Source organism: Streptomyces mabaensis, from assembly GCF_053763515.1.
Map to the genome: position 1 here is coordinate 1 of NZ_JBSOPZ010000029.1, position 56,090 is coordinate 56,090.

Genomic DNA, 56,090 nt, shown 5'->3' on the forward strand with positions numbered 1-56,090 from the left:
GCACCCCCGGACGGAGTCTGGGGGAGGTAGCTGGGGGAGCGTCGTGGCCCCGGCCAAGATCCGCCGGACAGGCCCTAGCTCGGCGACGGCGATGCCTGCCCGGCGTCGTGCAGCGCGCATCGCTCTCCGCCCGGTTACAGACGGCCGCCGGTCAGGCGCGAGAGGGGACCGCGGCTACGCAGGCCCGCCCGGCGTCCCAGCGCGTAGGAGCCGGCCACCACAGTGGCCACACCCGCGCCCGCACCGGCCGCGATCGCCTTCCGGGCCTTGACCAGCGACCAGGCCGTGCCGGCCTTGGCTCCGGCCCGGCCAGCCGCGGAACCGACGGTCCGCTGAACCGTCCTGGCCTTGTCGGCGGCGGCCCCGCCGAATCCGACGAGCGCCTCCTTGCCGCCCTGCGCGGCCGACCGGGTGGCGTCCTTGGCCTCTCGCGCAGCCGTGACGGTCGAGGCCTTGGCGTCCCGTGCGGATGCTGTGGCGCCGTCGGACACGGCGGTCTTCGCGGACCGCGAAGTCGTGTTCGGAATGGTCGAGTTGGTGGACTTGCTGGATTCAGCCATGGGATCCGTGTAACCGGTCATCCCGATGGCAAACCGAAATGACGGGCGGTCGGCGGCCGGCCCTGCGAAGGACGCATGAATCCCGTTTGCCGGTGTGATGGCGGGCAAGGCGTGCAGGGACAGGTCGCGGCAGGGCAGTAAGGAGCAGCAGTGATCACCCAGGAGCAGCTTGCCACGCTGATCGGCACCACGGTCCAGGACGCCGACGGGCTCGACATTGGCCAAGTGGACTGCCTCCTGCTCGATGACACCACGGGCCGGCCCGAATGGGCACGGGTACGGAGCAGCTCGGCCAGGTCCGGTGACGCGTTCGTCCCCCTGCGGGAGGCCGTGGTCTTCGGGGACCGCCTGGAGGTCGCGTTCGCCGCCGCCACGGTGAACGAGGCTCCCGAGGTGGGCTTCGAGGGCGAGGAGGTCCTTTCCGTGACCGACGAGCAGACGCTGTTCGCGTACTACGGCGTGCAGGATGTGCGCGAGCAGGTGAACGCCGACGCGGGCACCGGCTGGGCCGAGATGGACCGGGCGCAGCACATCCGGGACGGCGTGAGCGGCCGCGAGAGCACCCGCACACGCCTGCGGGTCTACCGCGGGGCGTGACGCACGGGGGGTACCAGGGCTGTGTACCGCCCCGGTACCCCCTCAGCGCGTGACGCGTCCCGCAGTACCCGAGATCCCCGAATCAGCCGGTGATCCCGCCGGGAAACGGGGCAGATCCATGGATGGCCCCGAGAGGACGGCCACGGCAGCCGAGACGCGTTCACGCGAGGAGTTTTCATGACCACATACGTCATCACCATTCCGGGCACGTTCCTGAGCGAAGTCACGGATACGTCCCGGGCGGCTCTCGTGCAGCGACTGCGTCCGGCGGACCCGCAGCACACGTCCCTGGGCCAGGAGGAGGATCTGGATCTCCTCACCGTCCACGAGAACGGCACCTTCAGCATCCGCCTGGAGGTGGAGGCGGATGACAGCAGCAGTGCCGAGGCGGATGCGAAGCAGAAGGCGGCGGCCGCGCTGAACGGGGCCGGCTTCGCGGAGAACCAGGCGACGCTGGGCCCGGCGGCCGTCACGGGTATCGACAGCCGGCCCTGACCGCGGGACCGCGCCCTCTCGAACGAGCGGCGGCCCCACGACCGGGGGGAGGGTCGTGGGGCCGCGAAGCGGGACGTCGGGGGGATGTCGTCCCTGCTCATCAGTGCGCATGCCCCGTAACGGGGCTCTCATGCGTAAAGAATCAGCACCGGTGCGAAGGGCCGCGGTCAGGTCGTGTGCGGGGCCTGCGCGGGAGGTGCCATCGCCCAGCGGATCGCCCTGGTCAGCGCGCGTCCGGACAGGCGCACGCAGGTTTCCTCGACGCCCGGCAGGTACGGCAGCCGGAGCGGCCTGCGGGCCCACAGCGGGAGCGTGGAGACCGCGTTCGCGGCGAGGACCGCGTACGGGGCACGCGCGATCCGGGGCAGGGGTGGGTGGAGAAGGAGGAAGCGCGCGGTGTCGCGGGCCTCTTGCGTGGCGCGCAGCTCGGGGCGGTAGGCGGCCAGCCGCTCGGCCAGTTCGGCCCGGTCGCGTGGCGGGTCGATGACACCGAGTGCGGCCGCCACCCGGGATGTGTCTGCGATGTACTCGTCGCAGCCGGTGGTGTCCAGGGGATGGGCGCCGTAGCGCTGGTGCGCGCGCAGGAAACTGTCGACCTCGGCGATGTGTACCCAGGCGAGCAGATGGGGGTCGGCGGCGTAGTAGGCCTCTCCGGCCGCGGTGGTCCCCCGGACGCGCTCGTGCACCGCCCTGACCCGGTCCACCGCCTGCTGTGCGTGGTCCGCTGTGCCGTAGGTCGTCACGGCGAGGAAGGTGCTGGTGCGCTGGAGCCGCCCCCACGGGTCGCCCCGGTAACCGGAGTGAGCGTCCACGGCGGCCATGGCCAGGGGGTGCAGCGACTGCAGCAGCAAGGCCCTGAGCCCGCCGATGAACATCGACGCGTCTGCGTGGACGGTACGGATGGGCCGGTCCGGACCGAACCAGCGGGGCCCCGGCGTGCCGTGGATGCGGGCGCGGTTCTCCCTGCCCGCCGGCCCCGCCACGCGGGTGAGCAGACTGCTGCCGAGTTGCTCCCGCAGGTCGCGGACCCGGGGTGCGGACAAGCCCATCCGTCAAGTATCCGCCGCGACACCCGGCACGTCAGCAGGCCGGCCGGGATCTGCCGTCCCGGACCGACGCACGTCGGCCGGGGCAGAGGTCAGGGCTTGTTGGCGATGGCTCCGAGGCACTGGTTGATCTGCTCCAGTCGCGCGTCCACGCTCCTGGCTCACTCCACCCGTATGCCGATGAGGCAGGTGTCGTCGTCCGTGTCGGACTTGCTGTGGGTGAGGAGGCGGTCCAGTCGGTGTTCGAGGGTGGGGGACGGCGACTGCGCGGTCACCAGCAGCTGGGTGAGGGACTCCTGGACGGCTGTGTCCCTGCGCTCGACCAGGCCGTCGGTGTACATCAGCAGGGTGTCGTCCGGCTCCAGTTGGATCTCCGCCTCCTCGTACTCCGCCTCCGCGAGGGCGCCCAGGAGCAGTCCGCTCACCAGAGGCAGGGTGGTGGCCTCCTGGCCGCGCACCAGTACCGGTGGCAGGTGACCGGCCCGGGCCCAGCGCAGCGTGCGGGTGCCGGGGTCGTAGAGGCCGCAGACCGCGGTGGCGGTGACCTGTCGGGTGAGGTGGTGGGCCACCATGTTGAGCCAGGCCAGCAGTTGCCCCGGACCGGCGCCGGTGACGGCGAGCCCTCGCAGGGCGTTGCGCAGGACCACCATGCCGGTGGCCGCTTCGATGCCGTGACCGGCGATGTCGCCGACGCAGAGCAGAATCCGCTTGGACGGCAGGACCACGGCGTCGTACCAGTCCCCTCCCACCAGCGACTCCGACTCGGCGGGCCGGTAGCGCACGGCGACGTCCAGGCCGGGGGCGTCGAGCGGATCCCGGGTCGGGGGCATGATGGCGTGCTGCAGTTGCAGCGCGAGTCGGTTGCGCTCGGCCGACTGCTGCTCGGTGTGCGCGAGCTGGTCCCGGGTGGCGGCGAGCGCCACCTCCGTCCAGTGCTGCGACGAGATGTCCTGGTACGCACCGCGCACGGCGAGGAGCCGGCCATCGGCGTCGAGGACGGGTTCCGCGATCACCCGGATGTGCCGGGTGACTCCGTCGGGGCGCTGGAGACGGAAAGCGGCCGAGGCGGGGTGCCGGTGGTGGAGCACGGCGCGCAGGAAGCGGCCGAGGGCAACCGCGTCGTCCGGATGCGCGTGGGCGGTGATGTCCTGGAGGGGCACGGGGGCGTCGCTGAGCGGCCGTCCGTACAGGTCGAAGAGCTGGCCGTTCCAGGTGATCTCACCCGTCGAGATGTTCTCCTCGAAGCCGCCGATCCGGCCGAGGCGCTGTGCGTGCTGCAGCAGGCTGGCGAGCCGGGCGGTCTCGTCCTCGATACGCCAGATGAGCAGCACGCTGCCGCCGTGGCGGCTGATGCTGATGTCGGCGACTGCGGCCAGCGGTACTTGGTCGACCAGGGCGGTCAGGGTCATCCGGCGGGCGCGGAACGGCTCACCGGTGGCATGGACCCGTTCCACCTTCTCGAACAGCTCGCTGTCTCCGGCGGCCATGGGGTAGGCCTCCAGCAGCAGCGCTCCGTTGACGGCGCTCCTGGGCCGTCCGGCCGGGTCCATGAAGTGACTGTTGACGTGGTGGACGCGGAAGTCGGTGAGTTGTCCGTCCGGACCGAGACACGGCGTGAGCACCAGGGCCGGGTCGTACAGTCCGTCCGCCAGATCCACCAGCTCGCCGACGTCGGGGAGTTCCCGCTCGGTCGCCCGGGCGTGCACGCCGGCCACGGGGAGTGTTTCGAGGGTGTGGGCGCACAGCTCGGCCAGGGCTTCGATCTGGCGCACGATCGCCGGCGGCTGCGGGGGCAGCGGCCGGGGCCAGCAGATCTCCAGGACGCCGTGGATGCGGCCTCCCGTTCCGGCGGGCAGGGCCACTCGGCCGCCTTCGGGGTGCTGCGTCCGGCCGATGGAGGGGATGCCCGCCTCGGAGAGGGACGCGAACGACATGGTGCGGCGTTCGCTCAGCGCCTGACGGGCGACGGTGGCCACGCCGGGCGGCACGTACCGCCAGCGTCCCGCCTCGTCGGCGGGGAATCCGGCGTGGCCGGAGAGGGTCAGCGAGCCGTCCGGGCCCGCGGTCCAGACCGCGACGGCTGTCGCTCCCAGGGGGGTCAGCGCGTGTTCGAGGAGCGATTCGGCGACGGCCTGGGTGTCGCCGGCTGCCAGCGCGGCGCTCTCCGCCGTACGCAGTCGTACGGCGACGGAAGCGTGGTCGGCCGTGTCGGAGCCGCGGTCGTCGCCCGCCTGCCGGACGAATTCACCGGCGGCTTCGGCCACATGGTCGCGGGCTGCCTGGTTGATGATGTCCGCCGCCAGGTCCAGCTGGGACACGCCGGCCTGGTCGGCGAGTTCGGCGAGCTGTCGCGCCGCCTGCGCCGGGCCGCAGTTGAGCCGCTCGATCATCACGCCCTTGGCGAGTTCGATCAGCGCACGGCCGTCGGCCGCGGCGTGGGCCGCCCGTACCTCGTTGCGCAGCCGTTCCACCGTGGCGGCCAGTCGGCCAACGGGGGAGGTCTGGTGCGTCGTGTCCGGCGGGGGCAGGTCGGCGGGCGTCAGCAGCACGTCGTCCCAGCAGGGTTCCCCGTTGTGTTCGGCGGTGCTCATACGGACACCTGGTGCGGGCCCGTCGGGTCGGCGTCGGGCTGCGCGTCTGTTCCGAGCGCGTCGGTTCCGGGCTGCACGGCGCTGAGCCAGCGGCGGACACGGTTCATGAGGTCATCGGCATCCACCGGCTTGGTGACGTAGTCACTGGCGCCGGCGGCGAGGCTCTTCTCCCGGTCTCCGGGCATCGCCTTCGCGGTGACGGCGATGATGGGCAGTTCGGCGTGCGCGGGCATCTGCCGGATCTCGGCGGTCGCGGCGTAGCCGTCCATCTCGGGCATCATCACGTCCATCAGGATCAGATCGATGTCCGGATGCTCGGCGAGGGCCTCGATTCCCTTGCGGCCGTTCTCCGCGTGCTGGACCTGGATGCCGTGCAGCTCCAGGATGCCGCTGAGGGCGTAGAGGTTCCGCGCGTCGTCGTCCACGACGAGTACGGTGCGGCCCCGGAAGCCGTCGTCGATGGGCAGGGAGTCCTGCCGGCCCGGTTCCTCCGGCCGTACCAGGGGCACCACGTCACCCGGCTGCTCCGCGGACAGGTGCAGCGCGACGCGCTCGCGGAGCTCGTCCAGGCTGGAGATCAGTTCCAGCGGCCGGGTGCCGGCACGCGACTCCAGCATCCGCTCCTGCGCCGCGTCGAGGCGGCGGTTGTTGTGGGCGAGCACGGGGACGGTCCGCAGGGCGGCGTCGCCGTCCATCGCGTCCAGGAAGTGCAGCGCCTCCCCGCCCGGCATGTCCAGTTCGAGGACCACGCAGTGGAACGCTTCGGCGGCGAGCGCACCGGCGGCTTCCTGCGGGCCGATCGCGGTGATGACCTCGATGTCCTCACGGCGGTCGGCCAGCTCGGGGCTCCCCGTGATCTCGGCGACCGCACTCTCGGCAACGAGGGACAGCAGTCCGCGGGGGCGCTCCTCGATCACGAGCAGCCGGCGCGTCTGCCGGGGCACCGGGGCCGCGGGGACGGCTGTCCGCCGCCGGCTGCCGGAGGCCTCGATGGCCGGATGCGTGGGTGCCTCGCCGATCTCACGGTCGTGGAAGTCGGCGCGGGCGACGGGCAGGTAGAGGGTGAAGGTGCTGCCCTGGCCGAGTGAGCTCTCGGCGGTGACGGCGCCGCCGAGCAGATGCGCGATCTCGCGGCTGATGGACAGGCCGAGCCCCGTGCCACCGTACTTCCGGCTGGTGGTGCCGTCCGCCTGCTGGAAGGCTCCGAAGATCGCTTCCAGCTGCTGTCCGGCGATGCCGATGCCGGTGTCCTTGACTCGGAAGGCGACGATCGCGCCGCCCCGGTGCACGGCCGGCGGGAGCTCACCGTCGGCGGCCGGCTCGATCCGCAGCTCCACGCTGCCCCGCTCGGTGAACTTGACCGCGTTGGAGACCAGGTTGCGCAGGACCTGCCGCAGCCGGGAGTCGTCGGTCAGCAGGTCGACCGGTACTCCGGGTGCGGCGGTGATGGTGAAGTCGAGGCTCTTCTGCGTGGTCATCGGGCGGAAGGTCGCTTCGACGTAGTCGATCAGCTGTCGCAGCGCGACCCGCTCCGGGCTGATGTCCATCTTTCCGGCCTCGACCTTCGACAGGTCGAGGATGTCGTTGATCAGCTGGAGCAGGTCGGAGCCGGCCGAGTGGATGATGCCGGCGTACTCGACCTGCTTGGGGCTGAGGTTGCGGGTGGGGTTCTGGGCCAGCAACTGGGCAAGGATCAGCAGGCTGTTGAGGGGGGTGCGCAGCTCGTGGCTCATGTTCGCCAGGAACTCCGACTTGTACTTCGAGGCCAGGGAGAGCTGCTGGGCGCGGTCCTCCAGCTCCTGGCGCGCCTGCTCGATCTCCAGGTTCTTGGTCTCGATGTCGCGGTTCTGGGAAGCCAGCAGCGCTGCCTTCTCCTCCAGCTCCGCGTTGGAACGCTGGAGTTCGTCCTGCTGGACCTGCAGTTCCTCGGAGCGCGCCTGCAGTTCGCCGGTGAGCCGCTGGGACTCGCCCAGCAGTTCGTCGGTGCGGGCGTTGGCGACGATGGTGTTGACGTTGACACCCACCGTCTCCATCAGCTGTTCCAGGAAGCCCCGGTGGACTGGCGTGAACGGAGTGAAGGAGGCCAGCTCGATGACTCCGAGGACCTGGTCCTCGACCAGGACGGGCAGCACCATCAGGCTGCCGGGAGTCGTCCGGCCGAGCCCGGAGGAAATGCTGACGTAGTCGCCCGGCACTCCTTCGGCGGCGATGGTGCGGCGGCTGCGGGCTGCCTGGCCGACCAGCGACTCGCCGAGCTTGAAGCGCTCGTGCGCGGTGCTTCCGGCGGGCCGGCCGTACGAGCCGACGAGCCTGAGCTCGGTGCCTTCGGGCGTCTCCTCGGCGAGATAGAACGCGCCGTACTGGGCGGAGACGAGGGGCGTCAGCTCGTCCATGACGAGTTCGGCCACGACGGCCAGGTCGCGGTGCCCCTGCATCAGCGAGGAGATACGGGCGAAGTTGGACTTCAGCCAGTCCTGCTCCTGGTTGGCCCGGGTCGTTTCCCGCAGGGAGCCGACCATCGAGTTGATGTTGTCCTTCAGCTCGGCGACCTCACCGGAGGCGTCCACGGTGATCGAACGGGTCAGGTCGCCCTCGGCGACGGCGCTGGCGACCTCCGCGATCGCCCGTACCTGCCGGGTCAGGTTCCCGGCCAGCTCGTTGACGTTCTCCGTCAGGCGCTTCCATGTGCCGGAGACGCCCTCGACCTCGGCCTGGCCGCCGAGGCGGCCCTCGCTGCCCACCTCCCGTGCCACCCGGGTGACTTCGGCGGCGAACGAGGAGAGCTGGTCGACCATCGTGTTGATGGTGGTCTTCAGCTCCAGGATCTCGCCCCGCGCGTCGACGTCGATCTTCTTCGACAGGTCACCGTTGGCGACGGCGGTGGTGACCAGGGCGATGTTGCGGACCTGCCCGGTCAGGTTGTTCGCCATGGAGTTGACGTTGTCGGTCAGGTCCTTCCAGGTGCCCGCGACATTCGGTACCCGGGCCTGGCCACCGAGGCGGCCCTCGGTGCCGACCTCGCGACCCACACGGGTCACCTCGTCCGCGAACGCGGAGAGGGTGTCGACCATGGTGTTGATGACCCCGGCGAGGGCGGCGACCTCGCCCTTGGCCTCGACGGTGATCTTCTGCGACAGGTCGCCGCGCGCCACGGCGGTCGCGACCTGGGCGATGGAACGCACCTGGCTGGTCAAATTGGACGCCATCACGTTGACGTTGTCGGTCAGGTCCTTCCAGGTGCCGGAGGCGCCGCGTACGGTCGCCTGTCCCCCGAGGTTGCCCTCGGTGCCGACTTCGCGGGCGACTCGGGTGACCTCGTCGGCGAAGGCGGAGAGCTGGTCGACCATCGTGTTGATGGTCTCCTTCAGCTCAAGGATTTCCCCCCGCGCGTCGACACGGATCTTCTGCGACAGGTCTCCCTGGGCGACCGCGGTGGTGACCTCGGCGATGGAGCGCACCTGCGCGGTGAGGTTGTCCGCCATCACGTTGACGGACTGGGTGAGGTCCTTCCACGTACCGGAGACGCCCTTGACGTCCGCCTGGCCGCCGAGGCGGCCCTCGGTGCCGACCTCACGGGCCACGCGGGTGACCTCGTCGGCGAACGCGGAGAGCTGGTCGACCATCGTGTTGATGGTCGTCTTGAGTTCGAGGATCTCGCCGCGCGCGTCGACGTCGATCTTCTTCGACAGGTCGCCCTTCGCGACCGCCGTGGCCACCTGGGCGATCGAGCGCACCTGGGCGGTGAGGTTGCCGGCCATGAAGTTCACGGAGTCGGTCAGGTCACGCCAGGTTCCGGAGACGCCCTTGACGTCCGCCTGGCCGCCGAGGCGGCCCTCGGTGCCGACTTCCCTGGCCATGCGGGTGACTTCGTCGCCGAACGAGGACAGCTGGTCGACCATCGTGTTGATGGTGTTCTTCAGCTCCAGGATCTCACCGCGGGCGTCGACGGTGATCTTCTGCGAGAGGTCGCCCTTGGCGACCGCGGTGGTCACCTGGGCGATGTTGCGGACCTGATCGGTGAGGTTGCCGGCCATGAAGTTCACGGAGTCGGTCAGGTCACGCCAGGTTCCGGAGACACCCTTGACGTCCGCCTGGCCGCCGAGGCGGCCCTCGCTGCCCACTTCCCGGGCGACGCGGGTGACCTCGTCGGCGAAGGCGGAGAGCTGGTCGACCATCGTGTTGACGGTGTTCTTCAGCTCCAGGATCTCGCCCCGCGCGTCGACGTCGATCTTCTGCGACAGATCGCCCTTGGCGACCGCGGTGGCCACCTGGGCGATGTCGCGGACCTGGGTGGTGAGGTTGCCGGCCATGGCGTTCACCGAGTCGGTCAGGTCCGCCCAGGTACCGGAGACGCCCGGAACGTCGGCCTGCCCGCCGAGAGTCCCCTCAGTGCCGACCTCGCGGGCCACCCGGGTCACCTCCGAGGTGAACAGGGCGAGCTGGTCGACCATGCCGTTGAACACGGTCGCGATCTCACCGAGCAGGCCGTCCGCCTCGTCCGGCAGCCGCGTTCCGAAGTCTCCGTCACGTACCGCCGTGAGCCCGGCCAGCAGCTGTCTCAGCTCCGGCTCCCCGCCCTTCGCGCCACCGCGTCCCGACCTTGCCCGGGGTGCGGGACGCGAGCTCTCGACCGTCGTCTCAGCCATGACTCAATCCTCGTTCCGCTCACCAGGCACCCCGCCGGAAGGACAGGACGCCGCCACGCCCCTGGGCGCTTGGCCGTATGCGCACGACCTTCGACGCCGGCTCATGACCATTGTCATACGACAAATGCCAAGGCAGACTACCCTGACGTAGCTCACCGACGGAAGCGAGGCCCCCGCGCCCGCTCCCCCGGCGGGGTTCACGGGATCCGCCGGGCGCACAGGACCTTGACGAAACACGTTGTCTTGCCGTGTGCATGAAGTCGCGGTTCCCGGGTATGCGGCGCTCACCGCCTTGGCGGGGAGTGACTCGGCGGCGGTCTCGGGAGGGGCACATGAGCGTGAAGACGGCATCCACGGCGCAGGCGACGGAACAGGTGGCAGTGGAAACGGGCGTGGGTGTTCTGCCCACGGTCACCGACCCGCAGAAGATCGCCCCGAAGGACGCCCGCGCTCTGTCGAAGCTGTTCTTCGACCAGCTGGCCTCCCTGGAGGAGGGCACGCACGCGTACCAGTACGCGCGCAACACCCTCATCGAGATGAACATGTCGCTGGTGCGCTACGCGGCGGCGCGCTTCCGCAGCCGTGGCGACGACATGGAGGACATCGTCCAGGTCGGCATGATCGGTCTGATCAAGGCCATCGACCGGTTCGACCTCTCCCGTGAGGTCGAGTTCACCACCTTCGCCGTCCCCTACATCGTGGGCGAGATGAAGCGGTTCTTCCGCGACACCTCATGGGCCGTGCACGTCCCGCGCCGTCTGCAGGAGGCCCGCGTCGAGCTGGCGAAGGCCACCGCGGAGCTCAGCAGCCGACTGGGCCGCGCCCCCAAGGTCGGCGAACTCGCCACGTTGATGAACCTCACCGAGGAAGAGGTCATCGAGGCCCGGATCGCTTCCAACGGCTACACGTCCGCCTCCCTGGACGCCGCCGTCGGCGGCGACAACGAGGACGGCGAGTCGGCACTCGCCGACTTCATCGGCGCCGAGGACCCCGCGATGGAACTCGTCGAGGACTTCCACGCGCTCGCGCCGCTCATCGTCGGGCTGGACGATCGCGACCGGCAGATCCTCCACCTGCGGTTCGTCGAGGAGATGACCCAGTCCGAGATCGGGCGGCACCTCGGCGTCACCCAGATGCACGTGTCCCGGCTGCTCTCCCGCACGCTCGCGCGGCTGCGCGAGGGCCTGCTCGCCACGGGCTGACCCTCAGGCAGGTACGTTCACCCCGCCGGCCGCTCTGAGCGCGGCCGGCGGCCGGCGTCATCGGGTGGGAGAGGAACGCCGGCGTGCCGCGGCGCGGCGCTTCAGCAGACGGCGCTCGTCTTCGCCGCGGCCGCCCCAGACACCGATGTCCTGACCCGTCTCCATGGCCCACTCCAGGCACTGCCGGATTACCGGACAGCGTCGGCACACCGCCTTGGCCTCCTCGGTCTGCAGCAGCGACGGCCCCGAGCCGCCGACCGGAAAGAAGAGCTCAGGGTCCTCGTCACGGCATGCCCCGTCGTGTCGCCAGTCCCTCATGAGGTGGTGGCCCTCCCTTTCTCCTGCGGTTCTCCTGCGGTCGTTTCTGCTGCGGTCGTCAGGGCCGCGGGCCGGCTTCGTGGCCGTCCCAGGGCGAAGGGCCGGTGCCGTCGGTCCAGGCGACGAGGTCCTGATGGTCGATACAGCGGATCCCGCACTGTTCGGCGTAGTCGGCGGCGGGCTGAGTGAACTCGCCCGTGGTCACGACGGCCGCGACATGCGCCTCGTGCACCGCGAAGCAGGTCCCCCCGAAGCGTTGTACGTCCTGCGAGCCGACCTTGTTCAACGGGCCGTAGCGCTTGCACTGAATGACGATGCGCCGGCCGTCGGGTGTGGTCGCCAGGACATCCGCACCGAGGTCCCCGGCACCGCCCACGACCTCGACGTCCTGACAGCCGTCCCGCTCGCACAGCGCCGCTATGGCCTGCTCGAAGCTCTCCGGGTCCATGGCCGCGTAATCGGTGGACGCGAAGGCCCCGGCGGGCGCCCCTTCTTCCACCCCCGCCGGCGGATGGGTGCGTACCGCTTCGGCGGTGCCGGTCTCGACGAGGTGGTACGTGGCATCGACGACCGCGTCGGCGACCCGGCCCGCACCGCGACGGCGGCGTGCGCCGCGGAAAACCGTCGCGGCCGCCACCACTGTCACGGCCGCCACGACGGCGACCGCCGGGTGGTCGCCGGCCGCTCTCACGGCCAGTTTCAGGGTGAGCCCCGCACCGCACAGAACGGCGGCGGCCAGCCCGAAGAACAGGACCGTCTGCCGGAGGCTGAAGGCCGGTCCGCGCTTCGCGAATCGGGACCTTCGGACGGGTACGGTCATATGAGGCGCCCACCCCTGCGTGCGACGGCTCCGGCTACGACGGCTTCAAGATCACTCATGGCTGCCGTCTGCCCCGCTGCGCCGGGTTAAACAGATGGATCCAGCACAACGTGAAAGACGCTCGGGGGCGATCCCGTAATCTTCTGACCAACGTTTCCGGTCCGGCCGAGGATCCCATGCGCAAAGGCAGCCCGAGAGAGCCCGATGACAGCGTGAGTGACCGATGACCGACGTCCCCGCCGGCGGTCACGGCTGGCGCGTCGCTCAAGGGCCGGGCGCCTTCGCCCACGCCCGTGACCTCGCCCGGGAAGCGCTGGAGAAGTGGGGCTGGCCGCCCGAACGCATCGAGGTGGTGGTCCTGCTCGTCTCCGAGCTGGTCACCAACGCCCACCGCCACGCCGGTACGGACGCCTGGCTGCACCTGCACCCGATGGCGGACGGCGTCCGCCTGACGGTCCGCGACGCGAGCCCGGAGCTCCCCGACCGGCGGATCCCGGACCTCTGTACCACCGCCGGCGGCTTCGGGCTGAACCTGCTGGATCACTTCACCGCCGGATGGGGGGTCGAGAAACTCGCCGGCGGCAAGCGCATATGGGCACATGTGCTCAAGTGCCTTCCACATCCGGGGAACTGACGCCCACAAGAGATATTTCGGTGGCCGGACATGTTCCGGGGTGACCGGGGCATGCGGGGTCCTGGACGAATCAGAACTTGGCGAGGATGGGGACATGATGGCGACCTCTACACGTGCCGCTGGTGACCAGGCGGAGGCGGCGGTTCTGTCGCAGCCGGGTGCCCCGACCGAGGTGGGCGAGCTGCCGTGGATCGAGGACGCGGGGAAGATCGCTCCCAGGGATGCCCGGGCCCTGTCCAAGCTGTTCTTCGACCAGCTGCAGGTCCTCGAGGAGGGCACGCACGAGTACCAGTACGCCCGCAACACCCTCATCGAGATGAATCTGTCCCTGGTCAAGTTCGCGGCCAACCGCTTCCGCAGCCGGGGCAGCGGCGAGATGGAGGACATCGTCCAGGTCGGCACCATCGGTCTGATCAAGGCCATCGACCGGTTCGACCTCTCGCGTGAGGTCGAGTTCGCCACCTTCGCCGTCCCGTACATCGTCGGTGAGATCAAGCGGTTCTTCAGGGACACCAGCTGGGCCGTGCATGTGCCGCGGCGCCTGCAGGAGTTGCGCGTCGAGCTCGCCAAGGCCAAGGAGCATCTGGCCACGGTCCTCGACCGCGATCCGACCGTGCGTGAGCTTGCCGAGCATCTTCGGCTGAGCGAGGAAGAGGTCATCGAAGGCCTGGTCGCCGCCAACGGCTACTCCGCCGGCTCGCTCGAAAGCCCCCTCGACAGCGGCGACGAGGGTCAGAACGACCGCGGGGGCCGGGCGTACGCCGACATGCTCGGCGACCGGGACCCCGCGATGGAACTCGTCGAGGACATGCAGGCCCTCGCCCCGCTGCTGGGCGAACTCGACGACCGCGAACGGCACATCCTGGAGATGCGCTTCGGCCGCGAGATGACCCAGTCGGAGATCGGCCAACAGCTCGGCTGCTCCCAGATGCACGTCTCCCGCCTGCTCTCGCGCACCCTGGCCAAACTGCGCACCGGCATGCTCAGCAGCACCTGACAGTCCGGCCGTCACCATGCCTACGACGGGGGTTTCATGAGGAGTCGGAAGGTGAAGACCGCCGCTTTCGTGGTGGTGGTGTGGGCCGGTGCGGCCCTGCTGCTGCGATTCGAGAGCGGTGCCGGCTGGGAAGCATCGGTGCTGCTCGGCGCGGTGGTCGCTCCGTTGGCCCTGTGGATGGGCTGGCTTCGGCGCCGTATGAACGAGCGGGCGCGGGAATGGGGACGTCGCCGAACGCAGCCGTGGCCGGACGAGAAGCGGTGATCGGGCGTAGCCTGCTGAGGGGGATGTGTACCTGTTCGTGGGGAGTGACGGCCAATTGGACCGCGTCGCGGGACCAGCAGAAGATCCCCTGCATGACGTCGCCCGGCAGGTGGCCGAAGCCGCGGAAGCGTTGATGTCGACGTGGGCCAAGGCTGCCCAAGCCGCTCTCCCGCGCCTGTCGAGTCTGCAGTCACAGGCGCTGTTGATCGCCCGGCGATCGCCCGGCATCAATCTCACCGGACTGGCTGCGGAGGTCGGTGCGGCGCCACCCACGGCCAGCAGGCTGTGCGACCGGCTAGAGGCGGCGGGTCTCCTGCGCCGGGAGCGTGCCCCCGGCAATCGGCGGGAGGTCGGGCTCACGCTGACGCTGCACGGCCATGAAATGGTGGACGCGTTGTTCGCCCGGCGCACCGCGGCGATCTGTGAGGTCCTCAGCCGGGTGCCGGCTGCGCGGCGCGGAGAACTACTGGCCGGACTGCGCGCCTTCGCCGAGGCCGCCGTCGACCCAGGCGACTTCATGCCCTGAGAGCCATGCGGCGTGCCGTACATCCAGACCGGTCCCTAGTGGCTCATACCCGACTGACGTGCGGAAACCGGGGTATCCGACGGACCGGAACATCAGCCCCGCTGCCTGAGGAGTCATCATGTCGCCCACCACCCACACCGCCGACGTCGTGGAGCTGATCCTGCAGGATCACCGCCGGATGGAGGAGCTCTTCCGGACGATGCGCAATACGGAGGCCGACCGGGCCGGCGCACTGGCGGAGTTCGCCGCCCTGCTCGTCGCCCACGCCTCGGCCGAGGAGTCGAAGGTCTATCCCGCCCTGAGGCGCTACAAGAAGGTGGATGACGCGGACGTCGAGCACGGCGTTCACGAGCACGAGGAAGGCAACAAGGCACTCCTCGCCCTGCTCGAGGTGGAGGACACCGCCTCCGAGGAGTGGGACGAGAAGCTCGAAGAGCTCGTCACGGCGGTCAACCACCACGCGGACGAGGAGGAGCGGACCCTGCTCAACGACGCGCGGGAGAACATGAGCGACGATCGCCGCACCCAGCTCGGTACGGCGTTCATCGAAACGCGGGCGGAGGAGTTGGCCGCCGGCTGCGGCAGCATCGAGAGCGTACGCAAGATCGTCGCCGCCGCCGGCGGCTGAGAGCCGGCAGTCGGCGCGCCTTTGGAGAAGTATGGGCGGATTTTCTGGGCAGGCGTGGCCATGCGACCGGAGTGGGCGCCGACTGCAGGGAACCTGCACCTCCGAACGGCACCCGCTCCGGTCGCTCAGTCGTGGTGGGCGTGCGCTGCCAGGGCCGCTTCGGCGTCGGGGTGGGCGGGCATCAGCTGGCTGACGCCGGTGAGGTCCAGCAGACGGGCCAGCCGGTCCGGCACGGCGGACAGGGCCAGCGATCCGCCGGCGTCCCTGGCACAGCGCAGGATTCCGATCAGTGCGTTGAGGCCCGAGGAGTCGCAGAACGCCACCGGAGAGAGGTCCAGGATCAGGTGCGGGTGGCCCTGATCAATCAGGTCCAGCGCCCCGGCCCGCAGGACGGGGGCCGTTTCGATGTCGATGTCGCCGGTGACGCTGACCAGTGCCAGCGGACCCGAGGCCTGCTGGACGGTCAGGGTGAGCGTGTGGATCTGTGTCACGTCAGTTCTCCTGACCGGCGCGGGCGCCACCGGCCGGCGCGGCGGCTGTGTGAGCCGTCGCGCTGATCCCCGGGCTGCTGTCCGAAGGGCCTGCGGGTACGGACAGGGCCAGCAGCGCGACGTCGTCGCCGACGCCGTTCGGCAGGTCCTGAATCAGAGCAACGGCGTCATTGACGAGTGCGGTGGCGTCGGCGGGGCCGGTACGCCGGGACAGGAAGGCGGCCACGCCTCTCTCACCGAGCATGGTTCCGTCCGCGAGGCGGGCTTCGATCAGCCCGTCGGTGTACATCAGCAGCCCGTGCCCCGGAGCGAGGTGGAAGGTCTGAGAGGTGAACGCGGCCTCCGCGAAGGCACCGACCAGCATGCCGCCCTTGGTGTGGACTGCGTCCACCTGGGCCGGGCCGGCCGGGCGGCTGCGCAGGCGGTAGGCGGGAGGATGCCCTCCGGACGCCACCGTGACGGTGAATCCGCCGCCCGCGGCGGGCTCCAGGAAGCCGAACAGGCAGGTGCAGAAGCGGCTGCCGACCGAAGCGTCCAGCAACAGCGCGCTGTTCAGTGCGGCGAGCACCGCTTCGGGCTGCGCGCAGTGTTGCGCGGCCTCGCGCAGGGTGTAGCGGGTGAGCGAGGTCACCACCGCGGCCTCGGCACCCTTACCGCATACGTCGCCCAGGAAGAAGGCCCACCTCTCGCCGCCGAGCGGGAAGACGTCGTAGAAGTCGCCGCCGACGTCCCGTGGTGAGTCGGTCTGGTAGTGACAGGCCAGTTCGAGCCCGGGTACCGCCGGCAACGCCGGGGGCAGCAGGGTGCGCTGCAGAGTCGAGGCGAAGGCGGCGACGGCGGCCTTGTCCCGCTCGGCCTGGGCCCGGGCGTCCTGCTCGGTCTTGAGCCGCTCCTGCTCCGCGCGTACCGCGTGGAGTGCCGAGAGCCGCAGCTCCAGTTCGTCGAGGACGATCGCGGCCAGATCCCGGAGCGTGGCCATGTCCTCCTGGGTGATGACCCGAGGGCGGGTGTCGAGAATGTTCACCGTGCCCAGCCGGTTTCCCTCGGGCGTCACGATCGGGGCGGCGGCGTAGAACCGTACGCCCATCTCGCCGGCGACCAGCGGGTTGGAGCAGGCCACCGGGTCGGCCAGGGCGTCGGGGATGACGAGCGTCTCATCGGCGAGGATCGCCGAGGCGCACAGCCCCGGGTCACGGCCTATCTCGCTGACCCCGTCCAGCCCGTGGGTCGCCTTGAACCAGATCCGATCGCTGTCCACGATCGTCACCGTCGCGACGGGGGCCCCGAACAGCCTGGCCGCCAGCCCCGCCACGCGGTCGAACGCGCCGTCGGGCGGGGTGTCGAGAATGTCGTAGCGGCGGACGGCCTCGATGCGAGCCTCCTCGATGCGCTCAGCCTCGATGCGGACCACCCCCTCGTTCGCGGTCGACAGTGGTGGTCGGCACGCGCCCCCGTCCGGCGAGGGCGCCGGTACCGATGCTGGCATCGCCTGGAGTTCTCCTCGTGCGTCGGGAATCCCGTCGGCCTCGATGCGTCCGACGTCACCGGCGACCCTACGCCACGCCGGAAGTCATGGATCCGGCCGCCCTCATGGGCGGCCGGTCTCTTTCGTTGCCCCGAGAACGGCGTAAGAAACGCATAAGATCGAACGCATGGCGGGATTGCTTCGGGGCACACGATGCCCTGGAGGTAAAAACACTATGGTTCCCCTGCTTATCGTCCTTCTGCTCGCTCTGATCCTCTTCGGTGCGGGCTTCGCGCTCAAGGCCCTGTGGTGGATCGCGGTCATCGTGCTGGTCGTATGGCTGCTCGGCTTCGTCATCCGGCCCGCGGCGAGCGGAGGCAAGCGCGGCCGCTGGTACCGCTGGTAGATCCCGGGCGCCGACGCCCTGCCGGGTGGGGGACCAACACATCTGTGGCGGTCCCCCACCCGTCCCCCCTCAGCAGCAAAGGAAGTACCCGTGGTTATTGCCATTGTCGCCGGAATTTGCGTTCTTCTCCTCATCATCGGATTCCTGGTACCCAAGCTCTCGCACGGACCGCAGCGCGGTACTCAGAAGTCACTGGGATTCGGGGCACGCGGCGCCAACAAGGCCCCCGGGGTCCTGGGACGGTGGCTGAGCAAGCCGTTCCACAGCAGCAGCCGAGCGGTGGGTCGCAGTGGCAGTGCCGGCCGCAAGGGCCGTTCGCGTATGCCGTTCTGAGCGCCGCTCAGAACACGAATCACTGCTCTTCCCAGCGAGCTCCGGTCGCGTATACGCGACCGGAGCTCTGCGCTGTCCGGGCCGCCGGCCGGTGCAAGCGGGCTATCGCCGCTTCCATCGGCCCTCCGTCGTACTCGAGTTCACCCTGCAGGCATTCCAGCAGGGCCAGCCCCAGCGCGTAGATGTCGGCTGCCGGGCCGACCGTCGTACCGAGCACCTGCTCCGGCGCCAGGCAGGCGGCGGTCCCGATAAGCGCTCGCTCAGCCGGTAGCGGTCGGCGAGGGTGCCGTGACAGTTCGCCGGATCACCTCGATGGGCCGGTTTGCAGACCGTCATGAGCCTCCCGTCCAGGGGCGCAAGTGCCGCGCGCCTGAACACGCCGACGTCAGAGGGACATAGGTGCGGCTATCCCCGGCTGGGCACCGCATCCCCCGGTCGTCCGGGATCTCGACGGCAGGCGACGCGTGGGTTAACCTACCAAACACTTGTTAGGGAGGAGCGCGGATGCCTGTCGCCTCCGTGTCCCCCTCCTCCCCGGCCCGCGCTCCACCGTCCCTACCGCACAAGGGAGTCAGCCATGTCGTCCGCACCGTCCCCGCAGAGACCCGAGAGCTCCGGGACCTCCGGGAGACCCTCCGCCGCTCCGGACCCCGCTCTGCTGCGCAAGGTGGCACTGTCGAGCCTGCTCGGCACCGTCATCGAGTACTACGACTTCCTGCTCTACGGCACGATGGCCGCCCTCGCCTTCGGCCCCTTGTTCTTCCCCCAGTCGAACCCCACCGTCGGCACGATCGCCGCGTTCGGCACACTGGCCGCCGGCTACGTCGCGCGCCCGGTCGGCGGTGCCGTCTTCGGGCACTTCGGCGACCGGATCGGCCGCAAGTCCATGCTCGTCCTCACGATGGTCCTCATGGGCACGGCGAGCTTCCTCATCGGAGTGCTGCCGACATACGGGACCATCGGCGTCGCGGCTCCCGTCCTGCTGGTCCTGCTCCGGCTCGTGCAGGGCATCGCCATCGGCGGGGAGTGGGCCGGCGCGACGCTGATGGTCGTCGAGCACGCCGACGCACGGCGCCGCGGCCTGTGGAGCGGGGTGATGCAGATGGGATCGCCGCTCGGATTCCTGCTCTCCACGATCGCGGTCACCCTGATCGCGCAGCTTCCCCAGGATCAGTTCATGGCCTGGGGCTGGCGCATTCCGTTCCTGTTCAGCGCCTTGCTGCTCGTCATCGGCCTGTACGTCCGCGTCAGCATCACCGAGAGCCCGCTGTTCCAGCAGGCGGCGCAGGAGAAGGACACCGGCACGACGCCGCGCATGCCGCTCGCCCAGGTACTGCGCCGGCCCCGGAACCTCGTTCTCGCCTGCGCCGTCGGCATCGGCCCCTTCGCCCTGACCGCGCTGATCAGCACCTTCATGCTCACCTACGCCACAACCATCGGGTACGCGACCGCCGATGTGATGTCCGGACTCATCTTCACCGCCGTCACCGGGCTCGTGGCGATTCCGCTCTTCTCCGCGCTGTCCGACCGGGTCGGGCGCCGGGCGGTCGTCCTCAGCGGTGCCGTGGGCATCATGCTGTTCGCCTTCCCGTTCTTCCGCCTGGTCGACGCGAAATCCCCCGCCCTGCTCATCCTCGCCATGGTCCTCGGCCAGGTGCTGCAAGCCGCGATGTACGCCCCTCTCGCGCCGCTGCTGTCCGAGATGTTCGGCACCCGGGTCCGCTACACGGGCGCCTCGCTCGGCTACCAGCTGGCAGCCCTGATCGGCGGCGGGTTCACCCCGCTGTTCGCCAGTGGCCTGCTCAACACCTCGGGCGTTGTCTCCAGCGCACCGCTGGCAGGCCTGGCCATCGGCTGCGGGCTGGTGACCGCGGTGGCCATCTGGCGTACCGCCGAGACCCGTGGCCGGGACCTGACCGAGGAGGACTCCGCCCCGCTCCCCCGCCCGTCGGCGATCCCCCTGAGCGGAGCCGCGTCCGACAGCGCGTAGCGCGCGGCCGGCCCCACGCCACCCACACAGAAAGCAGCAGACGAGTGAGATTGACGGAAGACCAGGACGAACTGCGATCCGCCGTACGGTCGCTCCTCGCCCGCCACGAGGGCGCAGCGGCCTGGCGGCCGCTGACCGAGCAGATCGGCGTCGCCGGACTCGCCGTCCCCGAGGAGTACGGGGGCGTGGGCTGCGGGGCCCGCGAAGTCCACGTCGTCATGGAGGAGTTGGGGCGGGAACTGAGCCCCGCCCCCTATCTCGGCTCCGCGGTGCTCACGGTGCAGGCGCTGCTCGCCTCCGGTGACGACGCGGCGTGCGCGCGGCTGCTGCCGCGGCTCGCCGCGGGCCGCGACGTGGGGGCCCTGGCGTGGGCCGAGCAGGGCTCCTGGGACCCGGCGGCGATCCGTACCGAGGCGGTCCCCGGGCCCGGCGGGACGTGGCGGATCACCGGGACCAAGGAGTACGTGCTGGACGGCGCCGAGGCCGATGTACTGCTCGTCGTGGCCCGTACGACGGGCGGACTCGCGCTGTTCCAGGTCGCCCTGGACGGTACGGGCGTGAGCCGCGAGGCGGCGGTCACGATGGACGGGACTCGGGCCCTCGCATGCGTGGTACTCACCGGCGCCGAGGGCCGCCTCGTCGGCGCGGCCGGCGAGGGTGGCCGGGTGCTGCGGCACGTGCTGGACCTGGCCTGCGCGGCGCTCGCCGCCGAGCAGGCCGGCGCGGCGGCGCGCTGCCTGGAGCTCACGGTCGCCCACGCCAAGGACCGCGTCCAGTTCGGCCGGCCCATCGGCTCCTTCCAGGCGGTGAAACACCGGCTCGCGGACGCGTACGTGCTGGTGGAATCCGCGCGTTCGGCCGCGCTCGGCGCGGCCTTCGCGGCCGCCGAGGGCTCACCGGAGCTGACCCGCTGGGCGGCCGTCGCCAAGTCCGCCTGCTCGGAAGCGTTTTCCGCGGTGGCGGGCGAGATGATCCAGTTGCACGGCGGCATCGGCATCACCTGGGAGCACGACGCACACCGTTACTTCAAGCGCGCGCACGGCTCGGGCCGGCTCTTCGGCCCTGCCGCGTGGCACCGCGGCCGGCTGGCCGCCGACCTGTGCCCGTCCGGGCCCGCACCGCGGTCGGACGACGGCACCGGCACGTGACGCACGGACCGGCCCGCCGGGCACGGGGTTCTCCTCCCGGACCCGGCGGGCCGGTCGCCGCAAGGGCCCGGCCACCGCTGTCAGTAGGGGCCGTTCACGTTGTCGATCGAGCCGTACTTGTCGGCGGCGTAGTTGCACGCCGCGGTGATGTTGGCGACCGGGTCGTAGCTGTCCGTCGAGGTGCCCGGCACGTGGTAGGCCTGGAACGTCGGGTCGATGACCTGGAGGAGACCCTTGGACGGCGTGCCGGCCACCGCGTTGGAGTCCCAGTTGTTGATGGCCAGCGGGTTGCCGGAGGACTCGCGCATGATGTTGCGGTGGATGCCGTCGTAGCTGCCGGGGATGCCGTGCTTGGCCATGATGTCCAGCGACTCCTTGATCCAGCCGTCGAGGTCGTTGGTGTAGGCGGGCTTCGCCGGCGCGGCGGCGGGCTTCGCGGGGGCCGCCGCCTTCGCCTGGGCCGCGGGCTTCACGGCGGGCTTGGGCGCCGACTTCGCGGCCGGCTTCGCGGCGGGCTTCACGGCGGGCTTCACGGCAGCGCCGATCGTAAGCTCGAGACCCGGGTGGATCAGCCTCGGGTTGTCACCGACGACCGTCCGGTTGGCCTCGTAGAGCTGCTTCCAGCCGCCGATCTGGGGGTGCTCGTCCGCGATCTTGGAAAGGGAGTCACCCACGACGACGGAATAGGTCACGGGGGCGGCCTTCTTCGCAGCGGCCGGCGCGGCGACGGTGGCCGGTGCCACGGCCTTCTTCGCGGTGACGGCCGGCGCCTTCTGCGCCGCGGCGGCGGTGGTCGCGGCGATCACCGGGAGGGCGAGTGCGGCGCCGCCCGTGCCGGCGACGACGAAGCCGCGCGTGATCGGATTGGTCTTGGGACGGCGGTGCTTACCCTTTGCAGGCATGACGCGTTCCTCTCCGTCGCCTGCGAGGTGAGCTGTCGGGTTCGGACTGGAGATGCCCGGCCGCAGTGTTGGTGCGACTTGACCCCAAGCCGTTCCGAATAAACGGACCGGCGGCTTACCTGGGTCCCCCGCTCCTGCCGTACGTGAGTGGTGAGTGCGGTTTCCGGACGGCGGCAGGATTCGGCGGTCCACCCGGATTGACGGTGACCGTAAGCGAAATGGACCCGGCGGAACAAGCCTCGAATTTCCCCGCTCAAAGGGGGCAACTGATCCCGCGGGGGAAAAATCCGTCATCCACCCTGGAGCGAAAACCCAACTTTCTTTCCAGGGAAGGGAACTGGGCCTCCGCGGACTTACCGCACACCATGGCGGCTGTGACCGTTATCACGGCCTCCGCGCGCAACCATCCGGCCCGGCATGCCGAATGAAGGAACGACGAATTGCGCAAGTAAGAGGCAAGAATGACTTAAGGCGTTCTTCTCCATGCAGTTCCACCCATAACGGACATATGCGGGTGGAAAGAGTCATCCAGGGCATCCGGGATTTACACCGGCTGAGGCACGAAGGGCCGCAATTCGTCCACCCCCGGCTGGACCACCCCGTAGCTGCTCTCGGGGACCTCGTTCCAGACGCCCGGCAGATCGCCCAGCGGCTCGGAGACGACCATGCGGGTCTTGTCGGACACGCCCCGCAGCAGCGCGATGTCGGGGTGCAGCGCCCGCACCGCATCCGCTCGGCTGCTGTAGAACAGCGAGCGTGAGGCGCCCCCGCTCGAGTAGCGGAAGGCCCAGAGGCGTTCGCTGTCGGTCACCGCGATCGTCATCTGAAGCGGGAAATCCACCCCGTGCTCCCGTCCCAGCCGTTCCACCAGGCCGGCCATCCGCGCGACAGCCCCCGGCGCGTCCTGGTCCAGACCGAACGTGATCGCCAGGTAGAACATCACTTCCGAGTCCGTCGATCCCTCGATGGAGGAGAACAGCGCCGGGTCGATGGCCATGCAAAGGTCCCGCCGCATGCGGTGGAAGTCGGTGATCGCACCGTTGTGCATCCACATCCAGCGGCCGTGACGGAACGGGTGGCAGTTGGTCTGCTGTACCGCCGTACCGGTCGAGGCGCGGACGTGAGCGAAGAACAGGGGTGAGCGGACATGGCTCGCGATCTCGTGCAGATTGCGGTTGTTCCAGGCCGGGCCCGTGTCCCGCACGATCGCCGGGGTCTTGCTGTCGGCCCCGTACCAACCGATGCCGAAACCATCGCCGTTGGTCGTCTCGACTCCCAGATGTGAGTGCAGGCTCTGGTCGATCAGGGAGTGCTCCGGCTTGTACAGGATGTCGTCGAGCACAACGGGCGTTCCCGAATAGGCGAGCCATCGGCACATGGACAACAATCCCTTCCGCCGTCCGGTCCGCATGCGGATCCGAGGAGCGAGCGGCGCCGCGCGAACCGGTCCCTCCCCCACATGTTCGCCCATCGGGGCCGGGAAAGCAGCTTCACGGGCTTCACGGGCACGACGGTGCCGCTCTCACTGGTAGGGGCGGCCGGGGAGTGGGACGCTGAAGAAAGACGCTGCAGAAAGGGGGGTCCGCCGAGGAGACTCGGGAGGGCCGATGGGACGCGATGTCCCGGCGCTGGTGTTCACCCGTGATGACCGCCGCCGGTACCGGAACAAGATGCAGATGTGCCTCGACGCGTTCGCGCAGATGCTGCGTGAGGAGCGTTTCGAGGCCGAGCGGCCGCAGGTGGGCCTGGAGATCGAGCTGAACCTGGTGGACGCGGCCGGCGAGCCGACGATGCGGAACACCGACGTGCTCGAGGCGATCGCGGATCCCGCCTGGTCGAGCGAGCTGGGCCGGTTCAACCTGGAGATCAACGTCCCACCACGTCGGCTGACGGCCGGCGGTCCCGACGCGTGGGAACAGGAGATCCGGGACGCGCTGAACCATGCCGAAGGACGGGCGGCGGCGGTGGGGGCACACCTGACCATGATCGGCATTCTGCCGACCCTGCGGCAGGCGGATGTGGGTGAGGCCGCACTGTCGGAGAACCCGCGGTACCGGCTGCTGAACGAGCAGATATTCGCGGCCCGGGGCGAGGATCTGCTGATTGCGGTGGACGGTGTGGACCGGTTGCGGACGTACGCGGACACCATTACCCCCGAGGCGGCCTGCACCAGTACCCAATTCCATCTCCAGGTCTCTCCGGACGAGTTCGCGCGCTATTGGAATGCGGCGCAGGCGATCTCGGGCGTACAGGTGGCGCTGGCGGCGAACTCGCCTTTCCTGTTCGGCAAGGAACTCTGGAGCGAGACGCGTATTCCCCTCTTCGAGCAGGCCACCGACACGCGCCCCGAGGAGATCAAGGTGCAGGGCGTGCGGCCCCGGGTGTGGTTCGGCGAGCGGTGGATCAACAGCGTCTTCGACCTCTTCGAGGAGAACGCGCGGTACTTCCCCGCGCTGCTGCCGCTGTGCGACGAGGAGGATCCGCTGGAGACGCTCGAAGGCGGCGACATCCCGGAACTGGGCGAACTCACCCTGCAAAACGGCACGATCTACCGGTGGAACCGTCCGGTCTACGCCGTCTCCCACGACAAACCCCATCTGCGGGTGGAGAACCGGGTGCTGCCCGCGGGCCCCACGGTGGCCGATGTCCTCGCGAACGGCGCCTTCTACTACGGGCTGACGCGTGCGCTGGTCGACGAGGAACGGCCGGTCTGGTCACGGATGTCGTTCTCGGCCGCGGAGGACAACCTGCACGCTGCGGCGCGGCACGGGATCGACGCACGTCTGTACTGGCCGGGGATGGGCGAGGTGCCGGTGGCCGAGCTCGTCCTGCGGCGTCTGCTGCCCCTGGCACACCTGGGGCTGGAGCGGTCGGGGATGGACTCGGCATGGCGGGAGCCGCTGCTGGGCATCATCGAACAGCGGTGCGTCACCGGCCGCAACGGCGCGGTGTGGCAGGCGGAGATGTTCCACCACATCTATGACACCGCCCATGTGGACCACCACGAGGCGCTGCGGCGGATGACGCGGCAGTACATCGAGTACATGCACCTCAACGCACCGGCACACTCCTGGCCGGTCGACTGAGCGGTCAGGAGTCCGGGCGCTCCGACGGTACGGGTGGGAGTGCGGGCGGCAGGGTCTGCAGGCGGTGGCGCATCGCTGAGCTCAGGGTGCCGAGGGCGCGCAGGTCGGCGCGGTCGGCCGTCATCCGGCCGACGACACCCAGCCGGTGCACGAGCCGTTGGCGGGCGGTCGCCGTGCCCCACTTCCAGTCGCCATCGGGGATCCGGGCCAGGTGGTCGGTGGTTCCGCGGCGCGCCCGTTGGACCAGCGCGTCGCCGCGCAGCAGCCAGCCGGCGCACGCGTCGGTGAGATCGCCGTCGAGTTCGGTGCCGGTCGCGGTGCGCCATGCGTCGCGGTACGCGCTTTCCGCTCGGTTCAGCAGGGGCGCGGACGGCGAAGTGACGCACCAGCAGGTCGGGAAGCCGATGCGCGGGTAGGCAAGCTCCACCAGTCCGCTGCCCAGTGAGGCCTGTTCGAAGTCGATGAACCTGATCCCGCCGGCGGTGTGCAGGTCGTTGCCGGGACACGGATCCCCGTGCAGCAGGGCGTTCCCGGATGCCTGGCCGAGCCGGTGCACCAGTCTCTCCAGCTCGCCGGAGACGTCCGGTACGACGGGTACCCCGAGTGCCTCGGCCAACCGGAGGAAGGCGTCGACGTCGGCCTGGTCCGGGCCCAGCCATCGGGGCAGTACGCCGATGTCCTGCGGGCCGGCCGTGGCGTGCAGCCGGGCCAGCGCCGCCGCGTAGCCGACGATCCAGTCGGCGGCGGGCTGTTGGTGGTCCAGGTGCTCGAGGACCAGCACGCGCTCGCCGGGATCGGTGCCGAGCAGCACGGGCACCACGGGTGGGTCGGCCCGGGCGGCGAGGCGCAGTGCGGTCACCTCACGCGCGTAGCGCTCCTCGGCGTCGGGACCCTCGACTACCTGCTTCACCACCGCCGGCCCGCCGGCCAGCTCCACCCGCCAGACGCGCGAACGCGGGCTGCTGCCGAGCCGACGCGAGCGCCGCGGTGGGCCCAGCGCGGCCCGTAGTCCTTCCCCGAACGGCAGTCGCGACCACATGCGCGCATCTTCGCACGGGGGCTGACAACTCCACCGCGGTTTACGGGCGTTCACGCACCTCGCGGGCCGTTCGCGCGGCCTGCGCCGGCCTTCGCGGGGTCTACGCGGGGTCTACGCGGGCTTCACGGGCGGTAGCGCAGCGGATGATCCTCCGGTACTTCGACCACGGCGATGCGCACGCCGTCCGGATCCGCGATCCACATCTCGACCAGCCCCCACGGCTCCGTCTTCGGCGGACGCAGCACGTTGACGCCCCGCTGCCGCAGCTCCTCGTACGCCGCGGTCGCGTCCGCCACCTGGAGCCACAGCTGGAGGGCGGGCGACGGAGGCGCGTCGGAGCGGCCCGACACCTCCAGGAATCCGCCGCCCAGGAAGTACACCGTGCCGCGTTCGGTCCCGGTGCCGAACTCCCGGTACACGGCCAGGCCCAGCGCCTCGCCGTAGAACGCCCGCGACCGCTCGGGATCGGTGGGGTGGAGCAGGATCCTGCTGCCCAGTACATGCACCATGCCACCGCACACTAGTGCCGCTCGTGCCGTCACCGCGTCGCAGGGGCGCGGTGACGGCAGGTGCCCGGGGGTACCGGACGGCGGTCAGCGGTCCTGGGAGAGGGCGTACAGCTCGCCCAGCAGGCTGCCCGGCGTGTTCACCAGCTGGTCGAAGGTTCCTTGCTCCCGGATGCGGCCTTGGTCGAGGACGATGATCCGGTCGGCCATCCTCACGTTGTCCAGGCGGTGCGTGACCACGAGCGTGATCCGGCCGGGAGCCATCGCGCGCAGCGCGCGGAAGATCTGGTGCTCGCCGCGGGCGTCCATTTCGCTGGTGGGCTCGTCCAGGACGAGGAAGCCGGGCTTGCGGTAGAGGGCGCGGGCGCAGGCCAGTCGCTGCCACTGCCCGCCGGACAGTTCGTGTCCGCCCCACACGGACCGGGCCAGGAGAGTGTCCAGCCCGTGGGGGAGATCGCGGATGACACCGGCCATGCCGACCTGTTCCGCCGCTTCCCAGACCTGCTGGTCGCCGTACTCCTGGGGCTGGCCGAGGGTGATGTTCTCCCGCGCGGCCAGCGGCCAGTGGCCGTTGGCCTGGGGGACGAGCCCGACGTGCCGCCACACGGAATCGGCGTCCGCGGTGGCGAGGTCGGTGTCGTCCCAGCACACCCTTCCGCCGGTCGCCACGGTCAGTCCGGTGAGCAGTCGCACCAGGGTCGACTTGCCGGCGCCGTTCTCCCCGACCAGGGCGACCACTTCCCCCTGTTCGAGGGTAAGCGAGACAGGTCCCAGTGCCGGGGTGGTTTTGTCGGGGTACGTGTACTCGGCCCGGTCGACGCGGATACGGCGGGGCACCCGGACGTCGGCGGTGCCGCGGCGGGTGGTCATGCCGCGGACTTCGGTGAGGAAGTCGTGGTAGTCACTGAGGTAGAGGCCGTGGTGGAACATCGCGGCGCCGTACCGGATGATCGAGTTGAGTGCGCGTCCGGAGGTCTGGGAGGCGACGATCGCGGTGCCGGCGATGGCCAGGTCCATGTGGCCGGAGAGCACCAGGGCGGCGAGCGAGGCCCACATCCCCAGGGTGAAGAGACCCGCGAGGGAGGTGGCGGCCGCATTGACGCGGAGATACTGAGGGGCGGCGGCGAGTTCTCTGCCCTCGACGCGGTCGCACATCGAGCGGTACCAGAAGTGCAGGTAGCCGCGCATGGTGTTGGCGCGCAGTTCGTCGGCGAGCTCGGAGGTGGTGAGCCACCAGTGCATCATGCCGCGGACGTTGCGGGAGGAGATGGAGGCGTCGTGCACGCGGTAGTCGATGCGTGCCGCGATGACGCCTCCGAGTCCGCGCGGGATGACGGAGAGCAGCAGGACTCCGAGCAGCAGCGGATGCAGAACGGTGAGGACGGACGCGGCGGAGATCAACTGCACCAGCCCGTTGGTGAGCATCTTGGCGTCCTCCGCCAGGTCCGGGGCGCGCATCGCCCCGATCTCCGCCGCCTGGCTGCGGTCCTTGAAGCCCTCCTGGTCGTAGGCGGCCAGCTCGGCTCGCATGTGGAGGTCCACGATGGTCAGGTCGGCGGCCGTGGCGACCTGGGGGTTGAGCCGGCGGGTGGCCCAGTCGGCCAGGATCCAGGCGGCGGAACCCACGCCGGTGGCGATGCCCGCGGTGACCAGGGCCGGGGCGGCCGCCCGAAGGCCGGCCTGCGCGTCGGCGGCTCCGAACAGGGGACCCATCGCGCGGGCGACCGCGGCGAGCATCACGGCTGTGCTGATGCCCGACAGGAGCTGGCAGGCCAGTACGGCAAGGACCATGCGGCGGTCGACGGACCAGGCGAGCCGGAAGGTCTGGCCGAGCGCGGCGGGGATACGGCGCGCCATCTGACGGAGCGTGGCGTCCTGCATCGCCCGGCGGTGCTTGCGTCCTGCGTAGTCGAGTTCGGGCGGGGCGGCCGGCTGCGGCCGGGCCGGCTGCTGTTGCTGCGGGATCAGCGTGGAGTCGGTCAACGGGGCCTCCTGTGCTGCGGGACGGGAGTGGCGGTGCGCGGGCGGCGCGGGTGGTGACTGCCGGGTCGCCCTGGTCGCCGGGGGCCGGGACGGTCAACCGGGCGCTGACCGCCCGGCAGGTCGGGGCAGGCCGGTTCGAACGCCGGATGTACGCCGGAGCCGGCGGCGAGTCGCTTCAACGGGCCTCCTGGTCGGGGCGCTTGCCGCGTGATGGACCAAGAACGTGCCTGTTCACGTCCACGTCACGGGCAGGCGAGAGCGACGAGCCGCGCAAAAGTTCGAACACCGGCGCGCAGGTCAGCCCTGCCCGGCCTCCGGGGCGTGATATTGCGTTCGAGTGCGAGGCCGCACCCGATCGAGGGATTGCGTGCAGCGGGAGGCCAGAGAGTTGGCCGGGTGACCGAACCTGCGCACCTGGCCGCCGTCCGGGAGTCGCACGACGCTGTCGCCGCCGATTACGCCGGGTGCGTCAAGCCGCCGGCGGGCTCGTCGCAGACCTGGGGTGCGGGCCCGGCCGCGTGACGGCGTCAAGCCGGCGCAGCACGGGAGAAACACGTGTGGCCCGGCGCACGCATCGCCGTAACAGGGCAGACCGTTGCGGCGGCTACCGGGCTAGGTCCGGCGGATCAGGGCCGGATAGGACGCGGCGTCTGGTGCGGCGCATCGCAAGGCGCCGGAGTGCCCTAATAGCGGAGCTGTTCGGGCATTTCGGCAACGCGGCGAGGTGCCGTGCCTGGGGGCACCTCCATGGGGGCACCCCCGGACGGAGTCTGGGGGAGGTAGCTGGGGGGGGCGTCGTGGCCCCGGCCATGATCCGCCGGACAGGCCCTACGCCGGGGTTCCGTCCACCGGGGGGACCACCGCGACGGGGCATTCCGCGGTGTGCAGCACCTCCGCGCTCACCGATCCGAGCAGCAGCCGGCGCAGGCCGGTCCGGCCGTGGGAGCCGACCACCAGCAGGGCCGCACCTCGCGATGCCTCCGCCAGTACGGTTGCCGGCCGGACGCGCTCCAGGCGCACATCGACGCCCACGTCCGGGTACCGGTCGCGGCGCTTGGCCGCCTCTTCCGCGAGTACCTCGCGCGCCGCGTTGTCGAAGGCGTCGAAGTCCGGTACCACCATGCCCGGGCCGCCCGGCATCTGGCCGAGATGGAACGAGGCGTGCAGCATCTCCAGCCGCGCCCCGCGCAGCTCGGCCTCGGCGAAAGCCAGGTCCAGGGCCGGCCCGGAGACATCGGAGACATCCACCCCCACCACGACCCGGTTCTCCGGCGGGGCCGAGGTTCCGCCGGGGCGGACGACGACCACCGGGCAGTCGGCATGGGTGGCCACCTGCCAGCTCACCGACCCCAGCGGGAGACGGGCGAAACCGCCGCTCCCCCGGTGACCGACCACCAGCCAGGCCGCCTGCGAGGACCGCTCCAGGAGTACCGCAGCGGGCCGGCCCGGCACCGCCTCCGCCGTCACCTGGAGCCCGGGGAACTCCGCTCGGGCCAGCGCCACCAGCGGAGCCACGACCGTCGTTCCCCGCTCCGGGGCGGTCTCCCTCCCCGGCGGCTGCTCGGTGGCGTGCAGGACGTGCAGCGGCCTGCCGTGCATCGACGCCTGCTGGGCCGCGTAGCGCACGACGGCCTCCTGGCCGGCCCCCTCCGCGACACCGACCAGAACGGGGCCGTCCGACCTCGCCGCGTCATCCAGCATGACTGCTCCCTCGTCGTCTGCGTCCGCCGCGCCGGCGGCTCGTGAACCGCTTCCGGCTCCCCCGACTACCCCGGATCCCCGGCCTCAACCGGCGGCCGGGCACCCCGGTCCGCGGCTACCCGCCGATCGTTGCCGTGCTGTAGACGTACAGGGCGACGAGACCGACCAGGCACGTGAGGATCATCCAGGAGCCGAAGCTCGTGTGTCTGTCCCGGCGCCCCCGACGTCTGAGCCGGCCGGTGCGGCCAGGGCGGCCGGGCCGGCCGGACGACCTGCCGGACCGGCCGGGCGCTGCCGGCCTCGGCGCCCGCGGCGCCGCGTCGGCAGCCGTCTCGGCGAGCAGACGGCGGCAGGTGGCGGCGAGCTCGCCCGTCCCGGCGGCCAGCGGCACGATCGCCTCCGAGCGCGCCGGGGCCGTGGTGCCGCCGTCGAGGATGCGGCCCGCGCGGACGAGCACCTCACCCTTGCCACCGGCGGGGGCGAGACTGATCCAGCGCTGCACGTGCTCGCCCCGGATCACGACTCCCCCGGCCCGGTCCCGGTACACGGTGTGCTCACGCCACAGCACCTCGGCCAACTCGCCCGCCGTATCCTTCAGTTGCCCACTCACGTCATCCCCCTCCGCCCGTACGGCACATCGACAAACACCGCACTCTAGCGTCAGGTACACACCAAGCCGCTCGGCGGGCCCGCGGTTCAGGCGCGCTTGCCGGAGTCGAGGTGGGCGAAGACCACGACGTTGTCCACGTAGTCCTTGGCCTTCCTGTCGTACTCGCCGCCGCAGGTGATCAGACGTAGCTCGGCGGACGGGGTGTCGGCGTAGACCCGCTCGTTGGGGAACTTCGCTTTGCTGAACTTCTCCACCGAGTCCACCGTGAACGTGGCGACTGTGCCGTCTTCCCGGGTGATGTCGACCTTGCTGCCGGGCTTGAGCATGCTGAGCAGCAGGAACACGGCCGGGCCCGTCTTGGTGTCGACATGCCCGGCGACGATCGAGGTGCCCCGCTCACCGGGCGTCGCACCGCCCTGGAACCAGCCGACCAGGTTCTTGTCGTCCGGGGGTGGCGCGTCGAGCTGACCGGACGGACCGATCTTCAGCGGCATGAAGGGCGCGTTGACGCCGATCTCCATGATCGAGATCCGCTTCGGGACAGAACGGTGCATCGCCGGACCGACCGGGGCGGGAGTCTTCGCGGTGGCGGAGGGGGAGGCGGAGGCCGCGGTGGGTGCCGGGGACACGGCCGCCGGGCGGGCCAGCGGCTTGTTGTCCACCGGGGTGTCGAGGGAGTTGTAGAGCATGAGGAAGCCCAGCCAGACCGCCATGGCGGGCCACAGCAGCGCGCGGCCGAGGGGGCGGGAGACGGAGGCGGACTCGGACTCGGGCGGGTTCGCAGGGGCGGTCTCGGACGGGTTCGAACCGGACGACTGCGGGGCGGCCATGCGACTGTGCCTTTCGTACGGGGCGTCAGTGGGCTGAGCGGGCGGCGGAAAGCGCCGCGGAGCGGAAACGCAATCGCCGCGGCCACCGCCCGAGGGGGGCGGCGGCCGCGACAGTGCAGCGACGTGCTAGTGGTCCGGCCTCATCAGGCGGCCGCACCGCCCGTCGAGTTGCGGCGACGCAGGCGGTACGCGCCGGCGCCGAGACCACCGAGGAGCAGAACCGAGCCGGCAGCCAGGCTGCCGCCGCTCAGTGCCATGCCGCCGCCACCGGTGTGGACGCCGCCGTACGGCTTCTCGTGCTTGCCGTAGCCGTTGTAGTCGTCCTTCTTGTACTCGTCCTTGCCGTAGTCGTCCTTCTTGTACTCGTCCTTGCCGTAGTCGTCCTTCTTGTAGTCGTCCTTGCCGTAGTCGTCCTTCTTGTAGTCGTCCTTCTTGTACTCGTCCTTGTCCCAGTCGCCCGACACGGTGCGGGCCATCGCGCCGCCACCGGTGTGGACGCCGCCGTACGGCTTGTCGTGGTCGTCCTTCTTGTAGTCGTCCTTCTTGTCGTAGTCGTCCTTCTTGTCGTAGTCGTCCTTCTTCTCGTGCTTGCCGTAGTCGTCCTTGTCGTAGTCGTCCTTCTTCTCGTCCTTGCCGTAGTCGTCCTTGTCGTAGTCGTCCTTCTTCTCGTCCTTGCCGTGGTCGTCCTTGTCGTAGTCGTCCTTCTTCTCGTCGTCCTTCTTGTAGTCGTCCTTCTTGTCGTCGTCCTTCTTCTCGTCGTCCCAGTCCCCCGCCACGGTCATCGCCATCGCGCCGCCACCGGTGTGGACGCCGCCGTGCGGCTTGTCGTGGTCGTCCTTCTTGTAGTCGTCCTTCTTGTCGTAGTCGTCCTTCTTGTCGTAGTCGTCCTTGTCGTGCTTGTCGTAGTCGTCCTTCTTCTCGTCCTTGCCGTAGTCGTCCTTGTCGTAGTCGTCCTTCTTCTCGTGCTTGCCGTAGTCGTCCTTGTCGTAGTCGTCCTTCTTCTCGTCCTTGCCGTAGTCGTCCTTCTTGGACTCGTCGTGGTCGTCCTTCTTGCTGTGGGAGGAGCCGTTGTCCTTGTCCCAGTCGTCCGTGGTGATGGCGGTAGCGATGGGAGCCGACAGCGCGAGGAGAGCGGTGGCAGTGACTGAGGCGAACAGGGTGCGGGCAGAGCGCATTGGGGCACATTCCTTTCGACGCCGCTGCGTGGGCTGACACAACGTCCGCTCATCGGATCGCAGTGGCGACGTGATCCACCGTCAGCCGGATTCCGGCTTCGCACCACCGGAGAAGGCCGCAAGTGAGGGACGTTTTGCGCTCTTCGAGTGGCGCGGAGCCGGTTATCACCCATTGGGCCGCACGCCACGCCGCAGCGAGGTTTGGCCGTGACCGCTCCACCCGTCCAGACGCGGATCCGGAGTCGCGCGCAGGTGAGGACGACGGTGTTAGATGAAGTCATGGGCGGATCCTTCGGGCGCCTGCGCTCGATCCTCGGAGTGCGAACCGTCGCCGGTCAGGTCTTCGTCCTCCAGGTGGCGGTCGTGGTGCTGCTCGTGGTGGCCGCCGTACTGGCCCTCGTGCTGCAGTCACGTACGGACAGTGAGCGGGAAGCGCGCAACCGGTCCGTCGCCGTGGCCGAGACCTTCGCGAGCGCTCCCGGCATCGAGGAGGCTCTCGCCGGCCCGGATCCCACGGCCGTGCTGCAGCCACGGGCCGAGGAGGCGCGGAAGCGGTCCGGGGTCGACTTCATCGTCGTCATGAACACGGACGGAATCCGCTACACCCACCCGTTGACCGACCGGATCGGGAAGAAGTTCGTCGGCGATCTGGAGCCCGCACTCGCGGGCGGAATCGTCACCGAGATGATCACCGGAACCATCGGGCCGCTCGTGCAGGCCGTGGTTCCGGTCACCGGCCGGGACGGGAACGTCGTCGGTCTGGTTTCCGCCGGGATCACGATCGAGAGCGTGAGCGGTGTGGTCGAGGAGCAGCTTCCACTGCTGCTGGGCACCGCCGCCGGGGTGCTGGTCCTCGCCACGGCCGGGACCGCGCTGGTGAGCAGACGGCTGCAGCGCCAGACCCGGGGCCTGGGCCCGGTCGAGATGACCCGCATGTACGAGCATCACGACGCGGTGTTGCACGCGGTGCGGGAGGGGGTGCTCATCCTCGGCGCCGACCGCCGGATCCTGCTCGCCAACGACGAGGCGCGCCGGCTGCTGGATCTGCCCGCGGACGTGGAGGGCCGCCCGGTCTCCGATCTGGGTCTGGACCCGGGCACCGCCCGGCTGCTGGTCTCGGGGCGGGTCGCCAGCGACGAGGTGCACGTGGCCGGGGACCGGCTGCTGGCCGTCAACCAGCGGCTGACCGACCAGCGGCCGGCCGACCGGAGCGCCGGGCCCTCCGGCACCGTGGCGACGCTGCGCGACACCACCGAGCTGCGGGCTCTGACGGGCCGGGCGGATGTGGCACGGGGACGGCTGAAGCTGCTCTACGACGCCGGGATGGAGATCGGTACCGGCCTCGACGTGATCCGTACCTCCCAGGAGCTGGCGGACTTCGCGGTCCCGCGGTTCGCCGACTACGTCACCGTCGACCTGGCGGACCCGGTCCTGCGCGGGGAGGAGCCGGTGGAGGGCGGTGCGGACATGCGCCGGATCGCGTTCCGGGGCATCCGGGACGACACCCCGCTGTACGCGACCGGCAGTCTGATCCACTTTCTGCCCAGCACGCCGCAGGCCGCCGGTTTCGAGTCGGGGAAGGCCGTACTGGAGGCGGACATGTCGACGTTCTCCGGCTGGCAGGTGCAGGACCCGGAGCGGGCCCACCGGCTCGTCGCGTACGGGATCCACTCGATGATCGCGGCTCCGCTGCGCGCCCGCGGCGTCATCCTGGGGGTGGCCACCTTCTGGCGGTCGGAGAAGCCCGAGCCCTTCGAGGACGACGACATGTCGCTGGCCGAGGAACTGGTGGCCCGGGCGGCGGTGAGCATCGACAACGCCCGCCGCTACACCCGTGAGCACACCATGGCCGTCACCCTGCAGCGCAGCCTGCTCCCCCAAGCCCTGCCCGAGCAGAACGCGCTCGACGTCGCGCACCGCTATCTGCCCGCCCAGGCCGGCCGGGGCGGCGTCGGCGGGGACTGGTTCGACGTGATCCCGCTGCCGGGCGCCCGGGTGGCGCTCGTGGTGGGCGACGTCGTCGGCCACGGGCTGCACGCGGCCGCCACCATGGGCCGGCTGCGTACCGCGGTGCACAACTTCTCCACCCTGGACCTGCCGCCCGACGAGCTGCTGTGGCACATGGACGAGCTGGTCACCCGGCTCGACCAGGACGAGACCGAGGACAGCGCGGTCGCCTCGGTCACCGGGGCCACGTGTCTGTACGCGGTCTACGACCCGGGCACCCGCGTGTGCACCCTGGCCCGGGCGGGCCATCTCGAACCGGCGATCGTGCACCCGGACGGGCGGGTCGAATTCCCCGGGGTGCCCGGTGGTCCACCGCTGGGCCTGGGCAGTCTGCCGTTCGAGACGACCGCGCTCGAGCTTCCCGAGGGCAGCAGTCTGGTGCTCTACACCGACGGGCTGGTGGAGGACCGCAACCGGGACATCGACGAGGGTCTGGAGCTGCTGCGGCAGGCACTGGCCCACCCCGGCCGGACGCCGGACGAGACGTGCGACGCGGTGCTGACGGCTCTGCTGCCCAAGCGGCCCCGCGACGACATCGCGCTGGTCGTCGCCCGCACGCGGGAGCTGAGGGCGGACCGGAGCGCCGTCTGGGACGTACCGGCCGACCCGTCGGCGGTCGGCCGGGTGCGGTCGGCGGCGGCCCGGACGCTGGCCGAATGGGGTCTGGAGGAGGCGGCGTTCACCACGGAGCTGATCCTGAGCGAGCTGGTCACCAACGCCCTGCGCTACGGCACGGACCCGATCCGCGTACGCCTGGTCCGGGACCGGACCCTGATCTGCGAGGTCAGCGACGGCAGCAGTACGTCCCCGCATCTGCGGCGGGCCGCCACGACGGACGAGGGCGGGCGGGGACTGTTCCTGGTGGCCCAGTTCGCGGAGCGCTGGGGTACGCGGTACACCGACACCGGCAAGGTCATCTGGGCGGAACAGCCCCTGCTTGCGGCCGGTGACAGTCCCGCGGTCAGTGACGGTCCCCGGCCGGGCGGGCCCGCGCGATGAGCAGCGCCACGTCGTCGTGGTCCCCGGGGTGGCGCAGCGCGTCGAGGAGCCGGTCGCAGGTCTCCTCCAGAGAACGCAGGGGCTCGTCCAGGAGGCCGGTGAGCGCGTCCAGGCGTTCGTCGATGGCGTGGTGGCGGGTCTCCACCAGGCCGTCGGTGTACAGGACCAGCGCGTCGCCGGGGTACAGATCGAGCCCGGTGGTGCGGAAGACGACGTCACCCACGCCGAGCGGGGCTCCGGTGGGCAGGCCGAGCAGTTCGGAAGGCCGGCCGGGGCGCACCAAAACCGGCGGCAGGTGTCCGGCGCAGGAGATGAGGAGCCGCTGGTGGCGGGGATCGTAGACGGCGTAGAGACAGGTGGTGAAGGTCTGGCCCATGCGGTCGGTGATGTGATCGAGGTGGCGCAGTACCTCGGCGGGCTCGAGATCGAGTTCGGCCAGCGTACGGGTGGCGGTGCGCAGCTGGCCCATGGTGGTGGCGGCGCTGATGCCGCTGCCCATGACGTCGCCGACGACGAGCGCGGTCTTGTCGTCGGTCAGCGGGATGACGTCGAACCAGTCGCCGCCCACCTCGCTGGCAGCCTGGGCGGGCTGGTAGCGGGAGGCGATCTCCAGGCCGGGCTGGTCCGACGGCCGCTGCGGAAGAAGGCTGCGCTGGAGGGTGAGGGCCGTGTTGCGCACCTGCTGGTACCAGCGGGCGTTGTCGATGCACACGGCCGCCCTGGCCGCGAGCTCTCCGGCCAGGACCTCGTCGTCGGCGGTGAACGGTGCCGGGTTGTTGCGGGTGCGCTTGAGGTCCAGGGCGCCGAGGACCTCGCCGCGGGCGATCAGCGGTACGGCCAGGTAGGAGTGCACTCCGGCGGCGGCCAGGAGCGCGACGGCTTCGGGTCCGCGGGCGATCCGCGGCAGGTCGTCGCTGCCCACCCGGGCCACCCTGACCGGCAGGCCGGTGTTGACGCACTGGGTGACCAGCCGGTCGGCCTCGTAGCGGGCGACCTCGCCGGGCGGGTCGGCGGCCTGCAGGGCCTCGGTGGGCCGGGAGGCGGCCAGGGCGAGCGCGCGGAAGACGGCGGGGCCTTCTGGCGGGGCGGCGGGCGGGCGGCCGTTCAGGATGCTGTCGAGCACGTCCACCGCGGCCACGTCGGCCAGGTCCCGCACGGACACCTCGGCGAGTTCCCGGGCGGTCTGGTCCAGGTCGAGCGTGGTGCCGATGGACAGGGAGGCATCCGCAACCAGGGCCAGGCGGCGCCGGGCCTGGACGGCTTCGGCCCGGGCGAGATACCTCTCGGTGACCTCCACGACAGAGGTCGCCACTCCCACCACCTTCCCGTTCGACGTCTCCAGCCGGTAGAAGGACACCGACCAGGCGCGCTCGTTCTCCGGATCAGCCGCGGCGCGCCCGACGAACTCCTGGTCGAGAACCGGGACACCGGTGGCCAGAACGTCGTACATCGAGGACTCGACGGCCTCGGTGTCCAGGAAGGGCAGGGCCTCGCGGACGGGCCGGCCCACGTGTCCGCCGGTCGGCAGGCCGTTGATGCGCTCCAGCGCCGGGTTGACGGCGACGCAGCGCAGGTCGGTGTCGGCGACCGCCAGTCCGATGGGTGACTGGGAGATCAGGCGGGTGGACAGCGCCAGATCCCGCTCGACCCGGCCCAGCGTCGCCTCGCGGGTGGCGAGCCCCAGGGCGTACACGTCTCCGTTCTCGTCCTCCAGCCGCATGTTGCGGAACTCGACCAGCCGGGTGCCGCCGTCCTTGTGCTTCACGGGGAAGACCCCTGCCCAGGTGCCCTCTCCCGCCATGACCCGGGTGAACAGGTCGACCACCACGTCCAGGTGCTCCTCGTGCACCATCAGCTGGCCGGCGAACTCGCCGAGGGCCTCACCGGCGGTGTAGCCGAACAGCTCCTCGGCCTGCGGGCTCCACAGCACGATCCGCCCGCTTCCGTCCAGCACGACGGCGGCGACGCTCAGCACATCCAGCAGCCCACCGGGCTCAGACGTCACACTTCCGGAAGGCCGGGGGCCTTCGGGAAACGCTTCGGCTGCGCACATGCCATCCATCGTCTCTCCGCCCCGGCCGACCCCGCGACCCCCCGTCGCCCGGCCCGGGGGCCCGGTCCCGGCGCGTCAACGGGGTACCACACGCCGCGTCACGTCCATCAGCGCCCTGGCGCGGGCCGTCTGACGTACGCCGGCCAGGCGCGCGAGCACCAGGTCCAGTGGAGGATGCTCGTTGGTCAGCGGCAGGGCGACGACCTCGCCGCCGCCATAGGTCTGGGCGGTCGCCGGCCGCTGGTTCAGAAGGGAGAAGCCGTGCCCTCGGGCGACCAGGGAGCGTACGGCCTCGTAGCTCTGCGAGCGGTGGCGCACGTGGGGTGTGGCGCCCGCGGCCTTCACCAGGGACCAGAAGTAGTCCCGGCTGTAGGGGAGGTCGAGCAGGACGAACGGCTCGCCCGCCAGTTCGGCCAGGTCGACAGCGTCCCGGCCGGCCAGCGGATGGTCCGGTGCGACGACCGCGTAGGCGGGCACGGAGCCGAGGGGCTCGCGGAGCACGTCGTCGCCGAAGCCCAGGTCGTACGTGAGGGCGAACTCGATCCGGCCGGCGCGCAGGGCCTCGGCCAGCTCCGCGGCTTCGGCTTCCATGACGCCGACCTCGACCGCGGGGTGGCGTCGCGCGAACTCGTCCAGGAGCGCCGGTAGGTGAAACGGCGCCAGGGTGATGAAGCAGCCCAGCACGACCGGCCCGGTGAGGGAGTCTCCGGTGCCCTGTGCCTCCTCGGCGACTTCCCGGGCATGGGCCAGCAGCTTGCGTGCCTGATGGAGGAGGCGTTCCCCGGCCGGGGTCAGGGTGAGCCCTTTGGCGCGTCGCCGGATGAACAGCTGCACGCCGAGCTCGTGCTCCAGGTTGGACACCGCCGCGGAGACCGCCGACTGGGCGATCAGCAGCTGTTCGGCTGCGGCCGTCATGCTGCCGGCCTCAGCCGCGACGGTGAAGTAGCGCAGCTGGACCAGCGTGAAGCCCACCGGTGCGGACATGACCCGATCTCCTCTGTTTTTCTGATGAGCCTCCATTAAAAGAACTGCTTTACTGATGCTACTCCCCCTCCCCATAGTGAGGACACGGCACTCAGCCGCCTGAAGATCCCCACAGCTCCACGACCCTGGGAGGGGTGTATGACGCGTCAGCAGTTCGTCGCCGCCATGGGCAACGCAGCTACGGGCGTGACGGTCGTCGCCACCGACGGCCCCGCCGGCCGCTTCGCGCAGACCGTCAGCGCCATGTGCTCGGTCTCCGCCGATCCGCCCTCGCTGCTGGTCTGCGTCAACCGGCGCAGCCCGCTGGTGGAAGCGGTACGCCACAACGGCGTCTTCTCCGTGAACGTCCTCGGTGTCGGCCAGGCGCACGTCTCCGACACCTTCGCCGGCCGCCCGGGCACCGGTGAGCCCTACGACTTCGGCTGCGCCCGCTGGCAGCGGCTGGAGACCGACGCGCCCGTCCTCGCCGGCGCGGCCGCCGCGTTCGACTGCCGGCTCGCCGAGACCACCGCGTCCGGGACCCATCTCATCCTGGTCGGCACCGTCCTGGCCAGCAGTTCCTCCGCTCAGGCGCCGCTGCTCTACCACGCCCGCGCCTACGGCGCCCACCGCCCGATCGACGTACAGCAGATCGACGTACAGCAGGGAGTACACGCACGATGATCCGTACCGGAGAGCAGTACCGGGACTCGATCCGCGACGGCCGCGAGGTCTGGATCAACGGGGAGAAGGTCCCCGACGTCACGGCCCACCCCGCCTTCAGGCCGCTGGTCGACATCCGCGCCCGGATCTACGACATGGCGCACGACCCGGCGACCCGTGACGTCATGACGTACCGGGACCCGGAGACCGGAGAGGTCAACGCGGTCCAGCAGAAGCCGCCGACCACCCGCGAGGACTGGGACGCCAAGCGGGCGGCCACCGACGCCGTACTCAGCGACGTCGGCGGCGTGGTGACGCGGGTCGGCGACGAGACCATCGGCGAGGTCTGGTCCCTGATCGACGGCCAGGACGTGCTGAACAAGATCAATCCCACGTACAGCGCGAACGTGCGCCGGCACATCAACCAGGCGTGCTTCGGCGACCCGTTCCACGTGTCGGCCAACACCGACCCCAAGGGCGACCGGTCCAAGCGGCCGCAGGACCAGGACCCGGACATGCTGCTGCATGTCGTGAAGGAGACCGACTCCGGCATCGTGGTGCGCGGCGCGAAGTACGAGACCGCGGCCGCCTACTCCAACCAGGCGTTCACCAAGCCCACCATCGCCAACTGGGGCGACTCCGAACTGTCCGACTACGCGCTCGGGTTCATGCTCGACATGGGCTCGCCGGGCCTGAAGTACATCTGCCGCACCGGTTTCGCCGGCCGCGCCCCGGCCGAGGACTACCCGCTCGCCAACCGCTTCGACGAGGTGGACACCCTCGTGGTCTTCGACGATGTCGAGATCCCGTGGGAGAACGTGCTGTTCTACCGGGACACCAGGGCGGCCACGTTCATCCGCGCCACCCTCCACCGATACAGCGCGTACGCCTTCACCCAGCGCAATCTGCGACTCGCCGACCTGATGATCGGCGCCGCGCTGTGGAACGTGAAGCAGACCGGGCTGGAGCGCCAGCAGGCCGTCCAGGAGAAGCTGGCGACGCTCGCCTGCTACCGCGAGGGCATCAACGCGCACCTCACGGCCGCGGTGGCGATGGCCGAGCCCAGCCCCGGCGGGCTGCTCATGCCGAACCAGTCGCTGCTCTACACCGGCCGGGTGCTGGCCTGCTCCCAGCTGCACGAGATGATGCACATCGCCCGCGAGCTGTGCGGCGGCCAGATCTGCATCACGCCCGACAAGGCGTCGTTCGACCACCCCGACACCGGGCCGTGGCTGGAGAAGTTCTACTCCGTCAACGACAACTGGGTCGCCGAGGACCGCCGCAAGCTCCTCGCGTACGCCCGCGACCTGCTGAACTCCGACTACGCCGGACACCGGCTGACCTTCCAGCTGTTCGCCCAGTCCCCGCCGTTCGCGCACCTGGCCTCGGTCTACCGCAACTTCGACTGGGACGGGCCGCTGGACCTGGTCAAGTACGCCGCCGGCCTGTCGGACAACGTGCTCGGCACTCTGGGGAGGAACGCCAAGTGAGCCCTCGGCACCACCGCATCCGGCGGTTCAACACCGCCGAGACCTATCCCGAGCAGAGTCTGTCCAACGATCTCGCCCAGGCCGTCGTCGCCGATGGCACGGTCTATCTGCGCGGCCAGATCGGGCAGGACCTGGACACCAGGGAGAGCATCGGAGCCGGAGACGTCGAGGCCCAGGCCGAGCGGGCGATGGCCAACATCGCGATGCTGCTGGAGGAGTCCGGCAGCCGCCTGGAGGACCTCGTCAAGATCACGGTCTATCTGACCGACATACGGTTCCGCGAACCCGTGTACCGCGTGATGGGCCGGTGGCTCAAGGGGGTGCACTACGTCTCCACGGGCCTGGTGCTCTCGGCGCTGGCCCGGCCCGAATGGCTGGTGGAGATCGACGCCACCGCGGTCATCCCCGCCGGACGCCGGGCCGAGGCGGAGCGTGTCCGCCTGGCGAGGGCCGCGGAGCGAGGAGAGACGCTGTGACGTTCTCCCTCGCCGCTCGCTGCCTGCGCACCGGCCAGTTCGGTGTCGCCGTCACCTCGTCCAGCCCCGCGGTCGCCGCCCGCTGCGCCCATGTACGCGCGGGAGTCGGCGCGGCCTGCTCCCAGAACGTCACCGACCCGCGGCTCGGTCCGCGGCTGCTGGAACACCTGGTCACCGGCAGCGGGGACGCGGCCGACGCGATGCGCCGTACGGTGGGCGGCGAACCCCACCGCGACTGGCGGCAGTTGACGGTGATCGGGGTCTCGGGCGTCCCTGCCCACCATTCCGGCAGCCGCGCGCTGGGCACGTACGCGCACGCGCTCGGCCCGGACGCGGTGGCCGCCGGCAACCTGCTGGCGAACCCCGGCGTGCCCCGGGCCATGCTCGACGCGTTCGCCGAGGCGCACGCGGCCGCCTACCCCGAGCAGGGCCGCAACGCCGCCGACGCCTTCACCGTCGCCCAGGTCGCCATCGGGCTGCTGCGCCAGCAACTGCCCCCGACCGTACGCGTGCACGGCCTCCTCACCCGGGGCGGTGAGGCCCCCAACGCCATCCCGGAGCGCACCGAGGGACGGTGGTACGTGCGCGCCGCCACGCTGGACGAGCTGTCCCGCGTCCAGCCCCGGGTGGAGGACTGCTTCGCCGCGGGGGCCCTGGCGGCCGGGTGCGAGCTGGGCATCGAACCGGAGAGCCCGCCGTACTCCGAGTTCCGGGCCGACGCGGCGCTCCTGGAGTGCTACCGGCGCAACGCGCTGGGGGTGGGGCGCCGGTTCGCGGAACCGGGCGACCCGGCCGCGCGGATGAACCGGGCGTCGACCGACATGGGGAACGTCTCCCGCGTCCTGCCGGCCATCCACCCCTACATCGGGATCGACTCGCTGCCCGCCGTCAACCACCAGAAGGAGTTCGCCGCCCACTGTGTGACGCCGGCGGCCGACGCGGCGGTCCTCGCCGGTGCCACCGCGCTGGCGCTGACCGCCGCCGATCTGGCCACCGACCCCCGGCAGCGGCAGCGGCTCACAGCCGGGAGCAGCCGGTGACACCCCGGGCGTAGCCCAGGATCAGCCGCAGCGCCGCCTCGTGGTCGACGGCGGCGTTGCGGCTCACCATGTGCAGGCCGTAGCCGTCCTCGAGGGTCACCAGATTGCGGGCCACGTCGGCCACCGGTTCGGTCAGCGTGAAGACGTCCGCCGCCACGCCCACTTCGAGGATCGTGGAGTACAGGGCGGTCTCCCGGGCGAAGAGCGAGCCCATGAGTGCGGCGTGCGCGCTGCTGCGGTCCGCGCGGCCGTGCAGTTCGTACAGCAGCCGGTGGGCCGGGTCGTCCGGGCCGGCGGGCAGGCCGGTGGCCACGGCCCGGCGGAGTCGCTCCACCGGGTCCGGGACGCCGTCGGTCCGGCGGTGCCGGTCCGCGAGGAACCGTTCCACCGCGTCCTGGTGGACCTCGAAGACGAGCTCGTCGAGCTCCGGGTAGTAGTAGAGGACTGATCCCGCGGAGACGCCGGCCTCGGCCGCGATGTCCTTGATCCGCAGCCCCGCGATGCCCCGCTCGGAGATGGCCCGGCCTGCCGCGTCGATGAGCGCCTCGCGCCGGGCGCCTTGGTTCTTCGGTCTCGCCATGGCCCCAATTCTTTACCGACCAGTTCAGGTATTTCAAGTTCCACCTCTCCAGCCGTTGACACTCCCGACATCCATTGTTTGACTTTCGATTCAAAGAACCTCAAGGAACCCTGTGTCCCGGTGACGGATCCCGACAGGAGCCCCCTATGAACACCACCCCGCACACCCATGCCGAATGGCAGCGGCGCGCCGAGGGACTCGGCCCCCGTACCCGGGCCTTCGTCGACGGAGACTGGACCACCGCCGAGGGCGGCGTCTTCGCCACCGTCGACCCGGCCACGGGCAAGACCACCGCCGAGGTCGCCGCATGCGACTCCCCCGAGGTGGACGCCGCCGTGGCAGCCGCCCGCCGGGCCTTCGACGACGGCCGCTGGTCCCGGCTCGCTCCCGCCGCGCGCAAGAAGCGGCTGCTGCGCCTCGCCGGGCTGATCGAGGAGCACGGCGCGGAGCTGGCCCTGCTGGACACCCTCGACATGGGCAAGCCCATCTCCGAGTCGTTCGGCACCGACGTACCGGGAGCGGCCGGCTGCTTCGCCTGGCACGCCGAGGCCGCCGACAAGCTGTACGGCGAGACCGCGCCCACCGGCCCCGGTGAACTCGCCCTCGTCCAGCGGGTCCCACTCGGCGTCGTCGGCGCGGTCGTCCCCTGGAACTTCCCGCTCGACCTGGCCTCGTGGAAGCTCGCGCCCGCGCTCGCCGCCGGAAACTCCGTCGTTCTCAAACCGGCCGAGCAGTCACCGTTGTCCGCCCTGCTGCTGGCCGAACTCGCCGCGGAGGCCGGCATCCCCGACGGCGTACTCAACGTGGTGCCCGGCCTCGGGGCGACGGCCGGCCGCGCGCTGGGCCTGCACCCCGATGTGGACGTACTCGCCTTCACCGGTTCGACCGCGGTGGCAAAGCTGTTCCAGCAGTACGCCGGGCAGTCCAACATGAAGCAGGTCTGGCCGGAGGCCGGCGGCAAGAGCCCGAACCTGGTCTTCGCCGACGCGGACCTCGCCGCCGCGGCCGAACGGGCCGCCTGGGGCTTCTGCTACAACGCCGGACAGGTCTGCTCGGCCAACACCCGGCTGCTCGTCCAGGCCGACATCGCCGAGGGGTTCGTGCACGAGGTCGCCCGGCACGCCGCCTCGTACGTCCCCGGCGACCCCCTCGATCCCGCCACCCGGCTCGGCCCGCTCGTCGACGAGCGTCAGGTGGACCGGCTGGTCGCCGCGCTGGAGGGCGCCCGGTCGGACGGCGGGCGGATCGTGACCGGCGGCCGGCGGCCCGAAGGCCCCGGTGCGTACCTCGAACCGGCCGTCGTCACCGGCCTGTCCGCCGGCCATCCGCTGGTCCGCGAGGAACTGTTCGGCCCGGTACTGGCGGTGGTGCCTTTCACCGACGAGGCCGAGGCGGTCCGGCTGGCCAACGACAGCCCGTACGGCCTCGCCGCCTCCGTGTGGACGGGCGACCTCGCCCGCGCCCACCGCGTCGCCGGCTCCCTGCACGCCGGGACCGTCTCGGTCAACACCGTCGACGCACTCAGCCCGCTCACTCCGTTCGGCGGCTTCAAGCAGTCCGGCCACGGCCGGGACCTCTCCCCGCACGCACTCGACAAGTACACGGGCCTGAAGACGACCTGGATCACCTACGCATGACGGCCCGTCGCACCCCGCAAACCCCACTCTCCCCGCCCGTACGCCGGAAAGGAACCACACCTATGTCCCGCTCCCACCCCACCCGCCCTCTCCTGGCCGCCGAACTCGCCGCCGCCGACCGCGCCCACATCATCCACCCCTACCTGCCGGGCACCGTCGAGGAGCGGGTCGTCATGACCGAGGGCTCCGGCTGCCGGCTCACCGACGCCGACGGCCGCAGCTACCTCGACGCCACCGGCGGCCTGTGGCTCGCCCAGATCGGCCACGGCCGCGAGGAGGTCGCCCGGGCGGCGGCCGAGCAGATGGGCCGGCTGGAGTACTTCACCAGCTTCTGGGAGTTCTCCAACGACCGCGCCATCGAACTGGCCACCCGCCTGACGTCCCTCGCCCCCGAGGGCCTGGGCCACGTCTACTTCACCTCGGGCGGCTCCGAGGGCAACGAGGCCGCCATCAAGATGGCCCGCTACTACCACCACCGCCGCGGCGACACCTCGCGCACCTGGGTCCTGGCCCGGCACAAGGCGTACCACGGCGTCGCCTACGGCGGCGGCTCGGCCACGGGCTTCCCGGTCTACCACGAGGGCTTCGCCCCGATGATGCCGCACGTCTCGCACCTGACCCCGCCGTGGCCGTACCGGACCGAGCTGTACGGCGGCGAGGCGCGCACCCCCGAAGCGGTCACCGACTTCCTGATCCGCGAACTCGAGGAGCGCATCGCCGAGATCGGGGGCGAGAACATCGCCGCGATGATCGGCGAACCCATCATGGGCGTCGGCGGCATGCTCGTGCCGCCGGACGACTACTGGCCGCGGGTCCGCGCGGTCCTGGACCGGCACGGCATCCTGCTCATCCTCGACGAGGTCGTCACCGCGTACGGACGCGTCGGCCAGTGGTTCGCCGCCCAGCACTTCGGCGTGACCCCCGACATCATCGTCACCGCCAAGGGCATCACCTCCGGCTACATCCCGCTCGGCGCCCTGCTGGTCGGCGACCACGTCGCCGAGGTCCTGCTGCGCGACCACGGCTTCCCGATGGGCTACACCTACAACGGCCACCCGGTGGCCGCCGCCGTCGCCCTGGCGAACCTCGACATCATCGAGCGGGAAGGACTGCTGGGCCGCGCCACCGAGATCGGCGCCCACTTGCACGCCGAGCTCCAGGCCCAGCTCGGCGACCTGCCAGTGGTCGGTGAGGTCCGCTCGGTGGGCGCGATGCTCGCCGTCGAACTCGTCGCCGACCGGGAGACCCGCGAGCCGCTCCCGATGCTCCAGCCGCTGCTGCCCGATCTCATCCGCCGCGAGACCGGAGTCATCGTCCGCGACTGCGCCCACAGCCTCGTGCTGTCCCCGCCGCTGATCATGACGGAGGCCGAGGCCAAGGAGACCGTGTCCGCGATGCGCTCCGTCCTGGAGCGCACGCTCCCCACCGGCGAGGTCCGGAACTGACGGCGCGGGCCGACGGCCCCCGCCGGCCGTCGGCCCGGCCCTCCCCCGCCACCCGACAACCGACACCCCCTGCCTCCCGCACCACCGCAGCCCCATCCCGGCCCCGTCGCCGGAGCGCGCACCACCCCACCCTCATCCCTCCACGCGCCGCCCCGGGCGCGTCCCGTTCAGGAGGATCCGTGCCCGCACTTCCCGCTCCAGCCGTCCCGACCACCACGACCGCCCCACCCCCCGTCCCCCACCTGAAGCGAAGCCTGCGCCGCTTCGACATCATGGCCATGGGTATCGCCGCCGTGATCTCCTTCGACGTCGTCGGACAGATCGCCACCGGCGGCGGCGAAGCACTCACCTGGACGGCCGCCCTCGCGCTGCTGTTCCTCGTCCCCTACGCCCTGCTCTTCGCCGAGACCGGAGCGGCCTTCCCGCAGGAAGGCGGACCGTACGTCTGGGTCAAGCTCGCCTTCGGCCGGCTCACCGCCGCGCTCACCACGCTCTTCTACTGGGTCACCAACCCCGTGTGGCTGGGCGGCTCCCTGGTCTTCGCGGCGGCGCAGGCGTGGGACGGCTTCGTCTTCCCCCTCGGCAGCGGCACCGTCGCCGACTACACCTTCAAGCTGACCTTCATCTGGATCTCCATCCTCACCGCGGTCATCTCCCTGCGCCGCGGCAAGTGGATCACCACCGCCGGCGCGGTGGCCAAGGTCGGCCTCGTCCTCCTCTTCACCGGAACCGCTCTCGTCTACGGCAGCCGGCACGGCTTCGCGGGCCTGCACGACGCGCAGCTCTCCCCCACCACCGCGGGCTTCCTCGGACTCGTACCCGTCCTGCTCTTCGCGTACGTCGGCTTCGAGGCGCCCAACGCCGCCGGCGACGAGATGCACGACCCCAAACGCGACGTGCCCGTCTCGATCGGCGTCTCGGCCGGTGTCGCCGCCTGCTGCTACCTCCTGCCGGTCCTCGCGATCCTCGCCGTCGCCCCCGCCAACGAGGTCACCGGGATCGGCGGCTTCCTGGACGCCACCGCACTCGTCTTCGGCGTCTACGGCGGCTGGGGCGGCCCGCTGCTCACCACCGCCGCCGTCCTGTTCGTCTTCGCGCTGCTGACCCAGGGCAGCGCCTGGATGATCGTCAGCGACCGGATGCAGGCCATGGCGGCCGCCGACGGCGGATTCTTCGGCCGCTCGCTCGGCGCGTTCCACGACCGGCTCGGCACCCCCGTCCGCATGAACCTGCTCTCCGGGGTCACCGCCACCGTCTTCATGGTCGCGGCGATGAACCTGGTGAGCGGCGACACCGGAGCGGTCTTCGGCGTCGTCCTCACCGTGGCGATCACCACGCTGCTGCTGTCCTATCTCGTGATCGTCCCGGCCCTGCTCGCCCTGCACCTGCGGCATGGCGAGGTCCTGCGCCCCTACCGGGTCCCCTTCGGCACCACCGGTTTCCGGATCTGCGCGGCCCTCGTCTTCGGCTGGATCCTCCTGGGCTCCTGGACAGCGCTCTTCCCCGGCACCCTCGAACCGCTGCTGGGCGTGCCGTACGACTTCCACGACACCTGGGGCGTCTCGCGGACGGCCTTCGAGGCCTTCACGCTCGGCACCGTGGTGCTCCTGCTCGCCGTCGGCGTACTCGGCCGGGCCCTCGGCGCGGCCCGCGACCGGCGCACGTCCGGCCCCCTCACCGCACCCCTGGAGCGACAGCTGTGACCACGACGGACCTGGTCCGCACGGAGCACGACCTGCTGGGCGACCGTCCCGTACCGGCCGACGCCTACTACGGGGTGCACACGCTGCGCGCCCTGGAGAACTTTCCCATCACCGGTACGCCCATCGGCGCCTGCCCCGACCTCATCACCGCGCTCGCCCTCGTCAAGCAGGCGGCGGCACTGGCCAACCGCGACGCGGGGATCCTGGACCCGGTCCGGTGCGACGCCATCACCGGGGCGTGCGAGGACATCAGGCGCGGAGAGCTGCACGAGCAGTTCGTCGTGGACGTCGTCCAGGGCGGCGCCGGCACCTCGACCAACATGAACGCCAACGAGGTGATAGCCAACCGGGCGCTGGAACGGCTCGGACTGCCGCGGGGCGCGTACGACCGGCTGCATCCGCTGGAGCACGTCAATCTGAGCCAGAGCACCAACGACGCGTATCCCACAGCCGTCAGGATCGCGCTGTACCTCGGAGCCCGGCGGCTCCGGGCGGCCCTGGCGGAGCTGGCCGCCGCGTTCGCGGGCAAGGCCGACGAGTTCGCGGACGTGGCCAAGACGGGCCGTACCCAGTTGCAGGACGCGGTCCCCATGACGCTGGGTCAGGAGTTCGGCACGTACGCGGCGATGACCACCGAGGACACCGAGCGGCTGGCGGAGGCGGCCGCGCTGCTCACGGAAATCAACCTCGGCGGGACCGCCATCGGTACCGGACTCAACGCACCCGCCGGCTACCCGGAGTCGGCCCGCCGGCATCTGGCCGCACTCACCGGCATCCCGGTCACGACCGCGGCCGACCTGGTGGCGGCCACCCAGGACGTCGGGGCGTTCGTGCAGTTGTCCGGCGTCCTCAGGCGAGCGGCGCTGAAACTCTCCAAGATCTGCAACGATCTGCGGCTGCTGTCCTCCGGCCCCCGCGCCGGACTGTCGGAGATCAGTCTTCCGCCGGTCCAGGCCGGCTCCAGCATCATGCCGGGGAAGGTCAACCCGGTGATCCCGGAGGTGGTCAACCAGGTCGCGTTCCAGGTGATCGGCAACGACGTCACGGTGTGCATGGCCGCCGAGGCCGGTCAGCTCCAGCTCAACGCCTTCGAGCCGGTCATCGCGCACCGTCTCTTTGAGTCACTGGCCCATCTCACCAGTGCCTGCCGGACCCTGACGGGCCGGTGCGTCAGGGGCATCACCGCGAACGAGGAGCAGCTGCGCCGCACGGCCGAGCACTCCATCGGGGTGGTCACCGCCCTCAACCCCTACATCGGTTACCCGGCCGCCACCGACGTGGCCGCGGAGGCACTCGCCACCGGTCACAGTGTCACCGCGCTGGTGGTCAGGCGCGGCCTGCTCACGCCGGAACAGATCAGCGACATCCTCCGGCCGGAGAAGCTGATCCCGTCCCGAACTGCCGTGCGAGGGTAGGGCGGGCCGGTGGCAGCCCGCCCGGAATGGTGGTTCGGTTGAGAACCGAAGCCGTATTCGGGAGGTGCCCCGCCATGCCGCACGCTCGTCACCGGTGCCGTGGCCGTTCAGCCCTGGCGACTGTCATAGTCGGCCTTGCCCTGGTCCTGAGCGGCTGCGGATCCGACGAGGGATTCGATCCGGAGGAGTGGAACGCTCCGGGCCAGAACGCCCGCGTCGGCTCGGTCCTGATCCGGTACGCCCATCTGGCCGAACCCCGCGCCGAGCCGTGGAAGGCGGGCGACGACGTGCCGGCCTATCTGTGGCTGGTCAACGAGGGCTCGGAGCCGGACACCCTGCTCGGCGCGAGCACTCCGGCGGCTGCGTCCGTGGACCTCGTGCAGCCCGACGGAAAGCAGCTCCCCGAGGGGCTGCCCCTGCAGCCCGGACGACTCTACCAGCTGGAACCCGGCAAGACCCATCTGGTGCTGCGGGACGTGCGCCAGACGATCCGGGGCGGCGACTACGTGAAGGTCACCGTGCGCTTCGAGAAGGGTGGATCGGCCACCCTGAACGTGCCGGCACAGCGGCCCGCGTACGACGAGAGTCCCTCACCCCTGCCGTGAGCCGGGTTCAGAACCGACCCAGTCGTGCAGCAGCACCGTCGCGCCCCCGCGCAGCGTCCTGGTCACCTCGTCGAGCACGCTGTCGGGGGTGGCCCACGCGGTCCAGTCCCGTCCCCAGGCGGACCAGAGCACCGGTGACAGCCCGGCCCGGCGCGCGGCCGCCCACCGGCCGCCGGTGAGGACGCCGTACGCGGGCCGGTACCAGCGGGGCTGTTCGCCCGACACGCGGCGCACGGCCGCCGCCGCACGCGCCACGTCGCGCGCGTCCCGGCCCGGCCGGGGGCTCCACGGCCGCTCGTGAGCCCAGCCGTGTACGGCGAGTTCATGGCCCTCGGCCGCGATCCGGCGCCCGAGGTCCGGGTACCGCTCCAGCCGGCTGCCCAGGACGAAGAACGTGGCCCGTACCGAGAGCCGGTCCAGTGCCGCGAGGAAGTGCGGCGTGCTCCCGGGGTCCGGGCCGTCGTCGAAGGTGAGCGCCACCCGGCCGCTTTCGCCCGGCATGCGCCCGGGCGGCCGCCGGTGCTCGTGGCTGCGGGAGCGTGGGGGTGGGCTCGGGACTGCCCGACACGGCTCGCTCGCTGGCCCGGCACGGCTGCCTGCCGGTACTGCTCTGCGGGCATGACGAGCGGCTGCGCCGCTGGGCCGCCGGGCTGCCGGGGGTGCTCGCTCTGGGCTGGGTGACCGACGTGGCGCAGCTGATGGCGTCAGCCCGGGTCTTGATCGACAACGCGGCCGGGCAGACGGCCGTCCAGGCCCTCGCCGCAGGCCTTCCCGTCATCGGCTACCGGCCCATCGCCGGTCACGGCGTCGAAGGCGTACGGCAGATGGCCGCGCGGGGCGTGTCCGCGTTCACCTCGGACGCCGCGCGGGTGATCAGCGACTGACCATTCGGGACAGACCCCTCAACTGATCGCCGCCGACGGCTGTGCCGGAGCAACCGCTCCGGCACAGCACGGTTCGTTCGGGACCGGGGTCAGCGCTGGTTCAGGGGCAGCGCGATGTCGGTGACCTGCCACTTCTTCGGGAAGTCGCCCAGCTTGCTCGCGGCCCCGTTCAGCAGGTTGATCTTGTAGAAGCGGAACCAGTCGTTGGTCTTCAGCGCCGCGAAGCCCAGGTTCTTGCCGGTCTTGGTGTTGTAGTAGATGTCGAAGCCGGCGTTGGTTCCGGGGTCGACGCCGAGGCTGCCGGTGGGGGACAGGATTCCGGAGTTGGCCGGGACCTGCAGGGAGACCCGGTTGTTGAGGGTGTCGATGTCGAACAGCGTCGTCCCGGTCGCCGCGTTGAGGTCGTTGTTCGTGTACGCGGCGCCGGTCACGCCGAGGGCGGGGGGCGCCTCCATGGCGTTACGCAGGTCGTCGTCCTCCTCGGTGGTCGAGTCGTCGACGTTGTGGCGCAGGTTCTGGCCGGTGTCGCTGATGACCCTCAGGCGGTTGGCGGCCGGGTTGAAGTCGACGCCGAAGAAGGTGCCTTCGAGGTCCTCCTGCAGCTGCGAGACCTTGGTCGCCCGGGCGTTGGCGGTGTTCAGGGTGTAGATTCCGCCGTCGTTTCCGACGCCGTAGAGCCGGCCGTTCTGGACCCGGAAGTCGATACCCACCAGCTTGGTGTCGCCGTTGCGCAGCCCGGAGACCTTGCCCAGCGACCACAGCTTCCAGGGCTTCTTCACGTAGAACTTGACCAGCTTCTGGTCCTTGGTGAGACCGATCGCGATCAGCTTCTTCTTGCCCTTGTCCTTGTGCTTGCCCTTGTCCTTGTGCTTGCCCTTGTCCTTGTCCTTCCTGCCCTTGTCCTTGTCCTTGTCCATGTCGGCGGCAGCGGTGGTGGTGTGCTCGGTCACCGCGGAGCGGGTGTCCGCGGTGGCGGCGGCCGGGGCCACGAGCGTGGCGGCGACGGCTGCTGCGGCGACGGCAGCGGACAGGTGTGTACGCATGATCACTCTCCTTGACGGATGCGGGACGCTCACGGATTGTGGGGCGACTCCACCGCCTGATTCGGAGCGGCATGCGACATAGATGGGTTAAACAGGGCAGATTCACCCGAACAGCCGCCAATCAGACGCATGGTTGCCGCACGACAACTGTGGCACTATGAGCCCGGGCGCACGCTCGGACCGCAAGGAGCAGGCAATGGGGAGGGGCGGGTGCCGGATGGCTGTCGGGCAGCAGGCGGGCCGGTGGCCCGACCGGTGAGCGGGGACGTACAGCGGGTCGAGGCGCTGGCCGCGACCGTGGAACAGCTGCGCCGCGACCTCGCCCTCGCGCAGGAGTCCGCCGACGCGCGGGCCCTGATCGGGATCGCCACCGGCATTCTGGTCGCGCGGGGGCACGGCGGCCCGACGGCAGCAGCGCGCTACCTGGAGGATCTCGCGGAAGCCGCCCGGCTCCCGCCGCTGGAGCTGGCGGCCGACGTCGTCAACGCCGCGTCCGACGACGCCTTCACCGAGGCACTGCCGACCGGTGCGGCGAACAAGGACACGGACCCGGACGCGGGCGAAGTCCCGGGCGCGGTCCTGCGCCTGAGAGCGGCGGAGGCGGGCTCGCTCTCCAGCGACCCCCAGTCCGCGGCCGAGTCACTGCTCGACCAGGCGCTCAGCCCCCTCGGGGCGCACGCGCTGGCCCTGTGGGCGGCCGGCCACGACGGTGCGCTGATACTGGCCGGCCACGCCGGCTTCCCGCGCGGCGAGGCCGAGCGGTGGAGGTACGTGCCACCCGGCGTCGGAACGCCCGCGCAGCAGGTGCTGGCCGAGCGCACCCCGCAGTGGCACGGTTCGCTGCCGGACGGCTCGCTCGGCATCGGCCACGGCCGCGGTAGTGCGGGAGCGCGAGCCGTGCTGCCCGCGGAGATCGCCGGTCGCATCCTCGGCGTCCTGGAGATCTGCTGGCCCCACCCTCAGCCGCCGCTCACCCCGGCCACCACCCGGCAGCTCGACGCGCTCGCCGATCTGTGCGCCCACACGCTGCCCGGTACCGACGTACGGGCGGCCGGCGGCGGCAGCGAACCCGGTGACGAGGTGAGCACGCTCGTCGACCTCGCCGACGGACTCCTCGACCCCGCGCTGGTCCTGCGGCCCCTGCTCGACGGCCAGGACGCCGTCACCGATTTCCGTATCGCCCACTCCAATGGGCACTTCACCGATCTGGCCGGACGCTCCCGGACCGCGGTCACCGGGATGAGCCTGCTGGAGGCGTACCCCCTGGCGGCACGGGACGGCGGACTGTACGAGCACGTCCTGCGCGTCCACGCCACGGGCGAGCCGTTCCATGCCGAACGACTGGCCCTCGGGGCCCTGGTCGACGACGTACCGCTCAGTGCCGTCGCCTCGGTGGGAATGGGCCGGTACGGCGACACCGTACTGCTCACCTGGCGCCTGGAGAACGAGGCGACGCGGCTGGCCGAACTGCTCCAGCACGCACAGCGGTTGGGGAGGATCGGCGGCTTCGAGGAGAACACCGTCAGCGGGCGGATCATCTGGAACAGCCAGTTGTTCTCCCTCTTCGGACTCCCGCCCAGCTCCTCCCCCGTACCGCTGGAGCGGCTGCACAAGCACGCCCATCCGGACGACTCGGTGGCCATCGGCCGTTTCCTGCGCACGCTGCTGCACCACCGGCACGCCGCCTCCACCGCTTTCCGGCTGCAACGCGCCGACGGCGTGGTGCGCCACATCCGCATCGTCGCCGAACCGGTCACCGACCCGTCCGGGCAGCTGCTCGCCGTCCGGGGCGCCTATCAGGACGTCTCCGCCCAGCACTGGACCGAGGTCGCCCTGGCCGCCACCCGTGACCGGCTCGCCGACTCCGAACAGCAGTCCGCCGAACGCAACCGGCTGGCCCTGCAGCTTCAGCAGGCGATCATGCCGCCCTCCCCGGCCCCGGTCGACACCTCCGGACTGCTGGTGTCCGTGCGCTACCGGCCCGCCGAGGAAGGCCACTTGGTCGGCGGCGACTGGTACGACGCGGTGATGCTGCCCACCAAGCAGGTGCTGCTCGCGGTCGGTGACGTGGCCGGGCACGGGATCAAGGCGGCGACGGGCATGGTCGTCCTGCGCAACGCGCTGCGCGGCCTCGCCGCCACCGGTTCCGGACCGGCGCAGCTGCTCGGCTGGCTGAACTCCGTGGCTCATCATCTGACCGACCAGGTGACGGCCACGGCGGTCTGCGGCATCTACGACCCCGCGACACGGCAGTTGCGGTGGGCACGGGCGGGCCACCCGCCGCCGGTGCTGGTCCGCGGCGACGAGTCAACGGCCCTGCCGCTGCCGGGCGGGATCCTGCTCGGGGCCACCGCCGAGGCGCCGTACGAGGAACACCTCGTCACGCTGGCAGCGGGCGACCGGCTGCTGATGTACACCGACGGGCTGATCGAGCGGCGCGACCGGTCTGTGCAGCAGTCACTGGACCACCTGATGGCCATCGCGCGGGAACCCGCGCCGGAGCTGGAGAAGTACCTGGACCGGCTGCTGACCCACAGCCGCTCCGACACCGACGACGACACGTGTCTGATCGGTGTGCACGTCGGATGACCTGGCTGCCCCCGTAATCACAGACACCGCGATCACAGCACCCCACACCACACCCCGAGAGAAGGAAACATGTCCCCCGAGGCCGAGAACCTGAACATCGAAGTCCGTATCCCCGACGACGGCACCGCCGTCCTGACCGTCGGGGGTGAGCTGGACCTCGACACCGCGACCCTTCTGCACACCCACCTGGCCAACCAGATCCACCATGGGCGCCACCATCTCGTGCTGGACCTCTCCGCTCTGGACTTCATGGACTCGTCGGGCCTCAACGTGGTGATCAAGGCCGCCCGCGAGACACGTCAGAACGACGGGAATCTCCACATCGCGGCGCCCACTCCGGCGGTTCACCGGCTGCTGGAGATCACCGGTATGAGCGCCGCCACCCCGATCCACGCCAGCGTCGAGGACGCGCTGGCGGCCCGGTGAACCGGTCGCCGGGGATCACCGCCGCTCCACCGCTGCGAGTTCGGCGTTGAACTGGGCTCCGACGAGGAGCGCGAGATTGGACAGCCACAGCCAGACGAGGAAGACGACGATCCCGGCCAGCGAGCCGTACAGGCGGTGATAGGTGCCGACGTGCGAGGAGTAGAGGGCGAAGCCGGCTGAGACCACCAGCCACAACGCCACGGCCAGGGCCCCTCCCACGGCCCGTCGCCGTACCCCCCGCGTCTCGGCGGGGCCGGTGCGGAAGAGAACCAGGACCATGACGGCGACCAGGCACAGCAGGAGGGGCCACTTCACCGTGTTCCAGGCGGTGCCGGCCGCGGCGTCCACCCCCAGGAGGCGGCCCGCGTAGCCGGCGAGCTCGCCCGTGAGCATGAGCATCACCGCGCTCGACACGAGCAGTACGAGCAGCACCCCGGCGGTCATGACCGTCCGCGGCGCCGTCCGCCACACCGGCCGGTGGTCGTCCGTGCCGTGCATGGCGTGCAGGGCGCGGCGGAACACGCCGAGGTAGCTCGACGCGGACCACAGCGCGCCGATCGCGCCGGTGACGGTCAGCAGCCACGCGGCGGTGTGCTCGTCCGCCATACCGGCGAGCGTGTCCTCGATGACCCCGCCCGACGCGGCCGGGACCACGGCCTTGACATGGCTGATGAGGTCGCTGGTCGCCGAGTCGCCGATGATCCCGATGGACGAGACGGTGACGAGCAGGGTGGGGAAGAGCGCGAGCACGGCGTAGTAGGTCAGCGCCGCGGCCCAGTCGGTCACGTCGTTGTTCCACACCGCGCCCGGGGTGCGGCGCAGTGCCGTCGTACAGTTTCTGCGGCTGGGCAGGCGGCTCCGGCGCAGGAGCACAGGCGGTGCCGTCGGGAGGTTCACTGGTTGCTCTTACCCGTGACCGTTGTCTCGATGCAAGCATCTGCGCCGGGACGCCGCGGCGGAGATATGGTTGCCGGGTGGAAAGCGCAAAGCGCAGCGGCGGCGACCCGCCGCCCCGGCGGTCCCGGGACGCCGCCAGGGCCGCGGGCGAGGCCATAGAGCTGCTCGAAGTCCTCTGGGAGCGGG

50 protein-coding genes, 2 pseudogenes and 1 riboswitch (1 of these 53 running past the window's edge) are annotated in these 56,090 nt (G+C 70.8%); of the genes and pseudogenes, 28 read left to right on the forward strand and 24 right to left on the reverse strand.

Annotated elements, in window-relative coordinates; genetic code table 11:
• Positions 1–134: 134 nt before the first annotated feature.
• Positions 135–560, reverse strand: a complete 426-nt coding sequence (locus tag ACWV17_RS23975) for a hypothetical protein (protein ID WP_455361334.1) — start codon at positions 558–560, stop codon at positions 135–137.
• Between the two features lie 150 nt (positions 561–710).
• On the opposite strand from ACWV17_RS23975, the gene ACWV17_RS23980 reads away from it, so the two are divergent.
• Together ACWV17_RS23980 and ACWV17_RS23985 are read left to right on the forward strand one after the other, a co-directional pair.
• A complete protein-coding gene (locus ACWV17_RS23980; RefSeq protein WP_455361335.1) occupies positions 711–1,157 on the forward strand; it encodes a PRC-barrel domain-containing protein in 447 nt (148 codons plus the stop codon).
• Positions 1,158–1,334: 177 nt separating this feature from the next.
• Positions 1,335–1,652: a hypothetical protein gene (locus ACWV17_RS23985; RefSeq protein WP_455355684.1), complete on the forward strand. Its 318-nt coding sequence runs from the start codon at positions 1,335–1,337 to the stop codon at positions 1,650–1,652.
• A 167-nt stretch (positions 1,653–1,819) separates the two neighbouring features.
• On the opposite strand, the gene ACWV17_RS23990 is transcribed toward ACWV17_RS23985, so the two are convergent.
• The 3 genes from ACWV17_RS23990 to ACWV17_RS24000 all read right to left on the reverse strand — a co-directional run bounded on the left by ACWV17_RS23990 (position 1,820) and on the right by ACWV17_RS24000 (position 9,935).
• Entirely contained in the window at positions 1,820–2,701 is an 882-nt protein-coding gene (locus tag ACWV17_RS23990; RefSeq protein WP_455361336.1) for an oxygenase MpaB family protein, read from the reverse strand.
• A gap of 158 nt (positions 2,702–2,859) precedes the next feature.
• Positions 2,860–5,289, reverse strand: coding sequence for a SpoIIE family protein phosphatase (locus tag ACWV17_RS23995; protein WP_455361337.1), 2,430 nt, complete (start codon positions 5,287–5,289; stop codon positions 2,860–2,862).
• Positions 5,286–9,935 carry a HAMP domain-containing protein gene (locus tag ACWV17_RS24000; protein WP_455361338.1) on the reverse strand — a complete coding sequence of 1,550 codons (4,650 nt, stop codon included), beginning with the start codon at positions 9,933–9,935 and terminating at the stop codon, positions 5,286–5,288. Before ACWV17_RS24000 ends, ACWV17_RS23995 begins: the two co-directional genes overlap by 4 nt.
• Positions 9,936–10,267: 332 nt before the next feature.
• On the opposite strand from ACWV17_RS24000, the gene ACWV17_RS24005 reads away from it, so the two are divergent.
• The gene (locus tag ACWV17_RS24005; RefSeq protein WP_455361339.1) at positions 10,268–11,137 is read left to right on the forward strand and encodes an RNA polymerase sigma factor SigF; all 870 of its coding nucleotides are present in this window, start codon (positions 10,268–10,270) and stop codon (positions 11,135–11,137) included.
• A 57-nt stretch (positions 11,138–11,194) separates the two neighbouring features.
• Here the strand turns inward: ACWV17_RS24005 and ACWV17_RS24010 are convergent, their stop codons facing one another.
• Positions 11,195–11,455: a WhiB family transcriptional regulator gene (locus tag ACWV17_RS24010; RefSeq protein WP_455361340.1), complete on the reverse strand. Its 261-nt coding sequence runs from the start codon at positions 11,453–11,455 to the stop codon at positions 11,195–11,197.
• Between the two features lie 58 nt (positions 11,456–11,513).
• Positions 11,514–12,275 (reverse strand): restriction endonuclease, encoded by a 762-nt coding sequence (locus tag ACWV17_RS24015; RefSeq protein ID WP_455361341.1) that lies wholly within the window; start codon positions 12,273–12,275, stop codon positions 11,514–11,516.
• 223 nt (positions 12,276–12,498) lie between these two features.
• Here ACWV17_RS24015 and ACWV17_RS24020 point away from each other — a divergent pair, with 223 nt between their 5' ends.
• The 5 genes from ACWV17_RS24020 (at position 12,499) to ACWV17_RS24040 (ending at position 15,324) form a co-directional block, all read left to right on the forward strand.
• Positions 12,499–12,909 (forward strand): ATP-binding protein, encoded by a 411-nt coding sequence (locus ACWV17_RS24020; protein ID WP_455361342.1) that lies wholly within the window; start codon positions 12,499–12,501, stop codon positions 12,907–12,909.
• A gap of 94 nt (positions 12,910–13,003) precedes the next feature.
• Positions 13,004–13,906, forward strand: coding sequence for an RNA polymerase sigma factor SigF (locus ACWV17_RS24025; RefSeq protein WP_455361343.1), 903 nt, complete (start codon positions 13,004–13,006; stop codon positions 13,904–13,906).
• Positions 13,907–13,957: 51 nt separating this feature from the next.
• Positions 13,958–14,170, forward strand: coding sequence for a hypothetical protein (locus ACWV17_RS24030; protein ID WP_455355693.1), 213 nt, complete (start codon positions 13,958–13,960; stop codon positions 14,168–14,170).
• A gap of 25 nt (positions 14,171–14,195) precedes the next feature.
• Positions 14,196–14,696, forward strand: coding sequence for a MarR family winged helix-turn-helix transcriptional regulator (locus ACWV17_RS24035; RefSeq protein WP_455361344.1), 501 nt, complete (start codon positions 14,196–14,198; stop codon positions 14,694–14,696).
• Between the two features lie 118 nt (positions 14,697–14,814).
• The gene (locus tag ACWV17_RS24040; RefSeq protein ID WP_455361345.1) at positions 14,815–15,324 is read left to right on the forward strand and encodes a hemerythrin domain-containing protein; all 510 of its coding nucleotides are present in this window, start codon (positions 14,815–14,817) and stop codon (positions 15,322–15,324) included.
• 125 nt (positions 15,325–15,449) lie between these two features.
• On the opposite strand, the gene ACWV17_RS24045 is transcribed toward ACWV17_RS24040, so the two are convergent.
• Together ACWV17_RS24045 and ACWV17_RS24050 are read right to left on the reverse strand one after the other, a co-directional pair.
• Positions 15,450–15,815, reverse strand: a complete 366-nt coding sequence (locus ACWV17_RS24045) for an STAS domain-containing protein (protein WP_455355696.1) — start codon at positions 15,813–15,815, stop codon at positions 15,450–15,452.
• 1 nt (position 15,816) lies between these two features.
• Positions 15,817–17,301 carry a PP2C family protein-serine/threonine phosphatase gene (locus ACWV17_RS24050; protein WP_455355697.1) on the reverse strand — a complete coding sequence of 495 codons (1,485 nt, stop codon included), beginning with the start codon at positions 17,299–17,301 and terminating at the stop codon, positions 15,817–15,819.
• Positions 17,302–17,515: 214 nt separating this feature from the next.
• On the opposite strand from ACWV17_RS24050, the gene ACWV17_RS24055 reads away from it, so the two are divergent.
• A complete protein-coding gene (locus tag ACWV17_RS24055) occupies positions 17,516–17,686 on the forward strand; it encodes a hydrophobic protein (RefSeq protein ID WP_455355698.1) in 171 nt (56 codons plus the stop codon).
• Positions 17,687–17,776: 90 nt separating this feature from the next.
• Positions 17,777–18,019 (forward strand): DUF6411 family protein, encoded by a 243-nt coding sequence (locus ACWV17_RS24060; RefSeq protein ID WP_455355699.1) that lies wholly within the window; start codon positions 17,777–17,779, stop codon positions 18,017–18,019.
• A gap of 88 nt (positions 18,020–18,107) precedes the next feature.
• On the opposite strand, the pseudogene ACWV17_RS24065 reads toward ACWV17_RS24060, so the two are convergent.
• A pseudogene (locus ACWV17_RS24065) lies at positions 18,108–18,284 on the reverse strand (serine/threonine-protein kinase); the annotation flags it as partial.
• Positions 18,285–18,596: 312 nt separating this feature from the next.
• On the opposite strand from ACWV17_RS24065, the gene ACWV17_RS24070 reads away from it, so the two are divergent.
• On the forward strand, positions 18,597–20,009 hold the full coding sequence (locus ACWV17_RS24070) for an MFS transporter (RefSeq protein WP_455361346.1): 1,413 nt from the start codon (positions 18,597–18,599) through the stop codon (positions 20,007–20,009).
• A gap of 44 nt (positions 20,010–20,053) precedes the next feature.
• Positions 20,054–21,157, forward strand: a complete 1,104-nt coding sequence (locus tag ACWV17_RS24075; protein WP_455361347.1) for an acyl-CoA dehydrogenase family protein — start codon at positions 20,054–20,056, stop codon at positions 21,155–21,157.
• An 80-nt stretch (positions 21,158–21,237) separates the two neighbouring features.
• Here ACWV17_RS24075 and ACWV17_RS24080 read toward each other — a convergent pair whose 3' ends face one another.
• Both ACWV17_RS24080 and ACWV17_RS24085 read right to left on the reverse strand, forming a co-directional pair.
• Entirely contained in the window at positions 21,238–22,059 is an 822-nt protein-coding gene (locus ACWV17_RS24080; RefSeq protein WP_455361348.1) for a LysM peptidoglycan-binding domain-containing protein, read from the reverse strand.
• Positions 22,060–22,061: 2 nt separating this feature from the next.
• A riboswitch (cyclic di-AMP (ydaO/yuaA leader) is annotated at positions 22,062–22,222 on the reverse strand.
• A 381-nt stretch (positions 22,223–22,603) separates the two neighbouring features.
• Entirely contained in the window at positions 22,604–23,437 is an 834-nt protein-coding gene (locus tag ACWV17_RS24085; protein ID WP_455361349.1) for a class II glutamine amidotransferase, read from the reverse strand.
• 229 nt (positions 23,438–23,666) lie between these two features.
• Here ACWV17_RS24085 and ACWV17_RS24090 point away from each other — a divergent pair, with 229 nt between their 5' ends.
• Positions 23,667–25,145 (forward strand): glutamate-cysteine ligase family protein, encoded by a 1,479-nt coding sequence (locus ACWV17_RS24090; protein ID WP_455361350.1) that lies wholly within the window; start codon positions 23,667–23,669, stop codon positions 25,143–25,145.
• A 4-nt stretch (positions 25,146–25,149) separates the two neighbouring features.
• Here the strand turns inward: ACWV17_RS24090 and ACWV17_RS24095 are convergent, their stop codons facing one another.
• From ACWV17_RS24095 to ACWV17_RS24105, 3 genes are all read right to left on the reverse strand, one after another.
• Entirely contained in the window at positions 25,150–26,184 is a 1,035-nt protein-coding gene (locus ACWV17_RS24095; RefSeq protein WP_455361351.1) for an aminoglycoside phosphotransferase family protein, read from the reverse strand.
• 122 nt (positions 26,185–26,306) lie between these two features.
• Entirely contained in the window at positions 26,307–26,693 is a 387-nt protein-coding gene (locus ACWV17_RS24100) for a VOC family protein (protein ID WP_455355706.1), read from the reverse strand.
• A gap of 84 nt (positions 26,694–26,777) precedes the next feature.
• Positions 26,778–28,571, reverse strand: coding sequence for an ATP-binding cassette domain-containing protein (locus ACWV17_RS24105; protein ID WP_455361400.1), 1,794 nt, complete (start codon positions 28,569–28,571; stop codon positions 26,778–26,780).
• Between the two features lie 498 nt (positions 28,572–29,069).
• Between ACWV17_RS24105 and ACWV17_RS24110 the strand changes: the two genes are divergently transcribed.
• Positions 29,070–29,195: a hypothetical protein gene (locus ACWV17_RS24110; RefSeq protein WP_455361352.1), complete on the forward strand. Its 126-nt coding sequence runs from the start codon at positions 29,070–29,072 to the stop codon at positions 29,193–29,195.
• 306 nt (positions 29,196–29,501) lie between these two features.
• Here the strand turns inward: ACWV17_RS24110 and ACWV17_RS24115 are convergent, their stop codons facing one another.
• The 4 genes from ACWV17_RS24115 to ACWV17_RS24130 all read right to left on the reverse strand — a co-directional run bounded on the left by ACWV17_RS24115 (position 29,502) and on the right by ACWV17_RS24130 (position 32,989).
• Positions 29,502–30,374, reverse strand: a complete 873-nt coding sequence (locus tag ACWV17_RS24115; protein WP_455355707.1) for a universal stress protein — start codon at positions 30,372–30,374, stop codon at positions 29,502–29,504.
• Between the two features lie 115 nt (positions 30,375–30,489).
• The gene (locus ACWV17_RS24120; protein WP_455361353.1) at positions 30,490–30,984 is read right to left on the reverse strand and encodes a hypothetical protein; all 495 of its coding nucleotides are present in this window, start codon (positions 30,982–30,984) and stop codon (positions 30,490–30,492) included.
• 86 nt (positions 30,985–31,070) lie between these two features.
• Positions 31,071–31,814 (reverse strand): class F sortase, encoded by a 744-nt coding sequence (locus ACWV17_RS24125; RefSeq protein WP_455355709.1) that lies wholly within the window; start codon positions 31,812–31,814, stop codon positions 31,071–31,073.
• A gap of 143 nt (positions 31,815–31,957) precedes the next feature.
• Complete coding sequence (locus ACWV17_RS24130; RefSeq protein WP_455361354.1) at positions 31,958–32,989, reverse strand: hypothetical protein; 1,032 nt, start codon at positions 32,987–32,989, stop codon at positions 31,958–31,960.
• 279 nt (positions 32,990–33,268) lie between these two features.
• On the opposite strand from ACWV17_RS24130, the gene ACWV17_RS24135 reads away from it, so the two are divergent.
• The gene (locus ACWV17_RS24135) at positions 33,269–35,995 is read left to right on the forward strand and encodes a SpoIIE family protein phosphatase (protein WP_455361355.1); all 2,727 of its coding nucleotides are present in this window, start codon (positions 33,269–33,271) and stop codon (positions 35,993–35,995) included.
• On the opposite strand, the gene ACWV17_RS24140 is transcribed toward ACWV17_RS24135, so the two are convergent.
• Together ACWV17_RS24140 and ACWV17_RS24145 are read right to left on the reverse strand one after the other, a co-directional pair.
• Positions 35,958–38,048, reverse strand: coding sequence for a SpoIIE family protein phosphatase (locus ACWV17_RS24140; protein ID WP_455355712.1), 2,091 nt, complete (start codon positions 38,046–38,048; stop codon positions 35,958–35,960). The genes ACWV17_RS24135 and ACWV17_RS24140 overlap by 38 nt on opposite strands.
• A gap of 75 nt (positions 38,049–38,123) precedes the next feature.
• Complete coding sequence (locus tag ACWV17_RS24145) at positions 38,124–39,032, reverse strand: LysR family transcriptional regulator (protein ID WP_455361356.1); 909 nt, start codon at positions 39,030–39,032, stop codon at positions 38,124–38,126.
• Positions 39,033–39,170: 138 nt separating this feature from the next.
• Between ACWV17_RS24145 and ACWV17_RS24150 the strand changes: the two genes are divergently transcribed.
• From ACWV17_RS24150 to ACWV17_RS24165, 4 genes are read left to right on the forward strand one after another with little or no spacing between them, the layout of a single operon-like run.
• The gene (locus ACWV17_RS24150) at positions 39,171–39,695 is read left to right on the forward strand and encodes a flavin reductase family protein (protein WP_455355714.1); all 525 of its coding nucleotides are present in this window, start codon (positions 39,171–39,173) and stop codon (positions 39,693–39,695) included.
• Complete coding sequence (locus ACWV17_RS24155) at positions 39,692–41,164, forward strand: 4-hydroxyphenylacetate 3-hydroxylase family protein (RefSeq protein ID WP_455355715.1); 1,473 nt, start codon at positions 39,692–39,694, stop codon at positions 41,162–41,164. Before ACWV17_RS24150 ends, ACWV17_RS24155 begins: the two co-directional genes overlap by 4 nt.
• Positions 41,161–41,640: a RidA family protein gene (locus ACWV17_RS24160; protein ID WP_455361357.1), complete on the forward strand. Its 480-nt coding sequence runs from the start codon at positions 41,161–41,163 to the stop codon at positions 41,638–41,640. The genes ACWV17_RS24155 and ACWV17_RS24160 overlap by 4 nt, the downstream gene beginning before the upstream one ends.
• Entirely contained in the window at positions 41,637–42,680 is a 1,044-nt protein-coding gene (locus ACWV17_RS24165; RefSeq protein ID WP_455361358.1) for a DUF1028 domain-containing protein, read from the forward strand. Before ACWV17_RS24160 ends, ACWV17_RS24165 begins: the two co-directional genes overlap by 4 nt.
• Here ACWV17_RS24165 and ACWV17_RS24170 read toward each other — a convergent pair.
• On the reverse strand, positions 42,658–43,260 hold the full coding sequence (locus ACWV17_RS24170; protein ID WP_455361359.1) for a TetR/AcrR family transcriptional regulator: 603 nt from the start codon (positions 43,258–43,260) through the stop codon (positions 42,658–42,660). The genes ACWV17_RS24165 and ACWV17_RS24170 overlap by 23 nt on opposite strands.
• Before the next feature lie 146 nt (positions 43,261–43,406).
• Between ACWV17_RS24170 and ACWV17_RS24175 the strand changes: the two genes are divergently transcribed.
• The 5 genes from ACWV17_RS24175 to ACWV17_RS24195 all read left to right on the forward strand — a co-directional run bounded on the left by ACWV17_RS24175 (position 43,407) and on the right by ACWV17_RS24195 (position 50,065).
• Positions 43,407–44,897 (forward strand): aldehyde dehydrogenase family protein, encoded by a 1,491-nt coding sequence (locus ACWV17_RS24175; protein ID WP_455361360.1) that lies wholly within the window; start codon positions 43,407–43,409, stop codon positions 44,895–44,897.
• A 62-nt stretch (positions 44,898–44,959) separates the two neighbouring features.
• The gene (locus ACWV17_RS24180) at positions 44,960–46,342 is read left to right on the forward strand and encodes an aminotransferase family protein (protein ID WP_455361361.1); all 1,383 of its coding nucleotides are present in this window, start codon (positions 44,960–44,962) and stop codon (positions 46,340–46,342) included.
• 179 nt (positions 46,343–46,521) lie between these two features.
• Positions 46,522–48,045 carry an APC family permease gene (locus ACWV17_RS24185; protein WP_455361362.1) on the forward strand — a complete coding sequence of 508 codons (1,524 nt, stop codon included), beginning with the start codon at positions 46,522–46,524 and terminating at the stop codon, positions 48,043–48,045.
• Entirely contained in the window at positions 48,042–49,460 is a 1,419-nt protein-coding gene (locus ACWV17_RS24190) for an aspartate ammonia-lyase (RefSeq protein ID WP_455361363.1), read from the forward strand. The genes ACWV17_RS24185 and ACWV17_RS24190 overlap by 4 nt, the downstream gene beginning before the upstream one ends.
• Positions 49,461–49,534: 74 nt before the next feature.
• Positions 49,535–50,065 carry a copper chaperone PCu(A)C gene (locus ACWV17_RS24195; RefSeq protein ID WP_455355724.1) on the forward strand — a complete coding sequence of 177 codons (531 nt, stop codon included), beginning with the start codon at positions 49,535–49,537 and terminating at the stop codon, positions 50,063–50,065.
• A 21-nt stretch (positions 50,066–50,086) separates the two neighbouring features.
• Here the strand turns inward: ACWV17_RS24195 and ACWV17_RS24200 are convergent.
• Positions 50,087–50,560: pseudogene (locus ACWV17_RS24200) on the reverse strand (polysaccharide deacetylase family protein); the annotation flags it as partial.
• A gap of 50 nt (positions 50,561–50,610) precedes the next feature.
• Between ACWV17_RS24200 and ACWV17_RS24205 the strand changes: the two are divergent.
• Positions 50,611–50,949, forward strand: a complete 339-nt coding sequence (locus ACWV17_RS24205; RefSeq protein WP_455361364.1) for a glycosyltransferase — start codon at positions 50,611–50,613, stop codon at positions 50,947–50,949.
• An 89-nt stretch (positions 50,950–51,038) separates the two neighbouring features.
• Here ACWV17_RS24205 and ACWV17_RS24210 read toward each other — a convergent pair whose 3' ends face one another.
• Positions 51,039–51,992 (reverse strand): DUF4394 domain-containing protein, encoded by a 954-nt coding sequence (locus ACWV17_RS24210; protein ID WP_455361365.1) that lies wholly within the window; start codon positions 51,990–51,992, stop codon positions 51,039–51,041.
• Positions 51,993–52,121: 129 nt separating this feature from the next.
• On the opposite strand from ACWV17_RS24210, the gene ACWV17_RS24215 reads away from it, so the two are divergent.
• Positions 52,122–54,581, forward strand: coding sequence for a SpoIIE family protein phosphatase (locus tag ACWV17_RS24215; RefSeq protein WP_455361366.1), 2,460 nt, complete (start codon positions 52,122–52,124; stop codon positions 54,579–54,581).
• A gap of 69 nt (positions 54,582–54,650) precedes the next feature.
• Positions 54,651–55,007 (forward strand): STAS domain-containing protein, encoded by a 357-nt coding sequence (locus ACWV17_RS24220; RefSeq protein ID WP_455355729.1) that lies wholly within the window; start codon positions 54,651–54,653, stop codon positions 55,005–55,007.
• Between the two features lie 15 nt (positions 55,008–55,022).
• On the opposite strand, the gene ACWV17_RS24225 is transcribed toward ACWV17_RS24220, so the two are convergent.
• Positions 55,023–55,904, reverse strand: coding sequence for a YihY/virulence factor BrkB family protein (locus ACWV17_RS24225; RefSeq protein WP_455355730.1), 882 nt, complete (start codon positions 55,902–55,904; stop codon positions 55,023–55,025).
• A gap of 77 nt (positions 55,905–55,981) precedes the next feature.
• On the opposite strand from ACWV17_RS24225, the gene ACWV17_RS24230 reads away from it, so the two are divergent.
• A protein-coding gene (locus ACWV17_RS24230) for a MarR family winged helix-turn-helix transcriptional regulator (RefSeq protein ID WP_455361367.1) crosses the window boundary here: on the forward strand, positions 55,982–56,090 show its 5' end (the start). 410 nt of this gene lie beyond the right edge of the window; the window shows 109 of its 519 coding nt (coding positions 1–109); it begins with the start codon at positions 55,982–55,984; its stop codon lies beyond the right edge, outside the window.

Bases quoted from the DNA above. Each gene is read 5' to 3' on its own strand.
- ACWV17_RS23975 (WP_455361334.1), bottom strand. From the start codon at position 560: ATGGCTGAATCCAGCAAGTCCACCAACTCGACCATTCCGAACACGACT.
- ACWV17_RS23985 (WP_455355684.1), top strand. From the start codon at position 1,335: ATGACCACATACGTCATCACCATTCCGGGCACGTTCCTGAGCGAAGTC.
- ACWV17_RS23990 (WP_455361336.1), bottom strand. From the start codon at position 2,701: ATGGGCTTGTCCGCACCCCGGGTCCGCGACCTGCGGGAGCAACTCGGC.
- ACWV17_RS23995 (WP_455361337.1), bottom strand. From the start codon at position 5,289: ATGAGCACCGCCGAACACAACGGGGAACCCTGCTGGGACGACGTGCTG.
- ACWV17_RS24000 (WP_455361338.1), bottom strand. From the start codon at position 9,935: ATGGCTGAGACGACGGTCGAGAGCTCGCGTCCCGCACCCCGGGCAAGG.
- ACWV17_RS24005 (WP_455361339.1), top strand. From the start codon at position 10,268: ATGAGCGTGAAGACGGCATCCACGGCGCAGGCGACGGAACAGGTGGCA.
- ACWV17_RS24010 (WP_455361340.1), bottom strand. From the start codon at position 11,455: ATGAGGGACTGGCGACACGACGGGGCATGCCGTGACGAGGACCCTGAG.
- ACWV17_RS24015 (WP_455361341.1), bottom strand. From the start codon at position 12,275: ATGACCGTACCCGTCCGAAGGTCCCGATTCGCGAAGCGCGGACCGGCC.
- ACWV17_RS24020 (WP_455361342.1), top strand. From the start codon at position 12,499: ATGACCGACGTCCCCGCCGGCGGTCACGGCTGGCGCGTCGCTCAAGGG.
- ACWV17_RS24025 (WP_455361343.1), top strand. From the start codon at position 13,004: ATGATGGCGACCTCTACACGTGCCGCTGGTGACCAGGCGGAGGCGGCG.
- ACWV17_RS24040 (WP_455361345.1), top strand. From the start codon at position 14,815: ATGTCGCCCACCACCCACACCGCCGACGTCGTGGAGCTGATCCTGCAG.
- ACWV17_RS24050 (WP_455355697.1), bottom strand. From the start codon at position 17,301: ATGCCAGCATCGGTACCGGCGCCCTCGCCGGACGGGGGCGCGTGCCGA.
- ACWV17_RS24055 (WP_455355698.1), top strand. From the start codon at position 17,516: ATGGTTCCCCTGCTTATCGTCCTTCTGCTCGCTCTGATCCTCTTCGGT.
- ACWV17_RS24070 (WP_455361346.1), top strand. From the start codon at position 18,597: ATGTCGTCCGCACCGTCCCCGCAGAGACCCGAGAGCTCCGGGACCTCC.
- ACWV17_RS24080 (WP_455361348.1), bottom strand. From the start codon at position 22,059: ATGCCTGCAAAGGGTAAGCACCGCCGTCCCAAGACCAATCCGATCACG.
- ACWV17_RS24085 (WP_455361349.1), bottom strand. From the start codon at position 23,437: ATGTGCCGATGGCTCGCCTATTCGGGAACGCCCGTTGTGCTCGACGAC.
- ACWV17_RS24090 (WP_455361350.1), top strand. From the start codon at position 23,667: ATGGGACGCGATGTCCCGGCGCTGGTGTTCACCCGTGATGACCGCCGC.
- ACWV17_RS24095 (WP_455361351.1), bottom strand. From the start codon at position 26,184: ATGTGGTCGCGACTGCCGTTCGGGGAAGGACTACGGGCCGCGCTGGGC.
- ACWV17_RS24100 (WP_455355706.1), bottom strand. From the start codon at position 26,693: ATGGTGCATGTACTGGGCAGCAGGATCCTGCTCCACCCCACCGATCCC.
- ACWV17_RS24105 (WP_455361400.1), bottom strand. From the start codon at position 28,571: ATGCAGGACGCCACGCTCCGTCAGATGGCGCGCCGTATCCCCGCCGCG.
- ACWV17_RS24115 (WP_455355707.1), bottom strand. From the start codon at position 30,374: ATGCTGGATGACGCGGCGAGGTCGGACGGCCCCGTTCTGGTCGGTGTC.
- ACWV17_RS24125 (WP_455355709.1), bottom strand. From the start codon at position 31,814: ATGGCCGCCCCGCAGTCGTCCGGTTCGAACCCGTCCGAGACCGCCCCT.
- ACWV17_RS24130 (WP_455361354.1), bottom strand. From the start codon at position 32,989: ATGCGCTCTGCCCGCACCCTGTTCGCCTCAGTCACTGCCACCGCTCTC.
- ACWV17_RS24135 (WP_455361355.1), top strand. From the start codon at position 33,269: ATGGGCGGATCCTTCGGGCGCCTGCGCTCGATCCTCGGAGTGCGAACC.
- ACWV17_RS24140 (WP_455355712.1), bottom strand. From the start codon at position 38,048: ATGTGCGCAGCCGAAGCGTTTCCCGAAGGCCCCCGGCCTTCCGGAAGT.
- ACWV17_RS24145 (WP_455361356.1), bottom strand. From the start codon at position 39,032: ATGTCCGCACCGGTGGGCTTCACGCTGGTCCAGCTGCGCTACTTCACC.
- ACWV17_RS24150 (WP_455355714.1), top strand. From the start codon at position 39,171: ATGACGCGTCAGCAGTTCGTCGCCGCCATGGGCAACGCAGCTACGGGC.
- ACWV17_RS24155 (WP_455355715.1), top strand. From the start codon at position 39,692: ATGATCCGTACCGGAGAGCAGTACCGGGACTCGATCCGCGACGGCCGC.
- ACWV17_RS24170 (WP_455361359.1), bottom strand. From the start codon at position 43,260: ATGGCGAGACCGAAGAACCAAGGCGCCCGGCGCGAGGCGCTCATCGAC.
- ACWV17_RS24175 (WP_455361360.1), top strand. From the start codon at position 43,407: ATGAACACCACCCCGCACACCCATGCCGAATGGCAGCGGCGCGCCGAG.
- ACWV17_RS24180 (WP_455361361.1), top strand. From the start codon at position 44,960: ATGTCCCGCTCCCACCCCACCCGCCCTCTCCTGGCCGCCGAACTCGCC.
- ACWV17_RS24195 (WP_455355724.1), top strand. From the start codon at position 49,535: ATGCCGCACGCTCGTCACCGGTGCCGTGGCCGTTCAGCCCTGGCGACT.
- ACWV17_RS24210 (WP_455361365.1), bottom strand. From the start codon at position 51,992: ATGCGTACACACCTGTCCGCTGCCGTCGCCGCAGCAGCCGTCGCCGCC.
- ACWV17_RS24215 (WP_455361366.1), top strand. From the start codon at position 52,122: ATGGTTGCCGCACGACAACTGTGGCACTATGAGCCCGGGCGCACGCTC.
- ACWV17_RS24220 (WP_455355729.1), top strand. From the start codon at position 54,651: ATGTCCCCCGAGGCCGAGAACCTGAACATCGAAGTCCGTATCCCCGAC.